The sequence below is a fragment of the Pseudomonas sp. SWRI51 genome, from assembly GCF_014268825.1.
Classification (GTDB): Bacteria; Pseudomonadota; Gammaproteobacteria; order Pseudomonadales; family Pseudomonadaceae; genus Aquipseudomonas; species Aquipseudomonas farsensis.
Genome location: NZ_JABWRG010000007.1, coordinates 1 through 57671 on the forward strand (window position 1 = coordinate 1; position 57671 = coordinate 57671).

Annotated in this window: 40 protein-coding genes and 5 pseudogenes (1 of these 45 running past the window's edge); 19 read left to right on the forward strand and 26 right to left on the reverse strand. The window is 56.2% G+C overall.

Annotated features, from left to right (window positions below; translation table 11 throughout):
• Window positions 1-229: 229 nt before the first annotated feature.
• The 5 genes from HU720_RS04195 to HU720_RS04215 all read right to left on the reverse strand — a co-directional run bounded on the left by HU720_RS04195 (window position 230) and on the right by HU720_RS04215 (window position 3935).
• Window positions 230-1522, reverse strand: a complete 1293-nt coding sequence (locus tag HU720_RS04195; protein ID WP_186517518.1) for an MFS transporter — start codon at window positions 1520-1522, stop codon at window positions 230-232.
• Window positions 1523-1795: 273 nt separating this feature from the next.
• Window positions 1796-2263, reverse strand: coding sequence for a hypothetical protein (locus HU720_RS04200; protein ID WP_186517520.1), 468 nt, complete (start codon window positions 2261-2263; stop codon window positions 1796-1798).
• 132 nt (window positions 2264-2395) lie between these two features.
• On the reverse strand, window positions 2396-2653 hold the full coding sequence (locus HU720_RS04205; protein WP_186517522.1) for a DUF2790 domain-containing protein: 258 nt from the start codon (window positions 2651-2653) through the stop codon (window positions 2396-2398).
• A gap of 111 nt (window positions 2654-2764) precedes the next feature.
• Window positions 2765-3235 carry a cyanase gene (cynS, locus tag HU720_RS04210; protein WP_186517525.1) on the reverse strand — a complete coding sequence of 157 codons (471 nt, stop codon included), beginning with the start codon at window positions 3233-3235 and terminating at the stop codon, window positions 2765-2767.
• Between the two features lie 40 nt (window positions 3236-3275).
• Complete coding sequence (locus HU720_RS04215; protein ID WP_186517527.1) at window positions 3276-3935, reverse strand: carbonic anhydrase; 660 nt, start codon at window positions 3933-3935, stop codon at window positions 3276-3278.
• Between the two features lie 109 nt (window positions 3936-4044).
• On the opposite strand from HU720_RS04215, the gene cynR reads away from it, so the two are divergent.
• Window positions 4045-4932, forward strand: a complete 888-nt coding sequence (gene cynR, locus HU720_RS04220) for a transcriptional regulator CynR (protein ID WP_186517529.1) — start codon at window positions 4045-4047, stop codon at window positions 4930-4932.
• A 110-nt stretch (window positions 4933-5042) separates the two neighbouring features.
• Here the strand turns inward: cynR and HU720_RS04225 are convergent, their stop codons facing one another.
• Entirely contained in the window at window positions 5043-5519 is a 477-nt protein-coding gene (locus HU720_RS04225; RefSeq protein ID WP_186517530.1) for a nuclear transport factor 2 family protein, read from the reverse strand.
• A 59-nt stretch (window positions 5520-5578) separates the two neighbouring features.
• Complete coding sequence (locus HU720_RS04230) at window positions 5579-6148, reverse strand: TetR/AcrR family transcriptional regulator (RefSeq protein WP_186517531.1); 570 nt, start codon at window positions 6146-6148, stop codon at window positions 5579-5581.
• Between the two features lie 207 nt (window positions 6149-6355).
• Here HU720_RS04230 and HU720_RS04235 point away from each other — a divergent pair, with 207 nt between their 5' ends.
• Together HU720_RS04235 and HU720_RS04240 are read left to right on the forward strand one after the other, a co-directional pair.
• Window positions 6356-7375 (forward strand): alpha/beta hydrolase, encoded by a 1020-nt coding sequence (locus HU720_RS04235; protein ID WP_186517532.1) that lies wholly within the window; start codon window positions 6356-6358, stop codon window positions 7373-7375.
• Between the two features lie 276 nt (window positions 7376-7651).
• The gene (locus tag HU720_RS04240; RefSeq protein WP_186517534.1) at window positions 7652-8104 is read left to right on the forward strand and encodes a hypothetical protein; all 453 of its coding nucleotides are present in this window, start codon (window positions 7652-7654) and stop codon (window positions 8102-8104) included.
• Window positions 8105-8884: 780 nt separating this feature from the next.
• Here HU720_RS04240 and HU720_RS04245 read toward each other — a convergent pair.
• Window positions 8885-9637 (reverse strand): abortive infection family protein, encoded by a 753-nt coding sequence (locus HU720_RS04245; RefSeq protein ID WP_186517536.1) that lies wholly within the window; start codon window positions 9635-9637, stop codon window positions 8885-8887.
• A 216-nt stretch (window positions 9638-9853) separates the two neighbouring features.
• Between HU720_RS04245 and HU720_RS24110 the strand changes: the two genes are divergently transcribed.
• From HU720_RS24110 to HU720_RS24200, 3 genes and pseudogenes are all read left to right on the forward strand, one after another.
• Complete coding sequence (locus tag HU720_RS24110) at window positions 9854-10453, forward strand: hypothetical protein (RefSeq protein ID WP_202883573.1); 600 nt, start codon at window positions 9854-9856, stop codon at window positions 10451-10453.
• Window positions 10454-10995: 542 nt separating this feature from the next.
• Window positions 10996-11434: pseudogene (locus HU720_RS04255) on the forward strand (IS66 family transposase); the annotation flags it as partial.
• Window positions 11435-11502: 68 nt separating this feature from the next.
• A complete protein-coding gene (locus HU720_RS24200; protein ID WP_346656553.1) occupies window positions 11503-11670 on the forward strand; it encodes a GNAT family N-acetyltransferase in 168 nt (55 codons plus the stop codon).
• Window positions 11671-11988: 318 nt separating this feature from the next.
• Here the strand turns inward: HU720_RS24200 and HU720_RS04265 are convergent, their stop codons facing one another.
• From HU720_RS04265 to HU720_RS04275, 3 genes are read right to left on the reverse strand one after another with little or no spacing between them, the layout of a single operon-like run.
• Window positions 11989-12894 (reverse strand): plasmid partitioning protein RepB C-terminal domain-containing protein, encoded by a 906-nt coding sequence (locus HU720_RS04265; protein ID WP_186517538.1) that lies wholly within the window; start codon window positions 12892-12894, stop codon window positions 11989-11991.
• The gene (locus tag HU720_RS04270; RefSeq protein ID WP_186517540.1) at window positions 12891-13784 is read right to left on the reverse strand and encodes a plasmid partitioning protein RepB C-terminal domain-containing protein; all 894 of its coding nucleotides are present in this window, start codon (window positions 13782-13784) and stop codon (window positions 12891-12893) included. The genes HU720_RS04265 and HU720_RS04270 overlap by 4 nt, the downstream gene beginning before the upstream one ends.
• Window positions 13784-15337, reverse strand: coding sequence for a recombinase family protein (locus HU720_RS04275; RefSeq protein WP_186517542.1), 1554 nt, complete (start codon window positions 15335-15337; stop codon window positions 13784-13786). Before HU720_RS04275 ends, HU720_RS04270 begins: the two co-directional genes overlap by 1 nt.
• 122 nt (window positions 15338-15459) lie before the next feature.
• On the opposite strand from HU720_RS04275, the gene HU720_RS04280 reads away from it, so the two are divergent.
• The 4 genes and pseudogenes from HU720_RS04280 (at window position 15460) to HU720_RS04295 (ending at window position 20269) form a co-directional block, all read left to right on the forward strand.
• A complete protein-coding gene (locus HU720_RS04280) occupies window positions 15460-15813 on the forward strand; it encodes a hypothetical protein (RefSeq protein WP_186517544.1) in 354 nt (117 codons plus the stop codon).
• A gap of 349 nt (window positions 15814-16162) precedes the next feature.
• Window positions 16163-17032, forward strand: a pseudogene (locus HU720_RS04285) (aconitase family protein); the annotation flags it as partial.
• A gap of 6 nt (window positions 17033-17038) precedes the next feature.
• On the forward strand, window positions 17039-17623 hold the full coding sequence (gene leuD / locus HU720_RS04290; RefSeq protein ID WP_186517546.1) for a 3-isopropylmalate dehydratase small subunit: 585 nt from the start codon (window positions 17039-17041) through the stop codon (window positions 17621-17623).
• Between the two features lie 834 nt (window positions 17624-18457).
• The gene (locus HU720_RS04295) at window positions 18458-20269 is read left to right on the forward strand and encodes a HEPN domain-containing protein (RefSeq protein WP_186517548.1); all 1812 of its coding nucleotides are present in this window, start codon (window positions 18458-18460) and stop codon (window positions 20267-20269) included.
• 229 nt (window positions 20270-20498) lie between these two features.
• On the opposite strand, the pseudogene HU720_RS04300 reads toward HU720_RS04295, so the two are convergent.
• A pseudogene (locus HU720_RS04300) lies at window positions 20499-20852 on the reverse strand (IS5/IS1182 family transposase); the annotation flags it as partial.
• Between the two features lie 61 nt (window positions 20853-20913).
• Between HU720_RS04300 and HU720_RS04305 the strand changes: the two are divergent.
• On the forward strand, window positions 20914-22107 hold the full coding sequence (locus tag HU720_RS04305; RefSeq protein WP_186517550.1) for a hypothetical protein: 1194 nt from the start codon (window positions 20914-20916) through the stop codon (window positions 22105-22107).
• Window positions 22108-22418: 311 nt separating this feature from the next.
• On the opposite strand, the pseudogene HU720_RS04310 reads toward HU720_RS04305, so the two are convergent.
• Window positions 22419-22541: pseudogene (locus HU720_RS04310) on the reverse strand (transposase domain-containing protein); the annotation flags it as partial.
• Window positions 22542-22884: 343 nt separating this feature from the next.
• Here HU720_RS04310 and HU720_RS04315 point away from each other — a divergent pair.
• Window positions 22885-26826, forward strand: a complete 3942-nt coding sequence (locus HU720_RS04315) for a response regulator (protein ID WP_028614249.1) — start codon at window positions 22885-22887, stop codon at window positions 26824-26826.
• A complete protein-coding gene (locus HU720_RS04320) occupies window positions 26819-27934 on the forward strand; it encodes a two-component system response regulator (RefSeq protein WP_028614250.1) in 1116 nt (371 codons plus the stop codon). The genes HU720_RS04315 and HU720_RS04320 overlap by 8 nt, the downstream gene beginning before the upstream one ends.
• 226 nt (window positions 27935-28160) lie before the next feature.
• On the opposite strand, the gene HU720_RS04325 is transcribed toward HU720_RS04320, so the two are convergent.
• The 3 genes from HU720_RS04325 to HU720_RS04335 form a co-directional block, all read right to left on the reverse strand.
• On the reverse strand, window positions 28161-28406 hold the full coding sequence (locus HU720_RS04325; protein ID WP_033733270.1) for a hypothetical protein: 246 nt from the start codon (window positions 28404-28406) through the stop codon (window positions 28161-28163).
• A 636-nt stretch (window positions 28407-29042) separates the two neighbouring features.
• Window positions 29043-29756: a hypothetical protein gene (locus HU720_RS04330; RefSeq protein ID WP_186517552.1), complete on the reverse strand. Its 714-nt coding sequence runs from the start codon at window positions 29754-29756 to the stop codon at window positions 29043-29045.
• Window positions 29757-29902: 146 nt separating this feature from the next.
• Window positions 29903-31711, reverse strand: a complete 1809-nt coding sequence (locus HU720_RS04335; RefSeq protein WP_186517554.1) for an ATP-binding protein — start codon at window positions 31709-31711, stop codon at window positions 29903-29905.
• A 462-nt stretch (window positions 31712-32173) separates the two neighbouring features.
• On the opposite strand from HU720_RS04335, the pseudogene HU720_RS04340 reads away from it, so the two are divergent.
• A pseudogene (locus HU720_RS04340) lies at window positions 32174-32419 on the forward strand (GrpB family protein); the annotation flags it as partial.
• A 370-nt stretch (window positions 32420-32789) separates the two neighbouring features.
• Here the strand turns inward: HU720_RS04340 and HU720_RS04345 are convergent.
• Window positions 32790-33509, reverse strand: coding sequence for a Crp/Fnr family transcriptional regulator (locus tag HU720_RS04345; RefSeq protein ID WP_186517558.1), 720 nt, complete (start codon window positions 33507-33509; stop codon window positions 32790-32792).
• Between the two features lie 92 nt (window positions 33510-33601).
• Window positions 33602-42247 carry a glucoamylase family protein gene (locus HU720_RS04350; protein ID WP_186517560.1) on the reverse strand — a complete coding sequence of 2882 codons (8646 nt, stop codon included), beginning with the start codon at window positions 42245-42247 and terminating at the stop codon, window positions 33602-33604.
• Between the two features lie 194 nt (window positions 42248-42441).
• Here HU720_RS04350 and HU720_RS04355 point away from each other — a divergent pair, with 194 nt between their 5' ends.
• From HU720_RS04355 to HU720_RS04370, 4 genes are all read left to right on the forward strand, one after another.
• On the forward strand, window positions 42442-43677 hold the full coding sequence (locus tag HU720_RS04355) for a PAS domain-containing sensor histidine kinase (RefSeq protein ID WP_272968810.1): 1236 nt from the start codon (window positions 42442-42444) through the stop codon (window positions 43675-43677).
• A 272-nt stretch (window positions 43678-43949) separates the two neighbouring features.
• Window positions 43950-44159: a hypothetical protein gene (locus HU720_RS04360; protein ID WP_186517562.1), complete on the forward strand. Its 210-nt coding sequence runs from the start codon at window positions 43950-43952 to the stop codon at window positions 44157-44159.
• A gap of 13 nt (window positions 44160-44172) precedes the next feature.
• The gene (locus tag HU720_RS04365) at window positions 44173-44379 is read left to right on the forward strand and encodes a hypothetical protein (RefSeq protein ID WP_186517564.1); all 207 of its coding nucleotides are present in this window, start codon (window positions 44173-44175) and stop codon (window positions 44377-44379) included.
• A gap of 235 nt (window positions 44380-44614) precedes the next feature.
• Complete coding sequence (locus tag HU720_RS04370; RefSeq protein ID WP_186517565.1) at window positions 44615-44863, forward strand: type II toxin-antitoxin system prevent-host-death family antitoxin; 249 nt, start codon at window positions 44615-44617, stop codon at window positions 44861-44863.
• 351 nt (window positions 44864-45214) lie between these two features.
• Here HU720_RS04370 and HU720_RS04375 read toward each other — a convergent pair whose 3' ends face one another.
• The 3 genes from HU720_RS04375 to HU720_RS04385 are packed head-to-tail and all read right to left on the reverse strand — an operon-like array spanning window position 45215 to window position 49502.
• Window positions 45215-46549 carry a transposase gene (locus HU720_RS04375; protein ID WP_238337616.1) on the reverse strand — a complete coding sequence of 445 codons (1335 nt, stop codon included), beginning with the start codon at window positions 46547-46549 and terminating at the stop codon, window positions 45215-45217.
• Window positions 46546-48546, reverse strand: a complete 2001-nt coding sequence (locus HU720_RS24205; RefSeq protein ID WP_238337617.1) for a transposase — start codon at window positions 48544-48546, stop codon at window positions 46546-46548. Before HU720_RS24205 ends, HU720_RS04375 begins: the two co-directional genes overlap by 4 nt.
• Window positions 48543-49502: a hypothetical protein gene (locus HU720_RS04385; protein ID WP_238337618.1), complete on the reverse strand. Its 960-nt coding sequence runs from the start codon at window positions 49500-49502 to the stop codon at window positions 48543-48545. The genes HU720_RS24205 and HU720_RS04385 overlap by 4 nt, the downstream gene beginning before the upstream one ends.
• A 609-nt stretch (window positions 49503-50111) precedes the next feature.
• Between HU720_RS04385 and HU720_RS04390 the strand changes: the two genes are divergently transcribed.
• The gene (locus HU720_RS04390) at window positions 50112-51812 is read left to right on the forward strand and encodes a TnsD family Tn7-like transposition protein (RefSeq protein ID WP_186517566.1); all 1701 of its coding nucleotides are present in this window, start codon (window positions 50112-50114) and stop codon (window positions 51810-51812) included.
• On the opposite strand, the gene HU720_RS04395 is transcribed toward HU720_RS04390, so the two are convergent.
• The 5 genes from HU720_RS04395 to glmU all read right to left on the reverse strand — a co-directional run.
• A complete protein-coding gene (locus HU720_RS04395; protein WP_186517567.1) occupies window positions 51790-52185 on the reverse strand; it encodes an antitoxin Xre-like helix-turn-helix domain-containing protein in 396 nt (131 codons plus the stop codon). The two genes, HU720_RS04390 and HU720_RS04395, sit on opposite strands and share 23 nt — an antisense overlap.
• A 68-nt stretch (window positions 52186-52253) precedes the next feature.
• Window positions 52254-53384 (reverse strand): TniQ family protein, encoded by a 1131-nt coding sequence (locus HU720_RS04400; protein WP_186517568.1) that lies wholly within the window; start codon window positions 53382-53384, stop codon window positions 52254-52256.
• A 159-nt stretch (window positions 53385-53543) separates the two neighbouring features.
• Window positions 53544-55376, reverse strand: a complete 1833-nt coding sequence (glmS, locus tag HU720_RS04405) for a glutamine--fructose-6-phosphate transaminase (isomerizing) (protein WP_186517569.1) — start codon at window positions 55374-55376, stop codon at window positions 53544-53546.
• Between the two features lie 12 nt (window positions 55377-55388).
• Window positions 55389-56156, reverse strand: a complete 768-nt coding sequence (locus HU720_RS04410; RefSeq protein ID WP_186517570.1) for a DeoR family transcriptional regulator — start codon at window positions 56154-56156, stop codon at window positions 55389-55391.
• A 220-nt stretch (window positions 56157-56376) separates the two neighbouring features.
• A protein-coding gene (gene glmU / locus HU720_RS04415) for a bifunctional UDP-N-acetylglucosamine diphosphorylase/glucosamine-1-phosphate N-acetyltransferase GlmU (protein ID WP_186517572.1) crosses the window boundary here: on the reverse strand, window positions 56377-57671 show its 3' portion. 73 nt of this gene lie beyond the right edge of the window; 1295 of the gene's 1368 nt are visible here — the last part of the coding sequence; its start codon lies off the right edge, out of view; the stop codon is at window positions 56377-56379.

Below are 57671 nucleotides of genomic sequence, written 5' to 3' on the forward strand. Positions count from 1 at the left end.
GCCTTGCCCCGCGATGCGATGTTGGCAGTGCTATCGCTATCGCGGGGCAAGCCCGCTCCCACGTTATCCATGTAAATCAGATAGTTAGCGGTTGTTCTATGAGAGCTGGCGACAGCCTGCGATAGGGCCAGAACAGGCCTGCAAATGACTGTGTCCCACGCATGTAAATGCCTTTAGCCTTGCCTGGAATGCCGAACCATCGCGATGGGGCCGCAAACCGGCCCCAACTTCAAGCAACTGCCGAAGCACCGATTACAGGCTGTTTCAACGGCTCGGCCATCACCTCACGCGCCACCTTCCATACCAGCACCGCCGCGATGATATCGAACACTGCCAGCACCACGAACAGCGGGCTGTAGCCGATCTTGGTCACCAGAATGCCGAACACCAGGGTAAACACCGCAGCCCCGAGGTACCCACACATGCCACCCATGCCGGTCGCCGTCGCCACCTGGTCCTTGCTGAAGGAGTCCGAGGTGATCGAGTACAGCGCACCGGAAAGCGTCTGGTGCGCAAAGCCGCCGATGCACAGCAGCATGATCGCGGTGTACGGGCTTTGCACCAGGCCGATGCACGCCGGCCCGATCATGCAACTGGCGCCGAACACCAGCACCATCTTGCGCGAGGTGAACAGCGATACTTTCAGGTAACGGTGGAACAGCGGGCTGAGGTAGCCACCCAGCACGCAGCCGATGTCGGCAGCCAGAAACGGCAGCCAGGCGAACATCGCCACTTCCTTGATGTTCATGTGCCGCTCGGTCATCAGGTACAACGGAATCCAGGCATTGAAGGTCTGCCAGGCCGGCTCCGAAAGAATGCGCGCCGAGGCGATGGCGTAGAAGTTGCGGGTCTTGAAGATGCGTTTCCACGCGCCCTTCTCGCGGGTTTGCTGCTTGAAGTGTGCTTCCTGCCCGGACAGGATGTAGTCGCGCTCCTCGTCGCTCAGGCGCTTCTGGTCACGCGGGTGCTTGTACAGCAGCATCCACAGCAAGGTCCAGACGATGCCGGACACCCCGACCAGCACAAACGCCAACTGCCAGCCGCTGTGCAGGATCGCCCACACCACCAGCGGCGGCGCCAGCACCGCGCCGAGCGATGAGCCGATGTTGAACCAGCCGATGGCCACCGACCGTTCCTTGGCCGGGAACCACTCGGTGGTGGCCTTGACCCCTGCCGGCAACCCCGCCGCTTCCGTCAGCCCCAACAACCCACGCATGAACGCCATGCTCTGCCAGCCGGTCGCCAGCGCTGCGCCCGCACAGGCCACCGACCAGGCCATGGCGAACACGGCAAAGCCGAGCTTGGTGCCGATGAAGTCGATAAACCATCCCGCGATGGGCTGCATGAGGGCGTAGCACACCTGCCAGGTGGCGACGATCTTGGCGTATTGCTCGGTACTGATGGAGAGGTCGCTCATCAAGGTGGGCGCAGCCACCGACAGCGTGTTGCGGGCGAGGTAGTTGACGACGAGCCCAGCCGTGACAAGGCTGACCATCCACCAACGGATGCCTTTGATCTTCATGGTTCACCTGACTTTTATTTTTAGAGGTGTGGTGTTTGCCCCAACAGGCCGGCAGGGCCAATTGAGACAAATTGTTTCAGGCGAGAGATTGACACGTCATAGGTCGTCGTACAACTAAATTTGAAGGAGCGGATCGTAGTGCTGTTCACCGGGCCCGCAAAGTGGCCCTAGCGATCTGACGTGAAAAGCGTTAGGGCGCGGATCGGCGCTTTGCTTGCAGCTGAAGCCGCAGACAGTATGTTGTACGATCTCTGCGAGGGAGTTACCTGCGATTCAGCTTGCGCAGTTCAGCTGCTCGGGACGAATGTCGATGGAGAACAGCGAGGTGTTGCGGGCCAGGTAGAAGTGCTCCTGGTGGAGCTTGAACTTGCGCATCGCCGCCATCAGTTGCGGCTCCTTGCAAGACAGCTGCTCAAGGCCCTGGCGTATCCGCGCTTCCATGCTGGCCTTGGCTTCTTCGGACAGGCTGCTGGGAGCCATGTCGATACGGTAACGGTAGAAAATCGTGTCGCCGTACATCATGCCGATGAACTCAAGCGTGGTCTGCGCATCCACCGCCCTTGGAAGCGCCGCATTCAACTGCACCAAGGTTGCCGCAAGCTGCGCCTTTTGCGCCGCACTCTCCTGCTCGGCCTTGTACGAGAAATAACGGCCAACGCCGACGATTAGCAACGTTGCGGCGATGCCGAGGTAGAAATTACGCGGGTTGCGGCGCTTTTTCGGTGCCAGTTTCATCAACATTTGAGGGTGCTCGTCCTGAGAGTTGCTGGCGTCAATCATACGGATCTGCATCTGCTGTAGGAAATCTCAGCCCGCCAGCACCGCCGCTCACCTCCAAAAACAGGCCTGTTGGGTAAAGGTAAAGACAGCGCATTAGTTGTTGGAACAGCCATTGCCCATCATGCGGTACGCCATGATGTGCCGGACACCCTTGGAGTCGTCATAGGTCAGTTGTATCGGCACGACATCGCAGACATCAGGCACTGGCGTGACAGCAACAACGGTCGCAATATCGAGGGTCTGAGAGTAGCTATAAGGCTCGATCGTAACCTCTGCGGTCTGAGTGACCTGGTCATCAGCCATCGCGACAGAACCCAGGCAGGCGAGGAGCAAAACGAGTAGCTGGTTCATAGCAATTACCTTTACTGAAGGCGTGAGAAAGCCAGAGCACCTGAACGGCGCCCAGTCGTCATGAAAAGTCGCGGGGTGGCCCGGCGCTGTCAGACGCCGGGCTGAGTAACTTCAGAAAGGCTTGGTGGGCAGGTACTTACCGTCCAGAGTGATCACGGCGCGGTGACCGCCGTCCGGATCTTCGACCTTCTTGATGTCCAGCTTGAAGTTGATCGCACTGATGATGCCGTCGCCGAACTTTTCGTGAACCAGGGCTTTCAGCGTGGTGCCATACACCGACATCATTTCGTAGAAACGGTAGATGGTAGGGTCGCTGGGTACACCGTCGAAGAAGCTGCCACGGATGGGCATCGACTGCAGCAGAGCGACCTGATCAGCGTCGAGGTCGAGCTTCTCGCCTACGACCTTGGCGGCGCTTTCCGGCAGCGGATGCTGGCCGAGCAACGCAGCGGTGACGAAGGCTTCAGACAGGCCGGTGCCTTCAACGATCTGGGCGAAGGACAGGTCCTTGCGCGCCTTGGCCAAAATGATGATTTCGGTCAGTTCCTGGCGAGCGGTGCGGGTAGCTTGAGTCTGGATCATGGTGATTTCTCCTGGGTGAGCAAAGGTTCGGGGACAGGTTTCAGGCGACGTGCCTGGCTTGCTGGTAAACGGCGTGGACTTCCGGGTTTTCTGCGAGAGACACAAAGGTGCCGGTACTGCCGTCAAAGGCGTCGATACGTCCGGTCTCGATGTCATAGATCCAGCCATGCAGGGTTACGCGGCCTTCTTCGAGCGCCAGGCGCACGGAGGGATGGGTCTGGATGTTGGCCAGCTGGGCGATCACGTTTTCACGCACCATGGAAGCGACTTTGCTTGGCTTGTCCACGTGCTGGCGGGCCTCGTTAACCACTTTGGCCGAGTCGGCGTAGCGCAACCAACCGGCTACGGCGGGCATGTGATCAAGGCACGTACAGGTAGCAATGGCAGTCATCGCGCCACAGTCGGAGTGGCCGCAAATCACGATGTCGGCAACCTTGAGCCCAGCCACTGCGTATTCGACCGAAGCCGAAACGCCGCCCGGCTCTGGCCCATACGACGGCACGATGTTGCCGGCATTGCGAATGACAAACAGATCGCCTGGTTCGCGCTGGGTGACCAACTCAGGCACCAGTCGGCTGTCCGAGCAGGAGATGAACAGCGCCTTCGGGGCTTGCTGGTTGGCAAGGTCCTTGAACAGTTTTACCCGCTCGGGAAAGGCGTTTTTTTGAAATTTCAGGAAACCGTCGATGATCGCTTTCATGCTGCCGTCTCAATGTCGCTGGGTGTGAGACAAAGATTAAGCAGCACAAGACATAAGGTAAAAGTCTCATTTATTATGCAGTAGATCAGATTATCTTATGGGTTAACGCATGCTCGCTCGACACATCCAGTACTTCCTGGCGGTTGCTGAACACCTCAGTTTCACGAAAGCTGCAACGGCGCTGCATGTGTCCCAGCCGGCCCTTTCGCAGCAAGTAAGGCAGTTGGAAGAGAGTCTGGGCGCCCCGTTGTTCGACCGCTCCGGGCGCACGACGCGCTTGACTGACGCAGGGCATGTCTATCTGCTCTATGCACGCCGTGCAGATCAAGAATTGCGTGAAGCCAAGCGCGCCATCCATGACGTGAGCGACCTCAGCCGCGGATCACTACGCGTAGCGGTAACGCCGACGTTCACAACCTATCTGGTGGGGCCGCTTATTGAAGCCTTTCACGCCAGGCATCCTGGCATCACTGTGAATCTGAAGGAGCTTGCCCAGGAGCGCATCGAGGAGCTGCTTTTGGCGGGAGAGTTGGACGCAGGGATCGCGTTCGACGAAATAAACACGGCCGACCTGGAAGCCGTTCCGCTGTTGAACGAAACGCTCGCGTTGGTGGTGAATTGCAGGCACCGCCTGGCTAAACAACAGTTCATTACCTCGCAGGGCCTGAATGCTGAGTCTTTGGTTCTACTCAGTACAGAATTCGCCACACGCGAACAAATCAACCGCTACTGCCGCAAACACGAGATTCACCCTAAGGTTCAGATGGAAGCCAATGCCCTTGGCGCGGTGATCGAGATCGTTCGCCGAACGAATCTGGCGACTCTGGTGCCTGCCAAAATAGCCCTGGCCCACGACGACCTGGTGGCCATCACCCTGAAGCCCGAACGCTTGCAGCGAAGGGCCGTGCTGATACGGCGCAAGGAAGCCTTCCTGAGCGCGGCGGCGCGAGCTTTCATTGAGCTGGCTAAAGAAGTATCCAGCGATCTGGATGAGTGAGCCGCCAAGGCTGATAGCTCTGGGGATAGTGACGGCGCAACCGTGGGAGATGCTGGCTTTCCACACAAAAAACCTGACCCTTCTTTGCAAAAGGTCAGGTGATGGATGACTTACAGGCCGAGTTCAGTCAGGCCCGGGTGATCATCCGGACGACGGCCCAGCGGCCAGTGGAACTTGCGCTCGCTTTCCTTGATAGGCATGTCGTTGACGCAGGCGAAGCGACGGTGCATCAGGCCATCGGCTTCAAACTCCCAGTTCTCGTTACCGTAGGAACGGAACCAGTTACCAGAATCATCGTGCCACTCGTACGCATAACGGACGGCGATGCGGTTGTCGGTAAAGGCCCAGAGTTCCTTGATCAGGCGATAGTCGAGTTCTTTTTTCCACTTGCGCGTGAGAAAACCTTTGGCCTCTTCGCGATTAGTAGCGAATTCAGCGCGGTTACGCCATTTGGTATCCAGCGTATAGGCCAGCGAAACTTTCTCGGCGTCGCGGCTGTTCCAACCATCTTCAGCGAGGCGAACTTTTTCAATCGCTGTTTCGCGAGTGAAAGGAGGAAGTGGCGGGCGAGTTTGGGCATTGGACATGGTAGTGACTCCAGTCGAGCAGGATAGATAGAATGTGAGGGGTGTTTAAAGCGCGCGCGTTAAGGCGTGAGCTCTTTCAGCAACATCCGCGCAACGTCCTTTGCATTATCAGCAGCGTGATAATCACCCATAACTCGCGCCATGGTGATTGCGCCTTCCATCAAAACAAGTAACTGCCTGGCCAAGACCAACGGTTGCTCGGTGTTCAATTGCTCCGTCAGTTCAAGCGTGTAGTCTAAAAGCTTTTGTTTATGTCGCTTTGCTATCTGGCGGATGGGGTCATCGGGGCGCCCAACCTCGCCTGCTGTATTGATGAACGCACAGCCACGAAAACCATCGGTTTCGAACCAGCCCTTTAAAACCGTGAACATATTAAGTACGCGGTCATACGGCGTACCGGCCTTGTCGCACTCTGTTCTAAACCAGTTCATCCAGCGCACATCGCGCGCACTCAACGCCGCAGCAGCCACATCGTCTTTGGTAGCGAAGTGGTTATAAATGCCCTTGCGGGACACGCCAGACGTCTTCACCAGTAGATCCATGCCTGTGGCATGAATCCCGTTCTCGTAAATGAGTTTCTCGGCGGTGGCGAGGATCTGGTCTCGGTGATCTATCGTTGGTCGGCTCATGGACTCAATGTAGAACGGTCGTTCTCTCTAGTCAAGCACGATCGTGTGAATTCTCGATCACGTGAGCCAGGCCGGTGTGCGGGGCTTATGCAAACGGTCAATCGTGCCCATAGCGGGAATATATTTTGCGCGCTAAATATTATAGCTCAATGTACATCTCAAGCACTAAACACCCGCTCATCCCTGATCCCGCATTGGAGAACCACCATGACCTTTCGCAAAACCTTCGCCATTGCCACATTGACGCTCGGCGCCAGCTTTGGCGCTTTCGCCGCTGGTAGCCAAGGCGTGGACCAAACCACCCAAGGCTTCCTCGAGGCTCTGGCTGCAGGCGGCGGCAAGCCACTGGAAACCCTGCCGCCGAAAGACGCCCGAGCGGTGCTGACCGGTGCCCAGGCCAGCGTCAAGGTCGATTTATCAGGTATTCAGGTCGAGCGCCGTACCATCACGGTCGACGGCCAACCGCTGGAAATCCGGGTAGTACGCCCGGAGGGCACCCAGGGTGACCTGCCGGTGTTCATGTTCTTCCATGGCGGTGGCTGGGTGTTGGGCGACTATCCGACCCACGAGCGGCTGATTCACGACCTGGTGGTGGGCTCTGGTGCGGCAGCGGTCTACGTCGATTACACGCCATCGCCCGAGGCCCGCTTCCCCACCGCGATCAATCAGGCTTACGCCGCCACGCGTTGGGTGGCTGAGCACGGCAAAGAGATCGGTGTGGACGGCACCCGCCTGGCGGTGGCGGGCAACAGCGTCGGCGGCAACATGGCCGCGGTAGTCGCCATCAAGGCGAAGGAAGCAGGCACCCCGAAGCTGCGCTTCCAGGCGCTGCTGTGGCCTGTGACGGATGCCAATTTCCACAACGGTTCGTACAACCAATTCGCCGAAGGGCACTTCCTGACACGCAACATGATGCAGTGGTTCTGGGACAGCTACACCACGGATCCGAAGCAGCGCAACGACATTCACGCATCTCCGCTGCGCGCCAGCCTGGACCAGCTGAAAGGACTGCCACCGGCACTGGTACAAACGGCTGAAATGGACGTGCTGCGCGATGAAGGCGAAGCCTACGCCCGCAAGTTGAACGCCGCTGGTGTGCCAGTGACCGCTGTGCGCTACAACGGCATGATCCACGACTTCGGCCTGCTCAACGTTCTGCAGGCAGTGCCTGGAACCCGCAGTGCGATGGACCAAGCGGCCCAGGCGCTCAAGCAACATCTGAAGTAAGGGTAGTACTCAGCCCTGGAGCGCAACAGTGTCGTGCTCCAGGGCTGATTTTTGGTCGCTGATAATGGACAATAAAGTCCGTACTTTCAGGCCCTTACGGCCCTCAGGGTTTCAGGCCTCGCTGAAATTCCGCAAAGCTGTCACAACTGCTGAAATCAGCCGCTCTGATCAATTGCAAATACAATAAAACCTGTATTTTTAACTTAACAACATGATTTACATCATTTTTTCTTTCCCCACTCCTTCGCAATGGCTTGGGCAGCAACCGAATCCGGTATGGCCCCCGAGCTGAACGCAAAAACCTTATCAGCCCGCCACAGTTTCAACGCCGCTTCTTGCGCGCTGGCAGGATGTTGGACTTATTATGTGTCATGGATGGGCATCATAACGCCATCATTTAGCGCAATAGGTTGCCTCATGGCCAGAAGCCTCAGACTGCAAAATAAGCTGCACAGCCTCTATCTGATAGATGTCGGCATCGCGTTGTTAGATGACGACAACCTTGTCAACAAGCTTTGGACACTTCGCCAGGGCGAATGGCTCGATCTGAATGCGACCACTCTCACCTGTGAGCCTCTTCAGAAATATCGGCTGGAGTACATGGTGACCCGGGGGCCTATTCCTGGGCATTGGGCGTATCGCCCATTCGACTCAACCGAACTGAACCTTATGTTCACGGCAAAACATTGTGATGACATCGCACACGCGTGGACGCTGGATCGCTTGTAGGCCTATCTGATTTGCTTCTGGTTAGCTCCCGATAGTCGCCGCCCTAAGTGTCTATTTCTCGAAAGCTGATGAGGTATCCTCCTAGGCGCTCTATGGAAAAAGTGTCGCAGACACCGCATAGAAAACGCCAGCCAGGGAATCACGAGAGTCGATGACCGGAACGATGGGGTCGTTTTTCCGGTGGCAACACGTAGGGATCTCTTACTCATTCATCCGGAGTGCGGGTAGCCGTCTCGACGGATCTGAATAGTCCACGAGCGCAGCGCCCTTCCAATAGTGATGGAGCTCGGACATCAGAAGCTGATGGTTAAAATTGCTGGCGGATCGCCCTTAGCACACGGTTGTGGATTTCCAGTTTTCGGAAGCAGCCAGCTTATCCGACTCGCTTCACTGACCTCGAGGCACTGATGCCCAATCCCAAGATTCTGCTACCTGATCACCAAACCTACGCCGAGGCAGTAGATGTAATGAGGCTGTCCCACGAAGCTGTGGATACTGGCGCGCCTACGATTGGGATGGAAGGGGTGGATTGGAGGGAGCATTGAGCGAGCTCCCTCCGTGCATTAAAGCTTTGATTTTTTCAGCACAGCTTTAATTGTCGAAATCCATCGCTGGTTTTTGAGAATTAAAACTGTCGCAAGAAGGCCCGGTTTCATTGGGGGCGCGCCTACCTCTTGAGAACAGGCAAAACTGTCGCAAAGGACTGAAATGCAGATTTAGGCATCTGCGCTGGCGAATTAAAACTGTCGCAGCCAGCACTGACGCGGCTTTGAGCGGTTTTTAACGCAGATCTTGTCCTGATCGGGACTCCCACGTCGCAAGTAGAAACATTGCCATGGAGCCAGCTAGGTTAACGGCCAATTCGGCGTGCCGGGGCGCTGCCTTCGCACCATTTCTACCCTTTCCGTGCGCATCGCTGAGGCGATTTCTCAACGAGCCCAGTCCCTCTACAACTGCAGTGCAGCCTCCCAAGATTTGCTTAAAAACCACCTCTTCATGCTGCGCCTTTGTCAGGTTGAGTAGAGAGGCTGTTTGCTTGTAGAGCTTGTTGAGATCAGGATTTGCTTCATGCTCGCTGTCGCCCGCTTCTTCTAGGATATGCTTGCAGACGGACTCAAGAAGCGTCCGAGCCATGGTGATCGCCCCCTCAGGATCCGAAGCACGGCGCTCAATCGCTTTAGCCCAGGCGCCCCGGACATGTTCGGCGTCGAAGCGGTTCATCGCCTCAGACACCACCGCATCAGACGGATGTGCACCGCCGGACTCAGCGTAATCAGCAAGTGCTCTGAACTCATCCCATATGAAGCTCCTTCGTTCCGCGTACGACCCAAATTTTGGCTTTATGAAACCCCAGAACTGATCTAGGTTCCGGTGCAGTTTCACCCAAACGGGAGCAAGCGAAGCAGCATGTGGGTCGTCCAGTATGCTCTGACGGTAAAGTGGGTAGTCGCGCTCGTCGTCGTTGTTACCGAGTCCGGTCGCACGGTTTACGTAAATAGCCTGTAAAGCATCAACATCGTCGATCAGAGACACTGGCGCCTTACCTCCAATGCAAGCCCATACTGACAGCGATTCAGGAACCGCTCCATCATGCTTCGTTCTGGAACGTATTATAAAAATGGCAGCTCTCTAGAGCACGAAGATATCATTCGACTAAGCGCTTAGTCGCAGCCCCCAGGGGCCTAACCATTAATTTCATCCTCCTCTAGCCTGATGCTTACAGCTTTGCATTCGTACAAGGAGTCTCCATTGCTATCATGGATTAAGCAGCTGATCGGCCAACCAGCCCGCGACTACCAGGAGCGATTTGCCCAGGCCTTGAAGCGCAGCAAAAGCTGGGGCTTAGCGCCCTCAGGTTTCAGGCGCACCGACCAGCGCTTTGTCAGCGAGCACAACCTCCAAATCTTTCAGCAAGTGGCGGCAGCGCATCTATCCCATTTCCATGCTGAAGATGTTTCTCAGCAGTGCTTTGCCGTAACCGCAATGCTGAAAGCCCCATTAGAAGAAGCTCTGGGGGTGCCGCTCACATTCACCCTAGGTTATGTCGAGTACAACGGACACAATGTTTTCCATAGCGATACCCGTGATCTCAAGACGATGCTGAAAAAGGGCGTACCTTCCTTAGCTCTGAATCTGCATGCGTGGCTCACGCTGCCAAGCCATGAGGTAATTGACATGACATTTGGCACGACCTACGGCGTGGTCAATGAAGTGCCGGATGTCATTGGCCGCATGTGTTTCCTGCATCCGGATGATATGACCCCCGATATGCAGTATCACCCGCAGCTGATTGGGTGGGATTATCTGGAACGGATCGGTGCTACGCACATCTTGCTGATGCCGTCTTGAGCCTCACACCGTATGAGCCTGCTGATCATTGGAAGACGCTGGCCCTAACCAAACGATGATTTACGCTCCAGCACGCAGGCGCTCAGGAATGAACCGTCAGCTCCTGCGAAGCCGTAAATCCCCTGATTAACGTCACCGATGGTCTTCTACGCCCAGAACGAGTCAGCGCAGGACCGGAAAATGATGGAGGGTTCCTCGGCGGAGGATGGTGAACACCGCATGCTACGCGCTGTATGGCGGGTCCTCGGAAGCGACTGGAAACCTGAAGGTTCGCTGTTTTTCCTTTGATCTCAAGTGATCCGTTGCTTGGAAGCTTCTCTGCTCTACGTACTTTTCAGGCAACTCTAAAAGTTCGGGGTATGCTCTAATCCGAGCTTCAATCTCCTCAGCGATCCGCAGATAGCACTCGGCATAGCTGTCCGCAATCACAGGAATGACTTCTACGTTGAGTGACCTCATGAGCGAGGTAACAGGAGTAACCGCAGTGCATTTGGCCGGTCTACATGTCGTCGTCACGTGCCTGCTTTGGCACAATCGGCGGCATGACTGCCTCGCCCAACCTCGACCAGATGACCCCGGAACAGCTCGTGCCTTGGCGGCACAGGCGTTGCAATTGCAGTCCCAGGTCGAAGCGATGAGCAGAAAAATCCAGAACGATGAAACCATCATCGAGCAGCTCACTTACGAAATCGCCCTTCTTAAACGCCACAAGTTTGCCAAGCGCAGCGAGCAAATCAGTCCGGCGCAAGGCAGCTTGCTGGATGACCTGCTCGACACAGACCTTGAAGCTATCGAAGCAGAGCTGAAACAGCTCCTCCCAGCTTCGCCACAGGCCGAGCCAGGGCACTCCCCGAAACGTGCGCCATTACCGCCGCAGTTTCCACGCACGGTGATTCGTCACGAACCATAAAACACGCTGTGCGCTTGTGGCTGCCAACTTCAACGCCTGAAGCTGTAAGTCAGGAAATTTCAGAGACACCGTGCGCTTGGGTCGCGGAGGTCAGTGGTGTTCCAGTCGGTTTTTTGATGGTCATATTGAAGATGGTTGCGTGTTCGCGGTCTTCGTCTTGCCGGAATTCGAAGGGTACGGGTTGGGGCACAATCTGATGCACAAAGCAGAGACTTTTCTATTTCAACGCCATCAGAAAATATGGTTAGAAACTGCTGAAGCAATCCGTGCGAGCGGATTCTATGAAACCTTTGCTGGCAGCCCGTGAAGAACCTACCGGAAGGTGACATTCGTTTTGAGAAGCAACTGAAGTAAAGCGAGAATAAAGGTATCGAGAAGGTTAGATGGGCGCCCGGCCAATTGCGCAAGGTGTGTTCCCGGAACGCTTACGGCGCAACACTTCAATTTCCCGGCGAAACTCGACAAGCTGATGCCAATGCCAGCCTTGGTCCCAATGTCCACTGATTGCTACCTCTGCGTGGGACGAAGCCGCGATTTCAGCCAGGGCCCATGCCCTCGCCAACATAGAACTGACGATTTGTCCCAAAACCGAATGATGACCTCCCACTCAGCACAACAGGTAGATCTATTCACGCTCCAGGCTACGAGCATCTGCGGTGACCGCCTCCACAACCCCCGCCAGTTCCCGCACCAAGTCAGGCTCGAAGCGCTCCAAGTAAGCAGTGATTGTCTGATTGCGCAGCATTCGAGATACATAGCCCTTGGCTACCACGAGTACCAGCATGGTTTCGCCGAGGGTGTCCTCGACCAACCGGTAATCGTGGTAGAGCTTTTCCATCTCCCGCTCCATGCGTGCAATGTCTTCAGCAGTCACGCCCTCACTGACTTTCTTTGCCTCAACCAGCTGTTCAGGACGCGAAGCGGCCAAGACCATTTCGGCGTAGCGGCCAGTAAAACAGTTGGCCGAAATCATCATCTCGACTAATTCTATCTGGCGCATTGGCTTCATCTTGCGCAGCACGCGAAAGACCGCCTGACCGACCATTCGCGTTTTCAGCATCTCAGCGACCTCCGGCGCAATTCCCCGCAGCAAATGCTGGCGCTCGCGGATGCGTCCAACGTTGACGCTCAAGACTTCGGCAATCCGCTCGGCTGTCGTTCCTTTGCGAATGGCCTCCAGAATCATCTTGTGCTCTTGAACTGGGGTAAGGCGGTTGATCTGCCGGTTGTAGGTAAATCCTTCGTCATCTGTCGCCAACAGGCACAACGCGTCTTTTGCTCCCAGCTGTACGAGGGCAGACAGTCGCAAATGGCCATCCAGCAGCAGATAACGGGGCTCCTCTCCCACCCCGTGAACCGGCTCGGGATGTACTGCGAGCGGTTCGACGACCCCAAGCTCGCGGATGGAAGCTAAAATCGCCGCATATTTGACGGAGGTCAGCATATCGGGGGTGACTTGGCGAGAGGGCAAAATCAACGGTAGGCGGACTGTAATCAGGTCAGGTTCAAAGGCACGCTTGATGACAGTCATGCATCCCCCTGAATACGCTCGGCCAATACCTGCGGCATATCATCAATGCCTTCGCTGTGTAACATTGACCGGAAGAATTCATCGGCTAGTAACCGACGCAATGCGGTCACGACGAAGAGCAATCGTTGCTCACTGATGTCCGCCTTTTTCACCATTAGGCGCTGACGGCGCACCTCAGTCTGATAGGCGGTCAGCAACTGGCGGGGAGTGGTCATGCGCTCGCCTAACTGATGCTTACCATAATCTTTCCCTAGGATCCGTCGACGGTCGAGCAGACGGCGCACCTTGATGAGTTCATCTCCTTTCAACAGCCCACTTTCATAGGCCTCGACCATTGTGGCTTGGATCTGGGCATCGTCAGACCGTGCAACATGGATCGCAACTTTAATCGGCAGCCAGCCCTTTTCGACGGCAGCGATCAGACGTTCCTCTCCTTTCCGCAACAAGATCAGAATGCCGCCAACATATGCACGGTCCAAGCAGGTTTTCTGCGCAATTTGCTTGATGGAGTAACCACGTTCGTGCAGTACGTGGATCGCAATCAGCAAGTCGCGGTTCGAGTGCTTACGCCGCGCCAGATTCTCTACCAAGCTGATGAGGTATCGGTCTGCCTCAGCCGCCGTCACCACGACCGCCGGAATGGCCGACTCCCCTAGGACCTTGAAGGCTTCGAAGCGCCCCTGTCCACAGACCAGATCAAAAGTCGAACCGTTACGGGTCACTGTGATCGGCCGTTTCAACCCAAGACTCGCAATGTTTTCCACCAGGCGTGCAAACACTTGTTGATTGCGACTTCGCGGGTTGAGCACGCGAATATCCGCGAGTGAGATCTGTGCAATAGGCGCTGCTTGCGCCACATGAAGTGCAAGATACTCCCCCGATGTGGCCATTACGCAGCGCTCCCCAAGGGAATACGTCGACTCAGGGCCGTTAAGATGTCCAAGCTGTCAAACCGGTAGAGTTCCAGTTCGCGCGGATTAGTGTCTCCCAAACGTAGGTGAGGTGCCGCCAAATCGATCATGGGAAAAAGATAGTAATCAAGCACTTCCTGCTCACCGGGGAGCATGCGCACAGCGACAGTTAGGTCAGGCAGTAAGCCGAAGTCGAAGCGAAGTTGCCAACGTCTGCGCGCCGACTCTGAGCATTGACAGCGGCAAAGCACTACCGAGATCGAAAACTCTTCATTGACCCAAACCAATTGGGTCTGCGGATCGACTGAGATGCGACCGCCAACAAGACGAATGCGCTCTTGCGTGTCGACCAAGATGTGCGGATACAGCTCCCGCAGCCGGCGATTGGCCTCCATAAAGCTGTAGTCCCGTGCGGGGGAATAGCCAATCAAGCTGTAGCTGCGCAGCAAACTGCCAAAGCGCTGGCGATAACAACTGCTGGAGGGGCAATCCTCTTGCTCATCAATGATCAACCCAGACAGGCAACCTCGCTCCGCAAATAGTTGCTTCAGAATGGCCAGCATTTGCTCATCAGTCCAGTGCCGTGACCGCGCACAGATGATGGCTTGTGCCGCGAGAAACAATGCGTGGTCGACCACTGAGGCGAAAGCACCATCGGCCCGCACCAACTGATCAACCGGGTTAGGTGTACGGGGTTGTTTCAGCTTGCCAGAAGTGCGATTCCAGACGTTGTTACCGATGTACTTTTCATTGATCAGTACCTGATGCACTACGCCCCGTGACCACGGTCGCTGGAAGTCTGTAAGAAGTCCCCGCCGATTCAGATGTGTTGCGATTTCAGCTTCGGTTCGGCCTTCCCTGACAAAGGCATGGTAAATATCCTGAACGACCTGTTGTTCGGACTTCGGACCAGGTGTGAGAATCACCCGATCCGTCTGAAGGCTTTTGTACTCTCCCCGGTCTAAGATTGCTTTAGGCTGCCCTGTCTGATCGATAAGTTGACGCCTCAGTCCATATCCAGCCGGGCCACCTTGTCGGTAGCCCAGCTCGATCAAGCGCGACTGCCCCGCAAACACCTTGACGGACAGCTCACGGCTGTACTCACCAGCCATCATGCGTTTAACACTCTTGATGATGCTAGATACCGGTGAGCCATCGTTAACGAACTGTTCGGCGCAATATTCGACCCTGACACCCGCCTGCCGACATCTAACTTCGTAGCTGGCACTCACGTCAGGGTCCTGAAAGCGCCCCCAGCGACTTACGTCATAGACCAGAACTACAGAGAAATCGGACTGAACCGCCTCTACGTCTCGAAGTAGCTGCTGAAGAGCTTCCCGACCATTCAGGCTCAAGCCACTTTTCCCCGCATCGGTGTACACCCGGACGATCTCCAGCTCATGCGCTGCCGCATAAACGCGAATGGCATCCAGCTGATTTTCAGTGGAGTACTGCTGATGCTCCGTCGACATGCGGACGTAGGCAGCAGCTCTATTGTTGCTCTCTGCCAGGGATAGATGTGCTTGTCTCATTTATTGATCGATGCCCCCTCAGCGGCTTGGGGTATACACCCATACCAAGCAGTAGACCGCTCCACGCCTACCGGCCTTCGTCAGATGCGCCACACTCGAATATATCCAGGAGACACAGAAAAATGATCGCGAAAATGGGCAATCCATTTCCAATCAATGCTGAAATCTACGCCAGCGCCGTAGCCGCTGCTCTATGCACCGAATTAGGCACGTCACATCGAGCAATCAAGACGCTGCGCCATTGGACCGATGCCAGTGAGCGCACCGCTAAGCACTGGCTGGCGGGCAGCCATGGTCCCAGCGGCCTTCATTTGGTTGAATTAATGCGGCATTCAGACCATGCGCTTCAGGCAGTGCTTGAATTGGCACAGCGGAACTCATCCGTGGCAGTGGTCTGGCTTCCCGCTTTGCGCGAGCGTTTGCTTGACGTCGCGGAAATGATCGAGGCTTGCCTGGGTCCTAGCAGCGCTCACTGACAGCCCTTGGCACGGTCCCCGGTCTCTCTATGTGTCTAGCCAAGGAATTGATCTCACATATGCAGTGCCGCTGCGTACCACCAATACCTCTATCCTTAGCGTAAGGAGGCATAAACGACGGTGTGACGTTGACCGCACGGGCGCGCCTCTCCGGTCGGCGAACAGGCGAAACCCTGCCGACGGAATGTTTCTTGGCATTGCGATGACGGCAACTTCGGATGGAAGCTGCCGTTGCTTGAGCATTTCAGCGGCGATGTCGCGGTAGGCGCTGATTACCAAGACCAAACAGATCTTCTAAAAATTTCTCAATAGCGGCTTAGATCCCCTTGTGCTTCAGCGAGACCCCTACATCACATCAAAGGATCTCGCCTTAGCGCTGATTGGAAAAATTGGCACCGCCGGTGCGACGGGATATGCCATTGAGTTCGCAGGCTCTACCGTCGAATCCATGTCGATGGAAGCGCGTATGACACTTTGCAACTTGGCAATCGAGGCAGGTGCGCGTTGTGCCATGGTGGCATTTGACGACACGACAGCGGCGTACATTCGTGTCAAACCGATGGCTCCGACTGGTCAGCGGTGGAGTGATGCCGAACGCTATTGGCGTACCCTCTGCAGTGATCAGGGGGCCGTCTTCGACGCAGAAATTCGCATGGATGCGGGTTCAATCAAGTCGCACGTCACATGGGGAACCTCTCCGGAAATGGTCGTGGACATCGACGGATGTGTGCCTTCACCGCAGGAAGAACACGATCCGGTAAAACGTCATAGTATTGATCGGGCCCTGAAGTACATGGATCTGCAACCCGGTACGGCAATACGGGACATCGTCTTGGATAAAGTCTTCATTGGCTCCTGTACGAACTCTCGAATCGAAGATCTTCGTCTTGCAGCGTCCGTCGTTGCAGGAAAGAAAGTCGCCAAAAATATCAAACAGGCACTGGTCGTTCCTGGCTCGGGCTTGATCAAAAAGCAGGCCGAGTCGGAGTTGCTTGACCGTGTCTTCATAGATGCCGGCTTTGAATGGCGGGACGCAGGGTGCTCAATGTGCCTGGGGATGAACGAGGACCGGCTGACTGCCGGGGAGCGTTGTGCCTCGACCTCAAATCGGAACTTTGAAGGGCGTCAAGGCCCTGGTGGACGCACCCACCTTGTTAGTCCAGCGATGGCAGCTGCTGCCGCGATTGCTGGCCACTTTGTCGATGTTGGAGAGGTCTAGACCACTATGCAACCATTCACTTATCTAAAGAGTAAGGTTGTTCCGTTAGATCGTGCCAATGTGGATACGGACGCCATCTTACCGAAGCAGTTTCTAATGATTATCGAGCGCAGTGGTTTCGGCCAACATCTGTTTGATGAATGGCGTTATCTTGATCACGGAGAACCATATCAGGATTGCTCTAAAAGGCCCCTAAACTTAAGTTTCCCACTTAACCAACCTCGTTTTGAGGGTGCTGGAATTTTGTTGGCTCGGGGAAACTTTGGTTGCGGTTCAAGCCGTGAGCATGCGCCTTGGGCTTTGCATGACTGGGGCATTAGGGCAATCATTGCACCTAGTTTTGCTGAAATATTTCATGGCAACTGCTTCAAAAATGGGATTCTACCCATCGTTCTGGACGAGGATACTGTCGAAAAATTGTTCGTCGCAGTTGAGCACATGCCAGGCTATCAACTAAGAATTAACCTTGAGAAACAAGAAATAGTAGACGATCAGGGCAACAGAGTGCAGTTTGACGTGGATCCATTCCGTAAGCACTGCTTACTTAACGGCTTGGACGAAGTCGGTATGACTTTGGTTTTTGAGAATTAAAACTGTCGCAACGGGGCCCGAAATTCGCGGGTTACAGCGTCATGCTGAGAAAGGTCAAAACTGTCGCAACTGCCCAAACAGCGGGTTCGGCCTGATGCTCTAGAGAATTAAAACTGTCGCAGCCACAAACGACGCGGCTTTCAGGCGCGCTCAAGAGGACCGGCGGCGAGTTGGCCGCCGGTCGTAGAATCATCGAGAGGGATGAAGTAGGCGACGATACCAATGGTCATCAACCAAACGTGGGTTGAACTTTTGTCCGGGGTGTCACCAGGGAAAAGGATCATGGTCAAGACTACACTCTGGCAGAATCAGGCAGCGCTGATCAATGCGCTTGGCGGCTGATTGCCTAGGGTGACCAATCGAAAGTCTTGGGAAGTCATCACACTGGTCTCCCACAGCTATCAGGAAGCAGCCAGTGCACAGATTCGACGTTGAGAATGCAGGCTGCTCTAACTATTCCGGATAGACATCCGGTAGATTGAGCGTAAGCACATATGTTTGTAGCTAGACGATGGGCGCTCCATCAAGAAACTGCCACGGAAGCTGAAGAATTTCCTGATCTTTCAGAGCTCGCGCTCCGATGATGCATTTTATCGCTGAAACGCTGCTATTCGAGCGCATCAGCCTAGAGAGACGAATCCTGCCTTGACGCGACTACACACCGCGGATTAGCGTTGCGAGCGCAGAGTGACACATCCTCCACTCTAAGTCTTCTGGCATAGTCTGGACTGCATATTTTCTGATCTGTGTTTTGCGGGGACCGACGCCGGGCCGGGCTTGATGTTTGGATCTGATAGAATTGCCATTTTATTTAGAAAGCAAAAGGACTAGCTAATGCGCTTTAGAAGCATTGCAAAATGGGACAATCCAAAAGAAAGTACATCATTACTTTATTTCGCCCAATTAGTAGATGAGCTTTTATTTGACTACACACTGGACTCCTACAAGCCATCGGCTATGAATACTCCGCTGCTCATCTCCGAGGCAGCAACAACAATAACACAATGTAATGCTAAAATAATTAACAAAGCCAACCTGAAACATATATTTGAAGAGATATGCGAAAACTTACCTAAGGATGAGGTTGCGTTAAGTCTATTGGCTGTGGATCTTAATGAGATCAGGTCTGCCCTAAATACATCTACTGAGCAATCAAAATCTGCGGTCATTGACCTTCTGCAAAAACAGCTTTCTCTCCCCGCTTATAAGAAGCAATGTGAAAAGCTCCTCATACATGCAATTATCAATAATGACACCCTGGATCGCGTTCGAGCGTTGACGCGCACGTACATTACTACTCTGCTAAATCATGGGTATTCTTCAAAATTTATCTCTAACATAGCGCAAAACTTTTTCTTCTATGACCTCAATAGGATTTCCAACAATAACGCCATTGAAGAGTTTGTTTCAAACTTTTCGCTTGAGGACAAAGAACACATCGTAATCTATAGGGCGCCTGCTCATCTGCTTGAATTTGCAGAAGCGGCCGAGCGGCTCGGCATCAATATGCATACCTCGTTACCCGAGCTAAATGAACAGCTCAGTCGTCAGCATTTCGCCCTGAGAAACGGCGAAATATATTTTATGCTTGATGACATTGAAGGGAAAGAGCCTCACTCTGTACGCATAATTGCAGAAGGTAGAGTGGCTACCTTGCAGACCCTAATTGGCCTATACCACCATAAAAATATACCGTCACCAATCACTGAATGCTTGGTAGGTTTGGCAGGCGTTGAAGGCCTCACAAAGGTGCCCCGTACGATCAATGCTATGCACAAATGTCGAGATCTTAGAGCAGGCAAGGCGGCAACTAGCCTTACAGCTTTTATCGATAAATTTGCTATGCAGGATGACTCTTTTAAACGATTTAATAGAAGCGCTGAGCTCCATGCTCTAGCTCTGAGCAGCTCTTCTGTTGAAAATCAGATGATCAATCTTTGGATTGCTCTGGAATCTTTGATACCGCCCACAGATGGCGATGTGGCTCAAATTGAACATATTTGTAGCTCAACGATGCCATTTCTGAACCTGTTCTATGCGGAAAAGCTCGTCATAGACTTGGTCAAAGACCTTCTAGGATGGAATCGAGCATATATAACTCGACTCTTTAGAGATGTTGATGGCGAGGGCCTCGTAGATAAGCTTGTAAGGGTTATTTCGCTTCCTGAGCACAAAGACAAGCGAATACAGCTGAGCGAAAAAATGGAAGATTTTCACCTACTACGGGAGCGCCTAAGCCGCATCGAATTTATGCTGTCGTCCCCCGAGTCACTGGTAAAAACTCTCGACGCTCATCAAATCCGTGTTCAGTGGCAGCTTCGGAGGATATACCGCGCAAGGAATGCAATTGTTCATGACGGATCAACGCCGTCGTACACCGAGATACTCATCGAAAACCTTCACGACTATTTAGACTCAATCTTAAATACTCTGATGAATCTGGCGTCGCATCAAGGAACTATCAACTCGGTTTCTCAAGGTTTCAAAATGATGGAGCTAAATTACAAGGCCTACTATCAATCATTGAAAAAGAAAGGTATCAGTTTTACTCAAGACAATCTGCAAGACCTATTATTTCGCTATGCCCAGCACAGCCCTAACTCAAAGTCCGCTAGGCGCTATATCAGACCAGCTGAGATGGCTTGAGAGTTGATCAAGCCAATAAGGTGAAAAATTTTAAGTGTCTAGTTAGGCGGCTAATCGAGCCGCCTATGCATAACTTAGGCCAGTTGGTTATAGGCGATGGTATTTCTTGACGCGACAGCAGCGTTAGTTTTGCAACGCAGCACATGTATCGATTGCAGATCGATTGATCTAGGCCATTGCGGACACGCCTGGTGCCAGTATGTGGGCATCATGAACTTATTACCTGTCACAACCGCCGCTCTTTACTCGTCGTACATTGCTTTTGCATTGAGCAGGGTTGGCAGCCCGAGAACCAATAAACATGTATCAGCATCCCGTCTTCCCACGTGGAATAACGCTTGGTCAGCAATTCTCCCGCAGGGCATCGATACTGATCCGATACCGAGACGTACAGGAAATCCTGCTTACCAAATCGACCTTCGGCTTTGCTGCTAGAGTTCAGTGGTTTCGGTACGAAGGTCGAAATTCCAGATTACTGACATGCAACGATTTCCGCACCGGTGCAGTAGTCCCGGTCGGCAACGACCGTCAGCGACTCAGCACCGATTTGGTCGCATGCTTGCTTCGCCATGTTGCTCAGTTGTGAGGTCGGACGCCGTCTTCATCCAATCCTCTAAAGGGTCTATAAAACCAACGGTGATTCAATGAGTGCGAAATCGTCAACGTATGAAGACAGCGTGACACTCAGTCAGGAAGAAATTTCAGCGTACCTGGCAGCATTTGGTGAGAAGAAGGTTTGCCTGCGTGAGGCCGTGCTGTTGATTCCAGTGGAGAAGGTGTATGCCTTGCTGGACATCAATGTTCGCTCGCTGTGGGAGGCAATCAAGGAGGTACACAGGGGGCTCCCAACGAGCAAAACTGCACTGAAGTACCTGTCCGAATCTGCTTCAGATGTTTCCACCAAGCGGCAACACCGGTTCATCCGAGCAGTACCTATACCCAGGCAGTCAACAGAGCTTTCCATAGCTCAAATGGAAAAAGGCTTTACCGTTCCCACAGTCACAAACTGGCTTGGCTTGCTAGAGCTGTCGCGTCTTGATCCTGTAGTACTGGATTACTGGAAGCCGAAGCTCTTCGCGCTCTCGGATCTCAGCTTGTTGCCCAATAAGCGGGCCCGGTTCGCTGCGTACACCTCATCAGAGGTTGTCGCACAGCTCGGATGTCCGGCAAGTCGTCAGTCGATTCTTAATCTGTTTCATGACCTGAGTGAAGAGGGGTTGGTGCAGAGCAGAGCACTTACGCAGATGATGTCTGCCGATGGCCTAGCGACACTGCTCAGGTTGGCCGCATGGTTTATGGCAGATTCGCAGGTAGGTAACTGGGAGTTTGAACTAGAGGAAGGAACACAAAATGTAATCCATGCAGTCTGGGTCATACCAACGTGGTGCGCATCAAGCCAGTCATGGTCAAACCCCATGCAGACCGCCCTCGAAAAGCTGGCTTCCCTTGCGGGGCTAACCAAGAAAAGGCCTGGGCCTGTCACTCATCTCGGAAAGCTCTGGGCAGCGCAGGATGGCGTGGAGCCGGAATCTCGAATTCGCTTATTGCGTAACTGGCTGCAACTCAAAGGTGGGCGTCCCTCGTTCCAGAAGCTTCTTGATCTGATCAAGGTCAGTTATGACGTCCACATGCAGCAAAGAGGTGGCCTGCAGCACGATACGAAAGCAAATTACTGGCACGGAGCATGCGTGTTTCGCCTCGCAGAGACGATGTCCTTACTCATTCGAGATCTAACGCGTTCAGGTTGGCCGACAGAGCTAGTGATCTCGCTAATGGGTGTATATGAAACAGAGTACCGAATGGCACGCCGATTGTTGGGCAAACCCTTGGAAAACTGAAGGCGCCATACAGGCGCCTTCAATTCGGATGATCAGATTCGATCCTCCCAGTCCTCAGGACGTTCATCGTACCCCCGCGACTCCCAGTAAGTGTCGTTGTTCGGGTTCAGCTGGTTGGCGTGATTGTCTTGATCGCTTTTCTGGCTCATGGCCGTCTCCTTCAAAATGCCCGCTGGAATTTGCGTGCAGGGCCAGTATCGGAAACAGCAAGATCTCAAAATAGGGAATTGAAATGGAAAATTTTAGGTAGCGCAGTCTATCGAGGCCGAGGTGATTTAGATGTAGGAGTACGGGCAAACCGTCTTGCACGACTAAGCCGGACGCCAACGATGCGGCAGCAGCTGCGCAATCTCACTGGCCCATTGCGTCGGCAGCCGCGTCAGTACATCTTTGAGATAGGCATACGGGTCATGCCCCTTGTTCCGCGTCGACTGATGGGAAATTGCACCTGACTTGACCAAGTGCTTACATCCCACTTGACCACCAGTTTGCATTCGACTTGACCACCCAATTGCATCGGGTGTGACCAGCGCGCGGGTACGTCTTGACCGGCAGGTGTCGACCCATAGCGGACATTGGAGAAACTTAGGTGTGCGAGTATTAAGTAAGCGTCCGGAAACTCACTTTCCGAACGGTGAGTAGCAGTGGGAGGTTGCTAGCTGGCCCAGTTTTTGTTGCTGGCGCTTGCTGCAGCGTATGCCTACACTCCAAAACCTATAATACCAGTGCAGAACGGCGGACAAGCTCTTGCAAGGGCGTTCACAAGGATATGTCGAGTTGGATCGTGAGCAATTACCTACCAGCAGGAGCATTTTGAAAACAGAGCCGCGCTTGGGAGCGTTGCTTGCACTGGGAGGCTTGTTGGTGTTGGGCATGCCATGCGTGGAAGCACGTACGCTGTCCCAGATTCGGGAAAGCGGCGTCCTGCGCATATGCGTGGCTGGCTCAAGCGCTTCCTTCTACCGGACTAACGCGGAGGCGTTCGCGCGGTCACTCGGTTTACGCCCACAGGTAACGGAACTGCCGAGTTTCGATGCGCAGTTTCACGACGATCGGGGCGAGACCGTACGCGAGGCAAGCTACGACCCGAAGCTACTCGCCGACGGCCGCTGCGATCTTTATCCAAATGACTTGCAGATCGTCCCTTGGCGCGAAACGAAGATGTTGCTCGTGCCCTATTACCGGGTACGCAACCTGGTCATCGCCCATCGCTCCAACCAGTCCCTTGGCAACGAGGTGTCTGATCTGCTCGGTCTGACGGCGGCAGTGCAGAAGGGTACGGGCTACGAGCAGTGGATCGATGAAGCCAACCGCGGTCCTCTATCCAGTCAGCCGGTCAGAATCGTCTATGCGCCAACCGAGCAGGCTGTGAAACTGGTAGCCGATGCGAAGGTGGATTTCACGGTGTTGGGTAGTGAAAGCGCGCTGCGCTGGGCCCGTGAAGATCCCGAACGTCTCTCCATTGCGTTTCCGGTCAGCGAAGCGACCAGCGTTGGGTGGGGTGTTGCGCGCAACGCGCCGGATCTCGCACGAGCGCTGGAGCAGTTCTTCCAGTCCAGCAATCGCATTGATTCGCCGCTCGATGCGAGCTGGCGGCGGTACTATCGCGTATCGCTCATGGAATACCGGCTGTTCGAGGAGTCCCTCAACGAGGACGGCCTCGATATTAAAACCGTAATGAGATGGGCGATCCCGAGCTTGGTCGCGGTCCTGCTGTTGCTCGGCGCCATGCTGGCCTGGAACCGACGCCTCAACCGGGAAGTAGACGAGCGCAAGCGCGTTGCCGCAGAGCTAGCCGAGCGCGAGGCTTTCACCCGCGCGCTCATGGATACCAGCCCCGCCAGCCTGGTGCTGGCAGATCGGAACGGAGCTGTCAGGGAAGTAAGCCAACGCTTTTCACAGGCGACCGGTTATGTCAGCGAGGACCTGCTCGGGCGCAACGCCACGAGCCTGTATGTCGACCCTGAGGAGCGCGAGCGCTTCCTCGAACTGCTGACACGAAATGGCAAGGTCGAAAACTTCGAGACCCGCCTGCTGCACAAAAATGGATCAATTCTCTGGGTTCTGGTCGGTGCATCATTCGTGACAATCCACGGTGAGACCCTGGTCGCCAGTTGGGTGCGCGATGTCACGGATCATCATGCGGCAGCAGTGGCGCTTAGCGAAGAACGCGCGCGGCTGCAGGCAATCCTCGATACGAGTCCAATCAACATAGCCTTTTCTACCCAGGGCGTGATCCGCTTCGCCAACCCCCGCTTCTGTGAAACGTTCGGCGTAGGCGTCGGTGACGCTGCTTCGCAGATTTACGCGAATGAGCATGATCGCGAAGCCATCGTCGAACGCCTCACGGACGACGGCATCGCAAAGGACCAAGAAGTACCGATGCGTGACCGGCAGGGGCGCGAACGCACCATACTTGTCACCTACCTGCCAATCCAGATCCAGGGGGAGCAAGGGCTGCTCGGCTGGCTGCAGGACATCACCGAGCGCAAGGCAGCAGAGCACGCGCAGCAGCGGGCGAAGGAGATTGCTGAAGAGGCGACGCGGGCAAAAAGCGACTTCCTTGCAAACATGAGTCACGAAATCCGCACGCCCATGAATGCGATCATCGGCATGTCTTACCTTGCGCTGAAGACTTCGCTGGACCAGCGGCAGCGCGATTATGTCTCGAAAATCCACAACGCGGGCACTTCGCTGCTTGGCATCATCAACGACATCCTCGACTTCTCCAAGATCGAGGCCGGCAAGCTTAGCGTCGAGGTAGTGCCATTTGAGATAGACGCAGTGCTAGACAACGTGTCCTCGCTGATTGCGCAAAAGGCCTACGACAAGGCCATTGAGCTGCTGTTCGACCGGGCGTCGGACGTTCCCGAGACGCTGCTTGGAGATCCGCTGCGTCTGGGCCAGGTCATCCTGAACCTGGTAGGCAACGCAGTGAAATTCACCGAACAGGGGCAGGTTACGGTCGTGGTTCGCAACCTGGGCCGCACCGGCGACAAAGTTCAACTGCAGGTTCGTGTCCGCGATACCGGTATCGGCATGACTCCCGAGCAAACCGGGCGACTCTTTGAGGCCTTTGCCCAAGCCGATAGCTCCACCACGCGACAATTCGGTGGTACCGGCCTGGGCCTTGCCATCTCGAAGCGCATCGTCGAGTTGATGGGCGGAACGATCGCGGTTGACTCAGAACCGGGCAACGGCAGCACGTTCTCTTTCAGTGTCTGGCTTGGTCTTGACCAGCACATGCGTACGCAGCGCCAGATTGTCCCTGCGGAGCTCGCCGGAGCGCGCGTCCTGGTCGTCGATGACAATGCCGACGCGCGCCAGATCCTTTCCGACATGCTTCTCGTAGCGGGGCTTTCGCCGGTCGCGGTGGCGTCAGGCGAGGCTGCTCTGGAGAGCCTTCGCGGTGCTGCGGCCGACGACCCGTTCCGGGTGCTATTGGTGGATTGGCAAATGCCAGAGATGGATGGCATCGAGACGACGCGCCGGGCGCTTGGCCTGCAGCCTGCACTGTACGCCATCATGGTCAGTGCATTTGGGCATGACGAAATGCACGCCGCTGGGCAAGCGGCCGGCATTCGCGCGTTCCTGGTCAAGCCGGTCAACCAGTCCTCGCTGGTAGAGGTACTGGTCAACTTATTCGCGCCGCAAACGGGCGTGGTGGCGCTAACCGTACCCATTGCGCAGGCGAAGGTGCTCGCCGGAGTGCGCCTGCTCGTCGCGGAGGACAACGAAATCAACCAACAGATTGCCAGGGAGCTTCTCGAGGCTGCCGGTGCCCTGGTGGAAGTTGCCGGCAACGGCTGCGAGGCGCTGTCGATGTTGGCTGCAGCGCAATACGACGCGGTGCTGATGGACGTACAGATGCCGCAGATGGATGGTCTCGAGACGACCCGGCGTATTCGCGTCGGGCCTCACTGCGCACAGATCCCGGTGATTGCTATGACCGCACATGCCAGGGTCGAGGACCGGGAGCGCTGTATCGAGGCGGGCATGGTCGACCATGTGACCAAGCCCGTGGATCCGCAAGCACTCATCGCCACGGTTCTGCGCTGGGTCGTACCTCGGTCGGCGGCAGTGGAGCCGTCCAGCGCCGCATCGGGCGAGGAGCGCCTACCGGACATTCCAGGGCTAGATAGCGCCGACGGACTGAGGCGAGTGGCGGGCAATCGCCAGCTATACATCAAGCTGCTGGGTCAATTTGCCGACCGCAGGGCTATGGAAGGGCAAGCGCTGAGGAACGCGCTACGTGCGGGTGATCGGGCGACGGCCGAGCGAATGGCCCACACCGTGAAAGGCGTTGCAGGCAACCTCGGTTTCAGCGGCCTGCAAGCCATGGCCGGTAAGCTGGAAACCGCGATCGGGGCACACGCTGAGTCGGACGCATTGGTGAATGAATTGATCGAGGCGCTCTCGCTGGCCGTGCATGCAATCCGTCAAGCGCTGGGTAGCGGCCAGGCAGCACCGGCGGTGGTATCGAGCGTCGACTGTGCACAGCATGCCATAGCGCTCATCCACCTGCTGGAGGCCAATGACGGAGCAGCGCCGGATTATATGGAACAGTATGCGGATTCGTTGCGCGGAGCACTCGGCCAGGACAGTTTCGAGCAGTTGATGAATGAGGTGAACAACTTTGACTTCGAGGCCGCACGGCTAACCCTCAAACGTGCATCGACGGCCCGCGATACCCCGTGCTGGAGGGAACATCATGAGTGAAACGCTAAACTACCCACTTCCCCCGATCATCCTCATTGTCGATGATACGCCGGAGAACATTACGCTGATCAATGGCCTGCTGAAGGACATCTACCGCATGCGGGTGGCCATCAGCGGTGAGCGCGCGCTGAAGGCAGCGGTGCAGGAGCCTCGCCCGGATCTGATTCTGCTCGACATCATGATGCCTGATCTGTCGGGGTATGAGGTGGCAGAGCAGCTCAAGCGCGATCCGCGCACCGCTCATATCCCGATCATCTTCATCACCGCCATGGCGACAATGGAAGACGAGATCCTGGGTTTGCAGATGGGCGCCGTGGACTACATCACCAAGCCGATCAACCCACCCATCGTGCTGGCACGGGTGGAAACCCAATTGAAGATCAAGGCGGCCGCCGACTTTTTGCGTGATCAGAAGGCTTACCTTGAGCAGGAAGTCCAGCGCCGCACCGCCGAGGTCATCGCTATCCAGGATGTGACCATTCAGGCCATGACCTCGCTGGCCGAAACCCGCGACAATGAGACGGGTAACCACATTCGACGAACTCAGCACTACGTCAGACTACTGGCCGAGCTGCTTCGCGAACATCCGAGGTTCCAGCAGTTTCTCAATGAGGAAAGTATCCGCCTGCTGTTTAAGTCAGCTCCGTTGCATGACATCGGCAAGATCGGCATACCCGATGACATACTGCTCAAGCCGGGGCGCCTCACGCCGGAAGAGTTCGAGACGATGAAGACCCATACGGTACTGGGACGCGATGCAATCCGGCATGCCGAAGAGCAGTTGGGCACCTCGGTGGGATTTCTGCGCCTGGCCAAGGAGATCGCCTACAGCCACCACGAGAAGTGGGACGGTACCGGTTATCCCGATGGGCTGAGTGCCGATGACATCCCCATCAGCGCCAGGCTCATGGCATTGGCGGATGTCTATGACGCGTTGATTAGCCGACGCGTATACAAGAAAGGCATGTCACACGATCAGGCGCTGGAGATAATCCGCCAGGGATGTGCTACGCATTTCGATCCAGATATTTGCGAGGTTTTCCTGGCCAACCATGAGCAATTCCAGGCTATCGCTGTGCGTTTTGCTGATCGCGGTCAGGATGGCTAATCAACGCATCGCCGTGAAATCAATGCCAAGGGCTTTTGGTCATTTTTTTGAGGTTTTGAAATGCCCTCTAGAGGCAATGCAAACTCCATCTATTATTTGGCATCACATCTGCCTGAACGTCCGTTATGGTTCGTGGTTATCCACGCCACGCGGCCCACCACCGTTTCGCGGATCGCGTGCTGGCTGACCAAAGCGCTCAAGGTGTCTGACTGGATCGCTTCACCATTCATGGCGCCAGATCCCGCCGCCGGCGTGCGGCGGCGTCTTCAACGGCGATAAACAACCCCTCAATCGAAGCGGGGGTTAGCGCATGTGCGGCTTCCACCCCCTCCACAAAACCTTCTGCGCGCTCTTCGGCCAGTGCAAAGGCAGGCACATCTGCTGGGCGGCCGAGGCGTGCCAGGTGATTGGCGAGTTTGGTGCGGACCAGATCGGGCATGCTGACACCATTGCGCGAGAATACGACGCTCATTCTTTCACCATTATTGTTGAGGTGAGGGATAACGCCAGGAAGGCGCTTCCTGATCGAATTAGCGGTCACTGCGTAAAACCACCGCTGTGGGGGTTGGTCTACAAGCGCAGGGGGGGCTGGTTTTCACCGGCCCACAAAAAAGCCCCCACACTGGCTTCAAGTGTAGGGGCCTTTTGAACATAAGCGGCGTTATTGGTAACGCGAACTAGCCGACGCGCGCGGCATCCGGTTTGCCGAATTCCTCGGACGTCATCTCACCCAGGTAGGACAAGCTGCTCAGAATTGCATTGGGTTCAGCCCCGGCAATCTTTCGAGCTGCGACAATCGGGTAAGCAATGACTGCTATTGGCCGATTTCTGCCCGTCGCGAAGGGCAGCTGTGGGTCGATAGCAGTCATCGCGACTGGCCGCTTTCGACCCATAGCGGACTGTCGCCATGACTCAAGACCGAGGCGGAGATACTCCTCTATGGTTCCTGCTCGGCGGCTACCTAAAATGGCTCCACACGAAGTGGCGCATTACCGCTTGGGCACTTGGTGTCTTCTGAAGAGCATTGAGCATTGGGTGGCAGTTTCAAACTGCCTATCCGTCCAGCCGCTTGAGGCCACGCGCTTCTCGGCGAGGAGTCGCCGAGCAATCAGCGCTTGGTAGGGAAGCTCGCAATCAGTAAATCAGCGGGGGGAAACCGTTCTATTCGTCCCTCCTCGATACCATCCCACGCCCATTTCCATAGTGCGGTGCTGCGCAGAAAGGCATGGAGCAATTCAGCAGAGACCTTGCTTTCGTCGACGGCAAGTTTGTAACTAGGCTGCATGGCATAGCACACGTCCAGCCCCATGCGACCACTGAGTAACTGGTTCATGATTTTCACCCGCTGGGCCCAAGACAAGCACTGCTTTCTACGTTTCGAGTCCTGATAAACCATCAAATTCAAATGAAGAGAGGCGTGAACATAATCCTCTCCAGCCATAGCCATCTTCAAGTGCGACGGAGTGCCCAAGGGCAAAATGTACTCAATGACCCAATCAATTAGCTGTTGCGCGACATTGCGGGATGCCAACTCGATAGAAATCATGAACAGTACGTTGTTTATGGACTTCGCAGCGCTTAGCGCAAATGCAGGTTGGTTTAACTTTTTGGCTTCGAGCAAAAGAATAATTAGTGCGGTCAGCGCGTCTAAGCTTGCGCGACGCTCCAGCTTGTCCAGCAGAAACTGGTTGCTGGAAGCACGAACTGAATAAGTTGAGCAACCTAAATGCTCAACCTGAAATAAGATGACCACAGTGTTCGGGCTTAAGCTGCGAAGGACCGAGCTGAAATCCAAGGGGTTATGGGGCAATTCAGAGGCCATTCTATGCCATTCAATGCCCACCGAGGCTTTCGCTACTGGAGTGCTAAAAGGCCTCAAGCCCCGATATCAGGGGCTTGAGGGCCTTTTGGCATTGATACTCCAGCACAATCGGGGTGTGTACTTTTTAGGGGGTGAATGATCGGCTTTCAGTGGGCTTGCTCAATAGTCGAAAATAGTGAGCCGATCTCCACTGGCAAGTATTGCGGGAGCTCTGCGATCACTTCGGTGACACCGATTTTCAATCCTGAGTCCCCTTGTCCGCGGGATATGGCTCGTAATGCTGGGAACTTGTTTTGAATCAGTACTTCGTAGCCGTGGCCGTTATGCATTAAGAATGAATAGGGATATTGGAGGTTAAAGCCATTCTCAAGTGTGACGGTCGTAGTGTCTTGGTTGGGGAGTTCGATTTTGGTGATGAAGTTGTCAATGAGTGTTTGGCATTCGGTCTCTGTGAGTGAGACGGCGTCTAAGTAAGTTGCTTTGTTGTGCAGTCCAAATTCGGAGTATGATGCTTTGCCATATCTAATTAATGCAAGGGTTACGTACAGCGGATCCAGTATGTAGTTTTCTATTGCGTACCGCTTGCTGTTGCCCAGTATCAGCAGTTGGTCGCGAGATTTGTTGGTGCCGTCGTAATCGATAATTCCCCATGCAAGGTCATTACCTGAAGAGCGGAGCTTGTCTACTAGTGCAATGACATCCGTACAGTTTGAGGTCCCAGTGTGAGGTTCCATGAATATCGGGTTGAAGGAGTAGTTGTATTTGCGTCTCAGTGCGTCAAATAGCTTCTCAAAGTAGATGACGTCGTATTTGCTTTCAACAAATATTTGGCGCCTTTTTTCATACGAAACTCGAAGAAATCCAATTCCTTGGGTAAGTATTGAAACAGCACTGCTGTTGCTGATTAAGGTGGGGGTTTTTGTATCTCGGCTCAGCTCGAAGACGCTGTTGTCAGGAGCCATTGCGACTGTTGTGGGGGAGTGCGTTGTCATTACAACTTTAACGCCTGCTCGTTTTACAATTGTGTCCGTAATCGTCTCTATTAATAGTTTCGAAAACTGCGGGTGCAAAGGTGCGTCTGGTTCGTCGATTAGTAAAAGTTCTGGTCGATTCCCTCCTTCCATAGTGTTGTATGTTGCAAGGGCTATCGACATTAGCACCTTCTCGCCAGAGGATAGATCATTGACGGAAATATCCGTATCATTCGATCTGTCTTTTAGCTTGAGAGTATATGCTAGCTCCACATCTCCGCGTGTGGGGTTGATGAATTCATAGGGTAAGTTCGCTTTGGCGAGGATATCGTTAATGAGATCCCAAGGGGCTGGGCCATAGGTGCGGATGAATTCATCATCGCTCAGGACTGGCAAGTCTCGAGTCGAGTCTTCAGAGTTTAAAAACTTGTTGAACTTATTTTTTGTCCATCTTGTCTGGTAGGCTTTGAATATCATTGCGCATTGTGAGAAAAACAAAGAATTATTGTCGTTCTCTGCGAACGACATATTGTTATATATGTCGCTTTCCGTAATTTCATGAAGCCGTTTTCCGGAGCGCGCGAGGACATTTCGAATGATAGAGTCACGGGCTGGACCATATCCATGGTGCGGAATTACATACTGACTGACAACATCTTCAAAGTCTCTCGTGTGGTAGTTTTGGTTTCGGAAGTTGGTTATGACCCCTTGTAAATTTTCCCACCAAACGCTGGCGTTGTTGATGAGCTGGGCGGATTCACATCGATCATCTACTTGAGGATTCAATCCGTTGTATGGCACGTGCAAGATGTTGGTGAGTGATTTCCCGTCTACTTCAACTTTTGATGATGCTGGGTTAGCCAGTATTTCAAGTAAGTGGCTTTTGCCGCTTCCGTTTCTGCCGGTAATTATACTGAAGTCTGGCAGGTCAAAACTCAGTTGAGCTGGAATGGACTTGTGCTTCGCGGTTGTGGTGATTTTCATTGTGAGTCTAGTTTTGAGAAAGTGTTGGAAAGAATTGTGAGTGAGTTTTATTGGGTTTGTATGTTTCGAACGAGTGGGTTTTAGTCATGCGCCAATTGGATTATAAGTTTAAGTTAGAGCGCTGAACCTCGAAAGCTAGGCGGGGACGTGACTCGGTACTCTTTACCATGTCCGGCTATGGCGTGACCAGTGCTGATGCTGGTGGACGCCCGCCGACGAATGAGCGCATGCGGGTCTCTTGCGATTGGCTGCTATCGACCCAGGCTGTGTGAAAACCTCCGGCGCGATTCGATTGGTTAAAAAACAACCCAGAATGCGCGCCTCTACGCGAATTCTGAGCCAGCTGAGTAGCCAAGCCTTTTCAGATTTCACGTAGGACTGCGTTCTCTAAAGAGCTAATGGTGTTTTCACACAGCCTAGACCCAAAGCAGACACTTGATAACGAGGCCGCTTAGCGACCCACACAAGCTCCACGCTTGTGCCCGTGGCCACCTTACTATCACTCAGATGCTGGGGCTCCGAGATTTGCTTAAGCGCGATGGCTCAATCTGTCAGCAGTATGAAGCGCTGAAGCTTCAATTGGAGTCGAATACTACTGGTGGGATGGTTGAGTATCTGGAGAAAAAATCTCCGCCTATTTTTGCGGCACTACTTCATTCCGGTATGACCATTCCTGAATGGCCGATTGGGCCCGGCGGTCTGATATAAAACGTCTCTGGTCAGTGTGGGAGCACACTCGATGTAGCTCAGAATTTCTGAGCATCGAGAGGTGAGTATGACCAGAGACAGGTATGGGTTAGATAACAATCGGCTGGGTAGCAAGCCAGCCAAAAGCGACGGTTCGTCGGAGGGTCAAGGTGGCGAGGGAAAAAGAGCGCTCCCCGAGGATCGCGATGACTACATCGACAAGCGCCCCTTTCATCGCGAGAAGAGGCAGGGGCCGCCGGACCCATCGCGGGCCTCCAATGCCGAGCACTATAGCCATTACAAGCGCCCATTGGAGTAATTCACAGGCCGGCATCTGACTGCATGGCTGATGAGCTTCTTCGGCAGCTCGAAAAGAGAACCTCGCGCCAACTCAAGGCACTGGCATGTAGGGCAGCAGGCGTTCGGTCTCTTTCTTTACCACGGCGTAACATTCGCAGCTCAGCAGTTCCAAGCGTGCCCTGTCGAGGACTTTGATCTGCCCGCGGTTGTACTCGATCACCCCAAGGCGCTGCAGCTTGCCTGCAGCATCCGTCACGCCCTCGCGGCGCACCCCCAGCATGTTGGCGATCAGCTCCTGGGTCATGCACAGGCGATCGCCTGGCAGGCGGTCGAGCGACAGCAGCAACCAGCGGCACAATTGCTGGTCGATGGAGTGATGGCGGTTGCACACTGCCGTTTGCGCCATCTGGGTGATCAGTGCCTGGGTGTAGCGCAGCATTAGCATCATCATCTCGCCATGGCGGTTGAACTCGTCCTTGAGCCTTTGCACGGGTAGGCGGTAGGCATGTCCTGCACTTTGCACGATGGCCCGGCTGGGTGTGCTTTCCCCGCCCATGAACACGGCGATGCCCACCAGCCCCTCGTTACCCACTACCGAGATTTCGGCTGATGCTCCGTTTTCCATCACATAAAGCAATGAAACGATCGCATCGGCCGGGAAGTGGACATAGCGCAGGGTGTCGCCGGACTCGTACAGAGCCTTTCCCAGGGGCAGGTTCACGTGCTCCAGGTCCGGCGCCAGCCGGCTGAACGTTTCTGCCGAAAGTGCAGCCAGCAAGTGGTTCTGCAAGGGTGGGGGAGCGGGATGCATACGCGGGACCATTGACGGCAACGGGTGTCGGAACAAGATTAGCCTAGCGAGGCCGAGGCTTGTGTTCGTCAGGCCTTTGCTCGCCCAACGGTTCAGTTTATGGGCAAAGAGCAGCTCTGGCACTGGGCCATGACGTGGTGCAGGAGCCCATCATCCTCCAGCTGCAGCCAGGCTTCGGCAAGCGCCTCGCCGTCCAAGCTCAGGGCCAGTTCGTCGCAGTTGCCGTTGCATACCTCGATGCGGTACCAGGTGCTGCCAAAACGGTAGTGCAGGACATACCCCGGCCAGCCTGCCGGCAACAGTGGCTCCAGGCGCAGGGTGTCGCCATTGCGTTTCAGGCCGAGCAGACTTTCGATGATTAACCGGTACATCCAGCCGGCAGATCCGCTGTACCAGCTCCAGCCCCCCCTCCCGGCGTGGGGCGCAACGGCGTAGACATCGGCGGTCATGACATAGGGTTCGACCTTGTAGGTGTCGATCAACGTGCTGCAGCCCTGACGTACCGGGTTGATCAGGCGCAGCAGTTCCCAGGCTTCATGGGAGTCGCCCAGGCGTGCATAGGCCATGCTCGCCCAGATGGCCGCATGTGTATATTGCCCGCCGTTTTCACGCACGCCTGGCAGGTAGCCTTTGATGTAGCCAGGGTCCAAGTCACCTTGGTCGAAGGGCGGGTCGAGCAGTTTGACGATGCCGATGTTGCGGCGTACCAGGTGGTTGTCCAGTGCGGCCATGGCCAGGCGGGCACGTTCGGGCGAGGCGACCCCGGACAGCACGGCCCAGCTTTGCGCCAGCGAGTCGATTCGGCACTCCTGATTGCTCGCTGAGCCCAGTACCTGGCCATCGTCGAACCAGGCGCGGCGATACCAACCGCCATCCCAGGCATGCGCCTCCAGTTTTTCCGCGAGTTCGCCGGCCTGGTTGGCGCACTGCAGCGCAAAGCCACTGTCGCCGTGTCGCAAGGCGACGCTGCCGAAAGCCCGCAGCACCTCGTGGCCAAAGAAGCCCAGCCATACGCTTTCGCCTTTTCCTTGTTCGCCAACCCGGTTCATGCCGTCATTCCAGTCGCCGCTGCCCATCAACGGCAAGCCGTGAGCCCCGCACTGCAGGGCATGGGCGATGGCGCGCTGGCAATGTTGGTAAAGGCTCTCGACCAGCTCCGAGTGCGCGGGCAGATCGTAGTAGGACTCCTCACCGGCATTGAGTGCACGCCCCTGCAGATAGCCGACCGGTTCGTCGAGCACGCTGTAGTCCCCTGTGACTTCCACGTAGCGGCTGGCTGCCAGTGGCAGCCACAGCAGGTCGTCCGAGCAGTGGGTACGCACGCCCCGCTGAAGCGGTGGGTGCCACCAGTGCTGTACATCACCTTCGGCATACTGGTGAGCGGCGCACGTCAGGAGGTGTTGGCGCACCGCCATTGGGGCTGCATGGACCATGGCCATGCTGTCCTGCAACTGGTCACGGAAACCGATGGCGCCCCCGGACTGGTAGTAGCCGCTGCGCGCCCAGAACCGGCAGGCGATCACTTGGTACATCAACCAGCCGTTGGCCAGCACATCAAGCTCGGGTTCCGGCGTCTCGATCTGCACGGTTTCGAGTGTCCGTCGCCAGTAGGCGCGGACCTTGTCGAGCGTGTCCCTGGCGGCTTGCAGGCCACGATATTGCTGGACGCAGCGGGTGGCGGCACTGGCGTCCTGGGCGGCGCCCAGGCGAAACACCACTTCATGACTTTCGCCAGGCTCCAGCTGCAGCGCCACCTGCAGCACCGCGCACGGGTCCAGGCCCCCGCCAGTGCGTCCCGACAGCCGCGTCTGGCGCATACCCAAGGGTGCATGACAATCGCCGTTGGGTCCCAGGAACTCGCTGCGATCACAGGTCTGACCCTGCACGGGCAAGTCGCAATCGAGAAACGCCACCTGGGTGGAAAACTCCACTGCGAAACTGTTACGGGCAAACATTGCACCGCTGACCGGGTCAGTCTCACTTACCACATGCATGGCGGTTCTGCGGCGAAGGTCGCCCAGTACCCACTCGGCGAAGCAAGTGAGTGACAACCGTCGTATCCGAGCTGAGGTGTTGTGCACCTTGAGCCGGCTGAACTTGACCGGGGCATCCAGTGCAACATGCACCCAGAGCTCAGTATGCAGGCCGTCTTCTGTGTACTCGAACACGCTGTAGCCAAAGCCATGGCGGGTGCGGTAACGGCCAGGGCCCGGGCAGGGCTGCGGGGTCGGCGACCAGTACTCGCCGCTGTCTTCGTCGCGCAGGTAGAAGGCTTCGCCGCTGGGGTCGGCGACCGGGTCGTTGTGCCAGGGCGTCAACCGGTACTCGTGAGCGTTCTCGTACCAAGTATAGGCGCTACCGACCTCGGAGACCACGCAGCCGAACTGCGGGTTGGCCAAGATGTTGACCCACGGCGCCGGCGGCGGTGTGCCGGGAAGCAACGGGATGACGTATTCGCGGCCGTCGGCGCTGAACCCGCCATAAGGGTTGCGCAGCATCAACGCCGCCTGCTCCAGCGGCAGATGGCTGGCGGTTGATGGCCTGGGGTTAGGCGCACTGGCCTGGAGGGCTGGGGGAACCGGTGGCTGTCGCCGCAAGTGCAGTTGCTCGGCCAGCGTACCGAGCCTGTCATCGAGCACCAGCCGCGCTACCGACAGGGTCAGCAGCCGGTCCTCGGCGGACAGTTGCTGCGCAGGACGTACGAAGATGCCGCCGGGGCGGTCGAGCAGGGCCGCTTCGCTGCCGGAAGCAACGATTCCCATGATCAGTTCCTGCAGTTGCTGGCGGTAGCCCGCCTGGTCCTCGTTCCAGATCACCAGGTCGAGCGCCAGCCCTTTCTGGCGCCAGTAGGCATGGGCCAGCACCATCTGCTTGACCAGATGGATGTTGGCCGGGTCGCCGATCTGCACCAGCACGATCGGCAGGTCACCGGACAAGCCCTGGCCCCACAGGCCGGACTGGCTTCGCCGGTTGCTGGCCAGCAGTGCTCCGCTGGCGCGCAGGCTGGCATTGGGGTAGAGCACCGAGGCGGCCATCTGCTCGAAGAGCCGGGCGTCGGTCAGCGAGCCGTTAAGCTGGTGCAGTAGCACCTGGCTGTGCGGCCAGGCCAGGTCGAACACCCGGTCAGCCAAGTGTTGGTCGCGGTACTTGGCGACCTGTTGCAGGCAGGCGTCGCGGCTGTCGGTCACGCCGGTGACCAGATCAAGCGTGGCCGCATGGCCGGGCATCAAGGTGATGCGGCAGCGGATGGCCACGATCGGGTCCAACACGGCCCCTGCGCTGCCGGACAATGCTTCGGTGCCGCGGTCCAAGGCTGCCGGCCTTGCCAGAGTCCGCCCACGGCCTATGAAGCGAGCCCGATCGGTTTCGTAGGACAGCGCATCGATGTTGGCCCCGTGCACTGCCAGCACGTGGCACATCCACGGCACGGGATCTTGTTGCGAGCGCGGCCGCCGCGTGCAGAGAATCGCTTGCAGCGGGCGGATCAGTTCGGTCTGGATGAACAACTTGCTGAAGGCCGGGTGCAGGGCATCGCTCAAGGCCGGTGCCAGCACCACTTCGGCGTAGCTGGTCAGCTCAAGGGTGCGGGGCTGGTCGCCATGGTTGGTCAGGTGCAGGCGGCGCAGTTCGATGTCGTCCTCGGGCGACACGGCAATTTCTGTGTGGCAGTCGAAGTCTCGCTCGCGCACGCGAAACTCCGCGCGGCCGTCGCTGAAGATCGCCTCCTGGACTTTCGTGCGGTGCCGTGTCGGCTGGTAGGTGGTAGACCAGTAAGCGCCACTGGCAACATCTCGCAAGTAGCAGAAGCTGCCCAGGTCGCTGCAGCTGGTGTCTTCGTGCCAGCGAGTTACCGCCAGTGAATTGTGCTGACTGTAGCCACTGCCCACGTGATTGACCATGACGTGATAGCGCCCGTTAGACAGCAGTTGCACGGCCGGGTGGCGCCGGTTTGGCTCGACGAACACCCGGAGGCGTATCTCGGTGGCGCGCTCGGCAGTCTCCACGATCGGGGCCTGGAGAGTATGCAGGTACGGCGCAGCGGTTTTCGGTACGCGCTCCTGTAAAAGCAGCATACTGGCCTGGAACTGTGGGTCGGATGCAAAGCGCCGTTGCATGGGCTTGTTCAGCAGCACAGCGGTCAGAGCCAGGAAACTCATGCCCTGGTGGTGGGCCATGAAGGAGCGGATTATCACGGCGTCCTGCCCGGGCGGCAGGCGTGCCTCGGTGTAGTCCACGGCTTCGTACAGCCCGAAGCGGCCAGCCAGCCCGAGCGTGGCCAGCCGTTGCAGGTTACGACGGGCGGCATTGGGCGCCACCATCAAGGCCAGCGCGCTGGCGTAAGGGGCCACCACCCGGTCTTCACCCAGGCCGCGTTTGAGGCCGAGTCCCGGAACGCCGAACGCCCGGTACTGGTAGTTGAAGTGCGCGTCCAGCGCATTGTAGGCCGACTCCGAGACGCCCCAGGGCAGGCCTGACTGCCTACCATGTTCGATCTGGCGATTGACAGCGGCCTGGCAAGTCTGGTCGAGCAGTGTGCCCTCATAGTTCGGCATCACCAGCAGCGGCATCAGGTACTCGAACATCGAGCCGGACCAGGAAAGCAGCACAGGAACGCCAGCATTGCTGGTGAGCAGCCGGCCCAGTGCGAACCAGCTGTCCTGGGGCACCTGCCCCTGTGCGATGACCACGAAGTTGGTCAAGCGCATCTCAGATGCCAGCAGGTCGTAGAACGCGGCATCCAGGCGATGCTCGTCGGCGTTGTAGCCGATGGAGAACAGGTTGCGATGGCTGTCGTAAAGGAAGGTGAAGTCCATGTCGGCCAAGGTTTCAATGCGGCTGGCCAGGGCGTGCGCCTGGGCGATGCGTTGGCGGGCAAGCGCCCTGACGTTGGCCACGGCAAGTCGCTCGGGCTCCGGCCACTGCTCTACGTCCAGCTGTGCCAGATGACGCCAGCTCAACGGGGCCGGGGGCTGCTGATCGTTGCCTGACGGCAATTGCAGTTGCTGCAATTCTCCGCTCAGGTCCAGGCATTGCCGATAGAGGGCATTTAGCCAGAATGCAAAGTCGTCAGTCACTTGCGCCCCTGGCGCAACGGCAGCCGGTTGCGTGATCAGCGCCTGCAGCTGTTCTACAAGCATCGGCAACAGTGCGGCCGGCTCGTTGCCTGCCTGCACATGGGCCTGCCACACCTGCTCGCGCAGAGCCTTTATCGGCTGGGCGTCACAGCTTGTGCTGGGGCAGACGTCCAGTAGCGTGTCGAAGGTGTCGAGCAACCCCTGGGTCAGGCGCAGGTCAAGCTGCGGCGTTTCGGCCATTTCCAGGAGCCCGGGCCTGAGTGTCAGCAACAGGGCGGCCAGGTTTCCGCTGTCCACGCTGGAGATATAGAGCGGCGACAGCGGCTTGAGGGTCTGGGTATCGTACCAGTTGTAGAAGTGCCCTCTGAAGCGCTCCAGGCGGTCCATGCTGTCGAGCATCTGGGCTAGGCGTTCGAAAAGACGACCGGCACTGAGGTAACCAAAGTCATGGGCCGCCAGGTGCGAGAGGAGGGCCATGCCCATGTTGGTCGGCGAGGTGCGATGAGCGATGCTGGCGAAGGGTGGCTCCTGAATGTTGTCGGGCGGCAGCCAGTTGTCGGCAGGGCCGATGTGGCTGTCGAAGAAGGCCCAATTGGCGCGGGCCAGTCGATGCAGGAATGCCAGCTCTTCAGCGCCTGGCATGAACTCGGCCCGGCTGTTCGGGCGGCTGAGCCACCAGGCCAGCGCCGGGCCGAGCAGCCAAAGGGCAAGGATCGGCGATGCCATCAGCAGCATCACTGGCTGCATCGCCAACGCACCGCCCAGCAGCAGAACCAGGACCGGTTGCCCCCATTGCTCACGGTACATCGCCTGCAGGGTGTCGGCGCTGCTGCGTTCGTCTTCGCGCGAGGGGTTCCACTGCAGCAGGCGCCTTTTGCTGACCACGAGCCTCCACAGGGTGCGCAGGATGGCATCGAGGCTGAAGTAGGCCTCGAAGGGTAACCAGGCCAGAGACAGACCGGTACGCAAGAAATAGGTGCCAGATGTGTGCAAAGCCGCCAGCAGGTGTTCTGAAACGGGCACATCGGTGGTCTTGCCCAGCACTTCGAGCAGAGAGTCGAGCAGTGGGCGCGTCAGCAGCAACGCCAGCAGCGATAACATCCAGGCAAGTGGCGTGACACTCGCCAACCAGCACCACAGCAGCAGGGTCAGCAGCGCCGCCGGCTCCAGGCTGCGGCGCAGGTTGTCGAAAATCTTCCAGCGCGACAGGGCGCTGAGCGAGCTTTGCGCCAGGCCCTGAGTGCCCGTGCGCAGCCACGGCAGCAGCCACGGCAGTAGTTGCCAGTCGCCGCGTATCCAGCGGTGGTGGCGTTTGCTGTCGGCGCTGTAACGGGCCGGGTAGGCTTCGAACAATTGCACATCGCTGAGCAGACCAGAGTGAGCGTAGCAACCCTCGATCAGGTCATGGCTGAGTATGCGGTTGTCAGTGAAGCGGCCCTCCAGGGCCTGCTCGAAGGCATCCACTGCATAGATGCCTTTGCCGATGAACGAGCCGCTGAGAAACAGGTCCTGGTAGACATCCGAGACAGCCTGTGTGTAGGGGTCGACCCCGGCGTCGCTGCCAAACAGCCGCGCATAGCGCGAGCGCGACACACTCGGCAGGCTGATGCCCACCCTCGGTTGCAGGATTGCATAACCTGCCTGGATACGACCGGTATGTGCGTCGAAGCGCGGGCGGTTCAGCGGGTGCTGCATGGCGCCGACAAATTGATGGGCTGCACCGCGAGGCAGCTGGGTGTCGGTGTCCAGGGTGATGACATAGCGCACGTGGCCGAGGGTTTGCAGGTTGCCGACGATGCGCATGAAGCACTCGTGGCCGTGGCCGCGCAACACCGCGTTCAGCTCGGCGAGCTTGCCGCGTTTGCGCTCGCGCCCCATCCAGCAGCCTTCGGCGTTGTTCCATATGCGTGGCCGGTGAAACAGAAAAAAGCGCTCGCTGCCAGGGCCTGGATACTTGTGGTTGAGCCCCCGGATGCCTTTGCTGGCGAGCTCGAGCAGTGCTTCGTCTTCGGGCCGTGTCTGCTCGCGGGCATCCATGAAGTCGCTGAGCAGGGCGAAGTGCAGATGCTCGTCACGGTTAGCCAGGAAGCGTACCTCCAGCCCTTCGAGCAGTTCCTCGACATCGTCGGCAGTGGCCAGCAGGGTTGGCACCACCACCAATGTGCGGGCCTCTGCGGGAATGCCGGCGGAGTAGTCCAACCGCGGCAGGAAGGACGGTTTGACGGTCAGGGTCACCAGCCAGTTCACCAGGCCGATGGCCAGGCGGCTGGTGCTCAGCAGTATCGGCACGGCCATGCCGGCGAGCACCGCGATGGGCCATCCCTCCAAGTTGATGGCGCGTATGAAACCCCACGCAAACAGGCAGGACAGAAGGGCCACAGGCACCAGATAGAACGCCAGCGGTGCCCGGTGCAACAGGCGCTGCCACCGCTCGGCCAGCGGCACCCGCGCAGCCAGGCGCTGCTCCAACAACGGCAGCCCGGCACCTGCCAGGTAGAAGCCCACATGTTCGGCCTCTTCACCGTGTGCGGCCCCCGCCGCCTGGGCCAGTTCGATAGCCGTGCGTGCCACGGCGGCTTCGCTGAAGGCGCAGTGGCGTGCCAGGCGTTCGACAACGTGCCGGTAATGGTCGCGGCTGGTGAAGTCCATGGCTGGGTAGACGGCGGCCGGGTCGCGGCACAGTGTCTGCTCTACATGGCTCAGGTGCTCGACGAACAGTCGCCAATCGATGGTCGACAGCAGTCGCAGGCTGCCGATGCTGTTACTGATGGAGACCTGATCGATGGCTTGCTGCTGAGCATCGAGCTGCACATAGCGCTCGATGCTCAGTGCCGACTCGCTGAGCATCTGCTCCACCCACAGCAGCGGCTGGGTCAGCGAAGCGCTGTGGCCCTGTAGCCTCCTGGCCAGCTCGGCGACGAAGGCGGCGGTCATCGGCGGTTCCGAACGGGCCATGTCGGCGACCACAAGCACCACGCTCTTGGCATCGCGCTCGGCGGTATCGCCAAGCCGGTCGGCCCAGACATTGGCCAGGTCGCGGTCAGCCCAGTTGGCCATTACCCGCGCCGCCACCCGTCGCAGGTTCTCGATCAGGGCCAGGCGGAGCATTATCGGGATCGCCCAGAGCTCTCCCAGGGTCAGGGTGGCGGCCTGCTGATAGGCCTCGGCGAAACGGCTGAGGCTTTCGGCGTCGATCCGCCCGTCACCATGGGAAATGGCCTCCAGCGCAATGTCGTAGACACGCGGCAGGCCGGTGGAGGGGCCGTTGTCCAGCCTTGGCAGCTGCAGGCTGTAGTCGGCTGGCAGGTGGCGTTTGGCAATACGTATCTGGGTTTCGACCAAGTAGAAGTTGTCGAGCAACCACTGCGCAGCGGGCAATGCCGGACGCGAACTGGGCAGGGCGCCGCCTAGGGCAGTGCAACTGGTGGAGAGCATGCGCTCGTTATCGGCCAGGCGGTCGAGCAGCGCGTCGTCCGCCGGCAATCGGCTCAAGCGATGATGATGGGCCAGCCAGAGGCCGTGCTCGGCCATCTGGTCGGCGTTGTACAGCTCTGAGCGCAGCAGGCTTTCATAGGTGAATGTATTTGGGGACGAGCGCCAACGCCCGGCATGTGCGTACAGGCGACGAAGGTAGGCGAGTGCATTGAGCCAAGGACTGTCCATGGTGTGCTGGTTTGCCTATCTAGCCTTTCAGCTGTCAGTCTGCGGCGGTCGTTGAGCAGCGTCTGTACGGTAGCGAACAGACTCGCACCGGGCCGGCGCCCAAGCTGACTACATGCACCGTTTGACATCGCGGCGGTGCTTCTAACCCTGTCTACCCGGCAGGGTCGGCAATATCCGCTCGCTGGAGGCCCCCCTTGAACGCGCTTTTAAAGGAAACCGTTAATTTGGCGTGCATCTGCACGGACGTAGCATCGCAAATACGGGAAGACACTTCAGATTTCGGGTTGCTGTTGACATCGCAGAACGGGCAGATCGCCAGCGCGAATGCGGCATTGTGCCGCCTGCTGGGGTACAAACATGAAGCCTTGGTTCGCATGCGGCTTCAGCAACTTCTTACAATAGAAGCCAAGGCCCTTCACCAGTTGTACTGGCAGCCACTGATGGGGACATTGGGGGCGGTGGCAAACGTCAAGTTTGATTTCGTGCACTGTAAGGGCTTCACCCTGCCGCTGATATCCAATGCTATTACCTGCGCGCATTCGAATGGCATCGTTCACGAGCTGACCATGTTTAACTCTGACGAACAGCGTTACGAGCGTGATCTGCTGCGCGCGCGCCTATTGGCCGAACGCTGTCTGGCTAAAAACCTCAAGACACAGCGCGCATTACTGTCTCCTAGCCATGTCTGCGTGATACAGCCTACTGAGAGTGCACAGTCCCTGCCGGCCGAGCAAATACTTGGTATCGTCAGTCATGAACTGCGTACGCCACTTCTGGCAATCAGAATGGCGACCGACTTGTTGACACGACGCTCACATGCGGCCGAAAGCCCCAAGTTGCTCACAGCGATCAGCCACTCCGTATCACGCGCGCAGCGGCTCGTGGCGGACTTGCTGGATTTCACGCTCATCCAGGCCGGGCGCGGTATCTCCATTCAGCCCAGGGTTGCTGACCTGCCGCACACCGTGGAGGGGTGCCTCGATGAATTGCGGCTAACGTTTCCAGGTCGTCAACTGACTTATCAGCATACCGGGGAACGTAGCGCCCTGATCGACTCCGACCGCCTGTACCAGCTGATCGGCAATCTGGTGGCTAACGCAGTGGCCTATGGCGATCCAAGCAAGTCCGTTTACGTGACATCCTGCATCAAAGAAACGACAGCAACCCTGACGGTGCACAACAGCGGCGCGCCGATTTCCCTTGAACTGCTAAAGCATGTTTTCGAACCTTTGGTGCGTGGGAATCAGCGACTTGGGGGCGCTACCAGCATAGGCCTCGGACTCTTTATCGTGAGCCAGATAGCTAAGGCTCATGCGGGCTGTGTGTCAGTCGATTCTACAAAGCAGAACGGCACCACCTTCACTGTGAGACTATCGCAGCAGAGTGCAGGCACAGACTCGACCTCGACTCCCACTTTTCCGTCACCTTGAGCTTCATCCTTGGGAAGTTTTATATGGCATGAGCCTGTGCAGGCTTCGGTTTGCAGGGGAAGTCTCTTGCAATTGCAGATTTAAACAAGAGAAAGACTAACCAGCTTGTAAAAGTAGCCCGCATCTAGGCGGATGATTTCGCCACAGAGTCCCTTGCTGCTTTCCGCGAAGGGCAGCTATGGGTCGATAGCAGCCGTTGCAGGCAATAGTTGGCGTCATCCTTCCCTTCGCATGCGCCCTATAATCATTCTACTAAGTGCAGCGAGCAGAGCATGAAACGAACCTTAGAAGGCATGGCCAAAGCTGGTGAACCGCTGCTGCGCGAGGCCCTTGAAGCGATAAGGGCGCATCAAAATGCTCAAGATAGCAGGGTGCCTCCCGACGAACTGGAACGGCTCAGACTGCTGGCGGACTCGCTGTATCAGGCGGTAGCGGACTTCCAGTTGCTGGAAGCCGGCCGTCGGTCCGAATCAATTCACTGAATTCGAGGTTCTGATGGAAAAGCTGCCCAAAATTTTGGCACCTTATCACCAAGCCTACAGCGATGCAGTAGAGGCAATGCGTCAGTACCACGAAGCTTTGGATACTGGCGCGCCCGTAGTCGAGGTAGAGCGATTGCGTCTTATTGCCGAGTCTCTATTCCAGGCGGTAACTGACTATCAAATGAGGGCCTTCGGCTGTGGCGGAAGAGCGACTCACTGATGGCATTTTCGTGGAAGACAGCATGTCGTGCAGATAACCGCTTTGTCCCACAACATCCTTCGCGAACCTCCACTTATGGGGGCGGCCCTGGAATCGCTGTACCAGCTAAGGGATTAGCTACCCAGGTCGCCCGAATGTCCATGACGCGGGTTAATGACCGTTTGAGACACCGCCCGGAGTCGCCGGATACGATGGCGCTTTTGGATTCTGGGCCTTGCGCAGAGAGGATTTCCGAATGTACGTACTGACTTTTACCCAGGCTCGCGCCGAACTGAAGCAGACTATGGATGATGTTTGCCGGGACCACGAGCCCGCCATAATCACGCGCCAGTGTGGCGAACCTGTCGTAATGCTCTCCTTGGAGGACTACAACGGCCTGAACGAGACCTTGTATCTGACGGCCTCGTCTAAGAACGCTTCACGACTTCGCGCTTCCATTGCTCAGCTCCAGGCCGGCCAAGCCGTAACCAAGGAACACTACTGAGCAAGCAGAAACAGACCAACAAAGATAGCGCCCGCACCAGCGAAGGTCTGGAGTTTACGGATATTGCACGGGAGGATTACTGCCACTAGCGGCAGGCCGACCGCAACCTGGGCAGTCCTTGGAGCGATGCCTAACTCAGTCGTATCAATTTCGATTTTTTCGCATCTATTCCGAAACCTACACGCGGGGCTCGCTCCTCGCTACCCTACATTCCCGGTACAGTGTTCGGTAACCTGGACGATCTGCTCCTGCAATTCCTCAGGGCCTTTGTCTTGAGGAATGTAGGTGTGAATGACATTTGCCGGCTACCTAGCTGTGCTGTCCGCGGGGTCCCTTGGAAAAGCTGGTCCATCAAACCGGCTTCTTAGGCTTACCTGCGAAATCGATGTACCCAAAAAATGCTTCTCTCGTTTCTTGCTCACTAAGCTTTTCAGCCACCGGCTTTCGGGTCGACTTTCTTGGAGCGGGAGCGACAGGCACTTCAATTTGCTGCTGCGCTAAACGTTCGGCCTTGGTCAACGCCGAATCGAACACTCTCGCGACCATGCGCTGATGTCGCTCATCTTTAGCGAATTTCACCACGTTGCTCTTATAGGCAGCTGGCAGGTCAAATGGGCATTTCAGGTCAAGTCGAATAGAAGACTGTCCACTTCCCAACGAATCGGTGTGCAAGTCTTCCACATCTTTTGCATTGCTTGTATACGCGGCCGAACGATAAGCACGCGCAAGGTCCACCTGTTCAATCCAGTATCGACCATCGTTACGGCACTCTATATACGCCTGACTCAATAATTGGACTGCAAGTCTTTTTATTCCGAAGGTGTAGCGATACAGATCCCCTGCAAAGTCTCCAGTGCCCGGCCTGATACAACCATTGCTGACCCTTACACATTCCTCCACATAGTCAGCCCAGTCCTTGCTACCAGGTGGATCTGGCAACATGATGCGGGGTAGAGAGAGTAATCTTTGCTTGTCTTCACTATTACGGCCCAACAACCTATGCACCAAGCTGTAATTACTGACAAATAAAGACGGCGGCCCAATCGAAGCCATTGTCAGAATAATTTCTGTGATTTTTGCAGTGCCAATGCCCAAGTTGAAAAACTGAGTTTCATCGAGTAGCGCGAGCGGTACCCCGTATCTGTAGGCTTGCCTTCTAGCTTCTAACAGGAACTTTTCCTGGCTTCCGCTAGGAGGTTTGCCACCGCCATATAAATAGTCGATCAGCAGGCTTTTTCCACTGACTTTTTCTTTAGCGCTGGCATACCAATGAGACGCCAATGTTATATGCCCATCGTAATGCGACGAATAAAACTCAACAGGTTCAGGCATCACTTTTCGAAGCGCCGCAATAGTGCGACTTTTCCCAACGCCGGCCAGTCCAGTTAAGCATATCGGATAAATATCTGCCTCAGGTGGCGTGTAGATTCGAGATACATACTCAACCTCGCTAGCGAATATTGCATCAAAGTGCAACTTCGCCCTACCGACCATCTCCTGGATTAACTGGATTGAAAACTGGTTCGGTAGGAATATTTCGCTGAGCGCCTTCGCGAAAATCGCGCCTCCTATGAGTGGCTGACACTCAGCCAATGAAGATACTGGTTCCGGCCTAACGGTTATCCTTTCCCGGATAGTAACAGGGTCCAATGAATGGCTGAAGCGCCCGTGAATTATCCCGTTCATTTAGACTTACCTATAAATTTATTGTAGTCAGCAGTATCACGCTTGGCTGCAGCATTTTTTGGAGCGCGGCCGGTTCTACGTACTCCCGCTCCCCCATCCACACCGGTTACTTCCTTTACCCTATCATTATAGAACGACTGTGCAGCTACACCCTGTGCTAATAGTGCGGCTATACCCTCGCGCTGTAGTTTATTAACAGCTTGTAAATCCCAAAGAGAAATATCGGAATCACCCTCTAAAGTACGAATAGACTTGACCATATCAAGTTCATACAAGCGCCCATCAACCTCAATCCAGATGTGCCGTACGCACATGGTAAGAACGTATACCTGTGCAGGTATTACACTGGTTTTAGCCACTCTGTCGAAAACACCGGTGGCGACTAACTCTGGCGACCTATACTTGCGCCCGTAAAAATAGATAGCGTCTTGACGAATGGTGGCCGGATGTTTATCCAAAAAGGTTCTGACCGCAGTATCAAATTGCATTCCAACCGATGAATCACGTCCTCGACGACTCCAATAATTCCAGATCCCCAGCGGAGATGGCGTCACGCCCGCAATGTACATCCTTTCATCCATGCGCCCACTCGCGTTAGATAAACTGTTATCTTTCAAAACTTGGATGATTTCTCTCTTAGACATCTGGACAAAATTCAACGCACTTTGGAAATAGCTCGGCTGTGCCAAGATCTGCTTATCACGGGGATGAGAAGACTCAATTGAGGCCTTGGATTGGCCCGAAAAGACTGGGGTTGCCTCAAAAGTTCCCAACCAATTAATTTCCGCTTCAACATCTAATGTCGAGCCAGGACCTCGATCAAAAATAATGCTACCTGTGACGCCCTCACAGGGCCACTCATCTTTAGTAATTGGGCAACCGAACAATTCGCAGAATTTATCCTTCCTCAAGGCCATTGAGAACAGGCACATGCGGTAAGCTGCTAAGGTTTCCTTTCCTTCAGCAAATCCGATCCCGACAATTGCGCCGGATAAAACACAAACAGCTCGAACCACACAAAATCCGTCTATAGCACTACCTTCTGTAACGCCGGTTAATTTCTCAGAAACATAGTAACCGTCGAACTCAACAATCTGATTGACGTTCTGTACACGCTCAGAGAAACTTCCGATATCGCCCGACTTTGCTCGTGTAGAGTGTTTCCCACGCACCCCAACTGATCTAGAATTTTCAGTGAAGTGCTTTTCAATACGGTATCGAATCTGAGACTCGGATGGAAATGGAAGTCCCTGGGGGTGGATAAACTTCTTAGTATCACCGCTTTTGACCGCAACGCAACCGAATTCCTTCGTAAGAATTTCACTATATATTCTCGCCCTGGTTTTGTAAGGCGATCTATGGGCTATATATCCAGCAATAATCTTTTTCACCATATCCACATTGGATGCGTAGCCCTGGTGCTTACCGGCTCGGCCAATTTTACGTTTTCGGTTTTGAGCAAGCCTATCCCAAGTACCAATTCTGTGAAGTGGAGGCATCAATGCCCACTTGTTTCTGCCAAAAATGATGTACGTATAAAACCAAAGACGTAGCCGTGATGCATTTTGTTGAGGTTTTTTTTGCTTGGCGTGCGCATTGATAATGGCATCGGGGTTTTCGCTGGCCAAAATTTCATTATGACGTTGCACTAACTCGGCAATCGCAAAAAACCGCCGGTTCACCTTGACCTCATAGGACTCTTTTGTGGAAAAACGTCGCCGCTCGAGTTCATATATGGCCAAACCTTCAATGGGGCCTAGCCATGGAGGGTACATCTCTACCTCTCCCGATCCTTCGATCAGCCCTGTCTCAAGGCCCTCTTCAAAGTCGATAGTGGTGAGCGTGATCAAGGAGGCGGCGAGTTCTTTCCCCTTATCAAAAAAGTAGATAAGCCTTGCTCGATTATTGTCAGCATCATTTTTCAGAAGGTAATAGGTGACTCCCTTCGAAAGGCTGAGGTATCCATCAGGTGCGATCAACCGTGCTCCAGTGATCACGAGGCATGCTCCTGAAAGAGTGAGCCATAGACATCCACCAGGTCGCGGCCATCCGTGTCTAGGGGATGATCGATGAGGAAGGGCTTGAGGAAATTGACGATCAGGCGCCGCTCCCAGATGTCCTGATAAATACGCGCGATAAATTGGTCAGGAGCTCCCCAGCGGGCGCCATACCCCAAGGCTACGTATGCAACGGGATTGCCAAGCCGCACAGCTTCCGCCACATCTGCGCTGAAATCCCCAAGCAAGGCCGCCGGATGTGTTAGCAGCAAACCGTGCATAGGGAAGATCAGGTCCAGATTCGCCTGCACGACCTTGGTGATGGTGTCCAGCGAGAGCTGCAGCGTTCTGATACCGGCACTGGAATAGTAGGTGCTCTCGAGCTCAGCACGCTGAAGAGCGTATTCCTGATCGAGCCTCTGTTGGACAGGTGTTTTAGCTTCGGACAAGCGACGCTCTGCAAAGGCGGCGTCGCGGTCTTTGATGCTCCAGTTCACCGCATAAGGCGTTCCATCCGCTCGGAGCAGGTAGAGCAGCAAATCACCTTGGTAGGGAAATGGCATCCTGCGCAAAACACCGTGCATGGGTACCGTCACCTCAGCATGCTTGAAGCCCATCTCTTTGGCGATATTCGTGGTTCCGCGGGTGGGTGGAGGGAAAGTGCCTTTGGCTAGTGGGTGCCCTTTGAGCGGATGTGCGAAATCGTATGGCCATAGCATTTTCTGCTCGTGGATATCGATCAGGTTGGGGTGGTGCAGGGCAAGCTGGGTGAAAACTCTTTCGGGAGTCGAGAGAGCATGAACAGCCCGACCCAGCTTTCGGCTGTTGAGTTGGGTAATACGAGAGTGCTTCGGTGCTTCCCGCGGGATCGCCAACGTGGAGGGGATGTACCGTTCACCCCAGCGGAATTGTCCTTGGCGATCCATGATGAGGTCGTACTTTTGCTGCATGTTCATTCAAGCATTCCATTCGTCTCGGCTAAAACTGCCGTACTGCAGCTGGGGATAAGTGCTCAGCTGTACGGCAAGCCCTTGCCTGGCGGGCAGGCGACAAGATGCGAGCTGTGGATAACGCTCAGTATCTTGTGGATGAACGAAGCCCTGCAGGACTTGACGTCCCGCATGCAAGGGATGGACAATGGATTGGCAAGGGTTGAAATTTGCTTTATCCACAGGGGCCCAAGGTCGCACTTGGGCTTTTGTCCATCTGGCTTCGATAGCTCGCACTACAGAGCTACTACTATTCAGATCTCATAAATCAACCTCTCAAAATTCCGTTTAACGGAAATAATTAACCCCTTAGAATTCCGTTTAACGGAAGTTTCTCTAGAATATTCCGGCCGTATTGCTGATTCCGACCCGCGTAACCTTCCTATGCTACTGCTTCTAGTTGTCTGATGACAATAGAAAAGTTTCGCTTTTTCCTCTCCGCCGATATCGCTTTACGCCACGTGAGTCGTGTTAATTTCAATTAAGAATTTAAAACACAATCGTTATTCACTTATTTTCCTTCTAACGCAAAGTATTCATCTAATATGATTTCTATCTAGCTTCCGAGTTAAAGTCATGCTTGATGAACACGGCTGTGTACTGCGTTGGCTTGCAGATGAGACGTTTTTTAGTATCTGCAGCCGTCAGCATATTTTTCTAGGACATATCAAATCAGCTGCTACAACAGCTTGGTTATTCAATATTGGTATGACTGGCTTTGCTCACGATTTCCCATTCAATCTTGATGCGTTACACGGCGAGGTGGAGGCAACATGGGGAGATGCGACTTCAATAATTCTTGACCACACAATCTTGCCGCTATTCTTTCCCTTCCAATCCCGAGCGCACGTGGAAGAGGTAATCCAGGCGCTCAGAAGCCCAAGATTAGGTTCGCTGAAGTACCGATTGGGGCTACTCACTAGCCGTTTCGGTGCTGAGCATCCACTCAAGGCCTGCAGTGCCTGCATGAACTCAGATCGCTCGGAGTGTGGAGTTGCCTACTGGCATCTGACTCATCAGTATCCTGGAATTGTACTTTGCCCTATACATCATTTACCTCTCCGAGAAAGCACTAAAAACCGTCAGTGGTCCGGTCGATTTCAGTGGTTCCTACCGAATGAAAATGTCTTGGCTCCCGAGAGCAGCCTCAAGCTTACTGACCATGAAATACAATCCCTAGAAGGCTTGGGACAAGGTATATTGCAACTTTCCAATTACGGATTCGGAAGGAGTTTCAATCCCGATACTGTCAGCCAGACTTATCGGTATGCCCTATCCCGCCGCGCAAATCGCGCACTGGACCAGGCAGGCTGTGGTGAGTCGTTCGCACGCTACACTACCCTCCTGCAGCGCCATCCTCCTCTGGCATCGCTGCCGACGACGGGTGCCGCTGCAGCGGCTCTGCTTGGACAGCTTACCCGTTCACCACGAGGCTACTGCCACCCCCTCAAGCACTTGACCCTGATTTCATGGCTCTATGGGTCATTGGACCTATTCGTCTCTATGTATGATCAGCAAGAACAAGCAGAGTTTTCAGACTCAGTCACCTCACTACCGATAGAGTCCAGAATAAAAAAACGTGTGCTCCCAAAAAAGCCCCCCCCCCAAAGCACTCAAAAAACCCGTCGTCCTAAAATTTTGAAAGCCCCCATCCGGTTAGCAATACTAAGAAGACTCGCGGAGGGCGCTGACAAACAATCGATTTGCTCTGACTTCAACATCAGTATTTCAACAGTTAATAAGTTGATTCGCAGCGAACCTGCTATTCGTGAGAGCTGGGAAAACCAAAGGAGATTTTCTTTGCTAATTAAGCATAGAATGACTTGGCTTTCTACAACGGAGCGTTTACCCGACGCTGGGGTGAAACGAATTCGCTCAAAAAGCCCTCATGTTTATGCCTGGCTATATCGGAATGATCATCAGTGGCTGCAGAGTCTGATTGATGCGATTCCAAAAGAGCGGTATGGAAATAATTCTAAGGTAGATTGGCTAGAGCGTGACCGTCAATTGTCCGAAGCTATCAAGTCTTCATTCAATCCCGGCACTAAGGTTCGGATCAGCAAAGTAGATTTGAACCTCCGATTTCCTTGCTTAGCGAAAGCGATAGAACATGACGACCATTACCCACTAACAAAACTTCTAGTGCGCCAACTTACCGGCAAGCAATGTAAAAAGGTCGGCGACATATGCGAAGAGCTGCCAGAGCAGCGATCCGCTGGGTCTCCATCCTCAGGCGTCACTACTGAGGCACCACTCACCCGTGAGCGAGATGCCTGAGCTGATCGATCCGCTTGAACGTCTCGTACAGAGAAATCATGTCGCCTTGAGCCATGACCTCTAGCGGCGAACGCCCTTCGAAAAAGGCATTGCCGTTCTGCAAACGGGGGAAGCTTGTGACATTCGCCTGGTTGGTGAACACCTCGCGAAGTGACGCGTGCACTCCAAGCACCAGCCCAATTCGTTGCTGCTGATCTTGATCCAGCCTCCGCACTGAACCTGGATCAGCTGCAGCCCTGCGCAACGTCGACGGAGAAATCCGAAGGATTTTACAAGCCTGATCAGACGAGGCCTGCCAAGCGCTGATGATTCGCAGCGCAGCCTTCAGGCCCACCGTCGTTTGCTCTTGAGTAAGTAGCTGGTCGCTCATCATTCTCTCCGATTCCCCACCCAACTCAGTCTACATCTGCCACAGCCGGGCGTTAAGCGAAGGGGTACACCCTACGGCCTATGAGTCTTCAGCAGGGGAACGCCAGGAAGCGCCATTACCGCTACAGGGTTCAACTGGTAGCCCTTGCTCTTAGGATGCTCGAAGTTACAGCACGGGTAGATCTTCTGCCGGCGCCTGTAGAAGCCGTCACGGCTCTGGTCTTCTGCGGACAGTGGGCTGGACTCTGGGCAAGACCAGATGCCCACCCCGTGTTCATATCTCTCCTCGACGAAGTTCGCCGACTCAACGCCTCCCGCGTGGTAGCTGCTCCACAGCGACGCAACCGATCGTGCAGCCCCCTTGAGTAAGCTCATGTCGTGGGCAAATCCGTCACAGCGCTCATAAACTCTCACGAGCGCAGCACTTATCCGAGCATTGATGCCGGCAACAACGGGGGCGCTCTTTTTCAACCGTGCCGACTCGAGAACGTCCGTCAGAGCAGTCAGATCCTCATAGGCTGACTGCACTTGTACTGCTGGCTCTCCCTGTAAGTCCTCAAGGAGAACACTTGCTCTCCCGAGAGCTATGCGAACTGCACCGTCATCTGGAATGTGTTTAGGCGAGGTGCAAAGGTAGTGATAAACCACGGCTCGGCGCAACGCTGCTGGATCTTCATTCACCTCTGAAGGCGCTGATGCTAGATGCCGGTCGCTGCATTTTTTCCACATCACATCCAGGTCATGTCCCAGGCGCGTGAACGGCCGGGTGCAATACGGACAACGACTTTGCAAGACCACATTGTGCTTATGGCAGACGTTCACGTATGGAGCGCCGTAACGGCGCCAGTAGGAAAAGCCCAGTGACTCGAGATCTTCCCGAACGCACTCTGGGCAGAATGCCGCTTCCCATTCGCTGAACCGCTCGCCCTCGGAGACATACTGCTGGCCCGAGTACGAGTGGTCCCAGTGACCTTTGAAGACATGCGTCGCAGCCATCATCGTATGGCCTTGAAGCAGCCGGTTGAAGCCGTAACACCCTGGCCACCCAAGCGCCTCTGCAAGGCCCTTTACCTCAATCGTTTTGAGCACATGTCGCGTCGCGAGCTTGTCGAAGATGCCCATGTTACTCGCACGCCAGTTGAGGTGCCGGTTACGTCTAACGTACGAGGCGAGAGATTCATCGGGTTGGATTTGGAGAGGCATGGATTCGCGTCGACACAGGGTTGCGGTGAGCGCAACAGCTGAAAGGATGGGCGCAACGAAGAAGGGAGCCGGTTACGGCTCCCTCCATCAGCGACAGTTTTTGTTGCGGTGCGACAGTTTTAATTCTCAGAATCCATCGCTGGGCCCTGCTTTAGCCCCCTACTCCACCGTCACAGACTTAGCCAGGTTCCGCGGCTGGTCCACGTCTGTACCCTTCAGCACCGCCACATAGTAAGAAAGCAGCTGCAGCGGAATGGTGTACAGAATCGGCGCCAGTGCATCGGCGATGTGCGGCACCTTGATCACGTGGGTGCCTTCGCCGTTGCTCATGCCGGCCTGCTCATCGGCGAACACCACCAACTGCCCGCCACGGGCGCGCACTTCCTGCAGGTTAGACTTGAGCTTTTCCAGCAGCTCGTTGTTCGGCGCCACGGTGACCACCGGCATGTCGCCGTCGACCAAGGCCAGCGGGCCGTGCTTGAGCTCGCCGGCTGGGTAGGCTTCGGCGTGGATGTAGGAGATTTCTTTGAGCTTGAGCGCGCCTTCCATCGCCACCGGGTACTGCGCACCACGGCCGAGGAACAGGGTGTGGTGCTTGTCGGCGAACAGTTCGGCGGTTTTCTCGACCACATGGTCCATGGCCAGGGCTTCGCCCAGGCGCGCTGGCAGGCGGCGCAGTTCTTCTACCAGCTCGGCTTCGACGCCGGCGGCAAGCGAGCCGCGCACCTGGCCCAGGGCCAGGGTCAGCAGCATCAGCGACACCAGTTGGGTGGTGAAGGCTTTGGTCGAGGCGACGCCGATTTCCGGGCCGGCCAGGGTCAGCAGGGTCAGGTCGGATTCACGCACCAGCGAGCTGATGCCAACGTTGCAGATCGCCAGGCTGCCGAGGAAGCCCAGCTCCTTGGCATTGCGCAGCGCGGCCAGGGTGTCGGCGGTCTCGCCCGACTGGGAAATCGACACCAACAGGGTGTCCGGCTGCACCGCGACTTTGCGGTAGCGGAACTCGCTGGCCACTTCGACCTGGCACGGGATACCAGCCAGGCTTTCCAGCCAGTAACGCGCGACCATGCCGGCGTGGTAGCTGGTGCCGCAGGCGACGATCTGCACATTGCGCACTTTGGCAAACAGCTCGGCGGCCTGCGGGCCGAAAGCCTGGACCATGACGTGGTCCTTGCCCAGACGGCCTTCCAGGGTGCGCTGTACCACGGCCGGTTGCTCGTGGATTTCCTTGAGCATGAAGTGGCGATATACGCCTTTGTCGGCCGCTTCCGCGCCTTCGCTGTGCTGCACGGTTTCGCGCTGCACCGGCTCGCCGGCCTGGTCCCAGACCAGTACCTGATCGCGGCGAATTTCGGCGATATCGCCTTCTTCGAGGTACATGAAGCGGTCGGTGACCTGGCGCAGCGCCAGTTGGTCGGAGGCCAGGAAGTTCTCGCCCAGGCCCAGGCCGATCACCAGCGGGCTACCGCTGCGCGCAGCGACCAGGCGGTCGGGCTGGCTGGCGCTGATTACTGCCAGGCCGTAGGCGCCGTGCAGGCGTTTCACGGCGGCTTTGAGCGCGGCGGTCAAGTCGGGGGTGGTCTTGAGCAAATGGTGGATCAGGTGAACGATCACCTCGGTATCGGTCTGCGAGGCAAAGGCGTAGCCCAGGCCCTTGAGCTCGTCGCGCAGCTCTTCGTGGTTTTCGATGATGCCGTTGTGCACCACCGCCACGTCATGGCCGGAGAAGTGCGGGTGAGCGTTTTCTTCAGTCGGCGCACCGTGGGTGGCCCAGCGGGTATGGGCGATCCCCAGCTTGCCCAGCAGCGGGTCGGCAGCCACGGCGGCTTGCAGCTCGCTGACCTTGCCGATGCGGCGGCGACGCTCCAGGCCCTGCTCGCTGAGCACGGCCAGGCCGGCGCTGTCGTAGCCGCGGTATTCCAGGCGCTTGAGGCCTTCGATCAGGATGGCTGTAATGTTGCGCTCGGCAACGGCACCTACGATTCCACACATAAGATGTTGCTCCTAGCTGATAGCGGCGCAGATCAGATTGATGCCGCGGGCTTGAATGCGGTCGCGAGCCTCTGTGGGCAGGCGATCATCGGTAATCAGGGTAGTGACGCTGCTCCAGGGCAGCTCAAGGTTGGGGATCTTGCGGCCGACCTTGTCGGACTCGACCATCACGATCACTTCCCGGGCGACTTCGGCCATCACCCGGCTCAGGCCGAGCAGCTCGTTGAAGGTGGTGGTGCCACGTTCAAGGTCGATGCCGTCGGCGCCGATGAAAAGCTGGTCGAAGTCGTAGGAACGCAGCACTTGCTCGGCCACCTGGCCCTGGAACGACTCGGAATGCGGGTCCCAGGTGCCACCGGTCATCAACAGCACCGGCTCGTGTTCCTGCTCGCTGATGGCGCGGGCCACGTTCAGCGAGTTGGTCATCACCACAAGGCCTGGCTGGCGCCCGAGCTGCGGGATCATCGCAGCAGTAGTGCTGCCGCTGTCGATGATGATGCGCGCGTGTTCTCGAATGCGTTCCACGGCTGCCTTGGCGATGGCCTGCTTGTGCGGCGACACCGGTTGCACGGTATCGCTGAGCAGTTCCTGCGGCATGGTGACCGCGCCACCGTAGCGGCGCAGCAGCAGGCCGTTGGCTTCGAGGGCGGCGAGGTCCTTGCGAATGGTCACTTCGGAAGTTTCGAAACGCTTGGCCAAGGCGTCGACACTGACTTCGCCCTGCTCGTTGAGCAAGGTGAGGATGTTATGGCGGCGTTGGGGTGTATTACGTTTCGACATTTCGGCTTTAAGTTTCGATTCGAAAGATAATTGGCGCAATCAAAACCTATGAGCGTTTTTTAGTCAAGCGTTGTTTAGGGCCTACCGCGCACTCTTGTAGGAGCGGCCTTGTGCCGCGAATGGGCTGCGAAGCGGCCCCGGCAGTTTTATCTACGCCAAAAAATACAAAGGCCGACTTATTCACATAAGCCGGCCTGTGCATAACTCAGCTGGGGATAACTCAGCTCTTCTTGATTTTCTCAGGCCGTTTCCAACCCTGGATATTGCGCTGACGGGCACGGGCCACGCCCAACTGCCCCGCCTCGACTGCCTGGGTGATGGTCGAGCCCGCAGCAGTAGTGGCGCCGGCCTGGATTTCCACAGGCGCTACCAGCGAGTTGTTGGAGCCAATGAACACGTCCTCACCCATCACGGTGCGGAATTTGTTCGCCCCGTCGTAGTTGCAGGTAATGGTGCCAGCGCCGATGTTGCTACGCGCCCCGATGTCGGCGTCCCCCAGGTAGCTCAGGTGCCCGGCCTTGGCGCCTTCACCGAGTCGGGCATTCTTCAGCTCGACAAAGTTACCCACATGGGCCTTGGCTTCCAGCACACTGCCCGGGCGCAGGCGCGCAAACGGGCCGGCATCGCTGCCCTCGCCCATCACCGCGCCTTCGATATGGCTGTTGGCCTTGATGACCACGCCTTTACGCAGGGTGCTGTCCTTGATCACGCAGTTCGGGCCGATCTGCACGTCGTCCTCGATCACTACCTTGCCTTCGAGCACCACGTTGATATCGATGAGCACATCGCGCCCAACCGTGACCTCACCGCGCACATCGAAACGCGCCGGGTCGCGCAGGGTCACGCCCTGGGCCATCAGGCGACGGCCTTCACGCAGCTGATAATGGCGCTCCAGCTCAGACAGCTGGCGGCGGTCGTTGGCGCCCTGCACTTCCATCGCGTCGTGCGGCTGCTCGGTGGCAACCACCAGGCCATCGGCCACTGCCATGGCAATCACGTCGGTCAGGTAATACTCGCCCTGGGCGTTGTTGTTCGAAAGGCGGCCCATCCAGTCAGCCAGGCGCGCTGCCGGCATGGCCAGAATGCCGGTGTTGCCTTCCTTGATAGCCTTTTGCGCATCGCTGGCATCCTTGTGCTCGACGATGGCCTGCACCTGCCCTTGGGCATCCCGCACGATACGGCCATAGCCGGTCGGGTCGGCAAGGTTCACGGTGAGCAGGCCAAGCTGGCTGGCGCTGACCTTGGCCAGCAAGCGTTGCAGGGTCTCGACCTCGATCAAAGGCACATCGCCATACAGCACCAGCACAGTGTCGGCACTGATTGCCGGCAGTGCCTGGGCTACTGCGTGGCCAGTACCGAGCTGCTTGTCCTGCAGCACGAAGTTAAGGTCATCCGCCGCCAGGCGCTCGCGAACTTGCTCGGCACCGTGGCCAATGACCACGTGAATGCCGTTGGGCTTCAGCTGACGGGCGCTGTGGATAACATGGCCAAGCATCGAGTTGCCGGCAACCGGGT

Coding starts and splice junctions, on each gene's coding strand:
- HU720_RS04195 (WP_186517518.1), bottom strand. CDS start 1,522: ATGAAGATCAAAGGCATCCGTTGGTGGATGGTCAGCCTTGTCACGGCT.
- HU720_RS04200 (WP_186517520.1), bottom strand. CDS start 2,263: ATGTTGATGAAACTGGCACCGAAAAAGCGCCGCAACCCGCGTAATTTC.
- HU720_RS04205 (WP_186517522.1), bottom strand. CDS start 2,653: ATGAACCAGCTACTCGTTTTGCTCCTCGCCTGCCTGGGTTCTGTCGCG.
- cynS (WP_186517525.1), bottom strand. CDS start 3,235: ATGATCCAGACTCAAGCTACCCGCACCGCTCGCCAGGAACTGACCGAA.
- HU720_RS04215 (WP_186517527.1), bottom strand. CDS start 3,935: ATGAAAGCGATCATCGACGGTTTCCTGAAATTTCAAAAAAACGCCTTT.
- cynR (WP_186517529.1), top strand. CDS start 4,045: ATGCTCGCTCGACACATCCAGTACTTCCTGGCGGTTGCTGAACACCTC.
- HU720_RS04225 (WP_186517530.1), bottom strand. CDS start 5,519: ATGTCCAATGCCCAAACTCGCCCGCCACTTCCTCCTTTCACTCGCGAA.
- HU720_RS04230 (WP_186517531.1), bottom strand. CDS start 6,148: ATGAGCCGACCAACGATAGATCACCGAGACCAGATCCTCGCCACCGCC.
- HU720_RS04235 (WP_186517532.1), top strand. CDS start 6,356: ATGACCTTTCGCAAAACCTTCGCCATTGCCACATTGACGCTCGGCGCC.
- HU720_RS04240 (WP_186517534.1), top strand. CDS start 7,652: ATGGCCCCCGAGCTGAACGCAAAAACCTTATCAGCCCGCCACAGTTTC.
- HU720_RS04265 (WP_186517538.1), bottom strand. CDS start 12,894: ATGACTGTCATCAAGCGTGCCTTTGAACCTGACCTGATTACAGTCCGC.
- HU720_RS04270 (WP_186517540.1), bottom strand. CDS start 13,784: ATGGCCACATCGGGGGAGTATCTTGCACTTCATGTGGCGCAAGCAGCG.
- HU720_RS04275 (WP_186517542.1), bottom strand. CDS start 15,337: ATGAGACAAGCACATCTATCCCTGGCAGAGAGCAACAATAGAGCTGCT.
- HU720_RS04280 (WP_186517544.1), top strand. CDS start 15,460: ATGATCGCGAAAATGGGCAATCCATTTCCAATCAATGCTGAAATCTAC.
- leuD (WP_186517546.1), top strand. CDS start 17,039: ATGCAACCATTCACTTATCTAAAGAGTAAGGTTGTTCCGTTAGATCGT.
- HU720_RS04295 (WP_186517548.1), top strand. CDS start 18,458: ATGCGCTTTAGAAGCATTGCAAAATGGGACAATCCAAAAGAAAGTACA.
- HU720_RS04305 (WP_186517550.1), top strand. CDS start 20,914: ATGAGTGCGAAATCGTCAACGTATGAAGACAGCGTGACACTCAGTCAG.
- HU720_RS04320 (WP_028614250.1), top strand. CDS start 26,819: ATGAGTGAAACGCTAAACTACCCACTTCCCCCGATCATCCTCATTGTC.
- HU720_RS04325 (WP_033733270.1), bottom strand. CDS start 28,406: ATGAGCGTCGTATTCTCGCGCAATGGTGTCAGCATGCCCGATCTGGTC.
- HU720_RS04330 (WP_186517552.1), bottom strand. CDS start 29,756: ATGGCCTCTGAATTGCCCCATAACCCCTTGGATTTCAGCTCGGTCCTT.
- HU720_RS04335 (WP_186517554.1), bottom strand. CDS start 31,711: ATGAAAATCACCACAACCGCGAAGCACAAGTCCATTCCAGCTCAACTG.
- HU720_RS04345 (WP_186517558.1), bottom strand. CDS start 33,509: ATGCATCCCGCTCCCCCACCCTTGCAGAACCACTTGCTGGCTGCACTT.
- HU720_RS04350 (WP_186517560.1), bottom strand. CDS start 42,247: ATGGACAGTCCTTGGCTCAATGCACTCGCCTACCTTCGTCGCCTGTAC.
- HU720_RS04360 (WP_186517562.1), top strand. CDS start 43,950: ATGAAACGAACCTTAGAAGGCATGGCCAAAGCTGGTGAACCGCTGCTG.
- HU720_RS04365 (WP_186517564.1), top strand. CDS start 44,173: ATGGAAAAGCTGCCCAAAATTTTGGCACCTTATCACCAAGCCTACAGC.
- HU720_RS04370 (WP_186517565.1), top strand. CDS start 44,615: ATGTACGTACTGACTTTTACCCAGGCTCGCGCCGAACTGAAGCAGACT.
- HU720_RS04375 (WP_238337616.1), bottom strand. CDS start 46,549: ATGAACGGGATAATTCACGGGCGCTTCAGCCATTCATTGGACCCTGTT.
- HU720_RS04385 (WP_238337618.1), bottom strand. CDS start 49,502: ATGAACATGCAGCAAAAGTACGACCTCATCATGGATCGCCAAGGACAA.
- HU720_RS04390 (WP_186517566.1), top strand. CDS start 50,112: ATGCTTGATGAACACGGCTGTGTACTGCGTTGGCTTGCAGATGAGACG.
- HU720_RS04395 (WP_186517567.1), bottom strand. CDS start 52,185: ATGATGAGCGACCAGCTACTTACTCAAGAGCAAACGACGGTGGGCCTG.
- HU720_RS04400 (WP_186517568.1), bottom strand. CDS start 53,384: ATGCCTCTCCAAATCCAACCCGATGAATCTCTCGCCTCGTACGTTAGA.
- glmS (WP_186517569.1), bottom strand. CDS start 55,376: ATGTGTGGAATCGTAGGTGCCGTTGCCGAGCGCAACATTACAGCCATC.
- HU720_RS04410 (WP_186517570.1), bottom strand. CDS start 56,156: ATGTCGAAACGTAATACACCCCAACGCCGCCATAACATCCTCACCTTG.